This window comes from Acetobacterium malicum subsp. dehalogenans DSM 11527 (assembly GCF_000472665.1).
GTDB classification, from domain to species: domain Bacteria; phylum Bacillota; class Clostridia; order Eubacteriales; family Eubacteriaceae; genus Acetobacterium; species Acetobacterium malicum.
Window position 1 is genome coordinate 115,343 of sequence record NZ_AXAC01000003.1, and the last position, 57,671, is coordinate 173,013.

The following is a 57,671-nucleotide window of genomic DNA, read 5'->3' on the forward strand; positions in this document are numbered from 1 at the left end:
ATTCCCGGTGGGAATAAACAATACCTTATCCAATTCATATTGATCCCGGGCCGACTCTGCCAGCAGCAGGTGACCCGTATGGATGGGATTAAAACTTCCTCCCAGAAGACCGATTTTTTTCTTCATCTCAAACCCTTACTTATTATGAATTTGTGAATTTTCGTGATGGACTTAGTGCTTTTTTCTTAACCCGTTTAATGGGTTTCTGATTTTTTGTCGGCACTTCGATTTTGGTTTTTAATAAATTCTTTTTATAAAGAATGAATTTACTTCCAATGGTGCAGACAATATCAGATTTTGTGGCAGCGGCTAATTCCCGGGCCACATTATTGACATCTTCCAGAGAATTATTCTGAACCTTTCCCTTGATCAGTTCCCGGGCAATGATGGCATCCCTGGTCTGCACGATGACTTGTTCGGTGATACCTTCCTTACCGATGAAAATGATATCGGGAATATCCATGGCAAGCTTTCTTAAATAACTTCTTTGTTTACTTGTTAACATTTTTTCTCTACTTTCTACGACGCTATTATAACATATAATAAAGCGGGAAATCTATTTAAAATACTCAAATTCGATGTCTTCCAATTGAACCACATCTTCATCCTGAATGCCCATGCTTTCCAACTCTGCGAAGACGCCTTTATCTTTCAGAACTCGCTGGAAGAAGCCAATGGAATCCAAATCTTCAAAGTTAACCGAAGTAATCAGTCGTTCCAGGAAGGCCCCCTTAACCACAAATAAGTGATCAAATTTTTCAACCGTGAATTGCTTTTCTTTAAAGTCTGGAGTGAAAATGGTTTCTGCTTCGGGTTCAAAGTCAAAGATTGGTTCAACTTCGCCAATTTCATCCAGCAATTGAATCGTCCGGCTTAACAGTTCGTTGAGTCCCTGACCGGTGACGGCTGAAATAACAAAGACTTCATAGCCCAATTTTTCCAATTCAGCTTTTAATTCATCCGTTTCCGCTGGTTCAGAAAGTAGGTCAACCTTGTTCAAGGCCACGATCTGAACCCGTTTTGCCAATTTTTCGTTGTATTTTTCCAATTCAAAATTGATCTTTTTAAAATCATCCAATGGTTCCCGACCTTCACTGCCAGAGGCATCGAGAAGGTGAATCAGAAGTTTGGTTCGTTCCACGTGTCGGAGGAACTGATCCCCCAGTCCGGTACCCTCATGGGCGCCTTCAATCAAACCGGGAATATCGGCAATCACAAAAGGATCGAAATTTCGCCATTCGACCACACCCAGATTGGGCACGATGGTGGTAAAATGGTAATTGGCAATCTTGGGTTTGGCTTTGGTGATAACCGATAGAAGGGTTGATTTACCAACATTGGGAAAACCAATCAGGCCCACATCGGCCAGCAGTTTCAGTTCAAGAATAACAGTGCGTTCCTGACCCTTAACCCCACCCTGGGCAAAACGAGGTGCCTGTCTGGTGGCAGTTGCAAAATTCATATTCCCACGTCCACCCCGGCCGCCTTCGGCTACCCGGTATTTTTGACCGTGTTCCGAAAGATCGCAGATGATCCGTCCGGTCTCTTTATCTTTAATAATGGTTCCTACCGGTACTTTGATGATCAGATCTTCACCGGTTTTACCCGTCGATCGACAACCGGTACCGTTTTCGCCATTTTCCGCTTTGTGTTTTCTTTTATATTTAAATTCCATCAGGGTCCGAAAACCATTGTCGGCCATAAAAACAATATTGCCGCCATGCCCTCCGTTACCGCCATCAGGACCGCCATTGGGAACGTATTTTTCGCGGCGGAAACTCATCCCGCCGTGTCCGCCGTTGCCAGCCTTCAGAATAATCTCTGCTTTATCTACAAACATTGCTACCTCGCTTTTTTTATGGTATCTACCCAAACAACAAAAAATAAAACCTCTTATCTTGTAAAAACGAGCATAAGAGGTTTTATGGATGTATTATTTTGTCACTGGAAAACTAGATGGCTTCCCGAGGATAAATACTTACTTGTTTTTTATCTCTGCCTTTTCGTTCAAAACGTACGATACCATCTTCTAATGCGAATAATGTATCATCTCCGCCTTTTCCAACGTTAGTACCTGGGTGAATTTTTGTTCCTCTTTGACGAACAAGAATATTTCCTGCTAGTACGAATTGACCGTCTCCTCTTTTAACTCCAAGACGTTTGGCTTCACTGTCACGACCATTTCTTGAACTACCAACCCCTTTTTTATGGGCGAATAGTTGAAGGTTCATTTTTAACATGTTGTTCACCTCCTATTTATTGTTCTTCAAACTGGATATAATCTCCATAAGCTTCCTTGATCCCCCGGATGCCCAGGAGATAAGTCGAAATCAGGGTATCTGTTTCCAATTTCATTGATTCATCTGTGATTTCGGGAATGATAAAGTGGACATAGCCTTCTTCGATCACTTCGCCAAGATCTTTCCGACCAACAATTTCGGTGAGACCGTTTAAGATGCTGATGGTTAAAACTGAAACAGCAGCACAAACGATATCCTCGCCATGATCAGCAAAACCGGCATGACCAGACACAATTATTTCACTTGCTTTATTATTCTTACCTTGAATCTTTACTGAAATCATAAAATGTCCTAGGCTTGGATGCCAGTAATTTTAACTTTCATGAATGGTTGTCGATGACCTTGTTTTTTACGATAATCTTTTTTAGATTTATACTTGTAAATTATAACCTTAGGTCCTTTTGCAACTTCTAAAATTTCAGCCTTAACAACAGCATTTTCAACCACTGGAGTACCAATGATCATTTCGCCATCTTTGTTGACTGCTAAAACTTCAGTAAAAGTAATTTCTTTTACATCTTCTTCTGTGAAATTGATTTTTTCAATTTGAATAACATCATTTTCTTGAACGCGGTATTGTTTACCACCTGTTTTAATAATTGCATACATGATTCTACACCTCCTCATACCAGACTCGCCACAAAAGGTGCTCTCGACTTAAAACCTTGTGTGTGCGGCTACATAACTTTATAAATATTAACATGCGCAGCACATAAAGTCAATCAAAATAATAAATAATCAAATCCTGTCATGCAATAAGAACTTTAAACGCCTGAACTCTTTTCATTTTTTTGGTGATTTTCAGGATAATTGGGTATAATAATAATAAATGAGCTTTAGGAGGAAAATGAAATTGCAAAAAAGCATGCCTAGAATAAAGATTGTGGCCGTCGTTTTACTAATTGTTGTGGCGATGGGATTCATTATTTATAATTTTTATCCGAAGATTAATCAAACGATGCAAAAGGATAAAATTATTGCCGTTGCCAAAGAAAACCATACCGAGGTCGCCGACCGTATTGATTTTGCTGCCCTACTGGCGATCAATCCTGAGACTATCGGTTGGGTTCAAATCGAAGGAACCCCGTTGGAGTATCCGGTTGCGCAAACTGATAACAATGATTATTATCTGTCCCATAATTTTTTAAAGGAAGCATCCTTTGAAGGCGCAATTTTTCGGGACTACTTAAGCGATCCCGTCACGACCCGGAATCACGTCCTCTATGGTCATTATATGTCCGATGAATCGATGTTTGGCAGTTTGTGGAATTATCAGGATCAGGCCTATTTCAAGCTCCATCCGGTGATTCAGTTTGACCAACCCGGGAATCCCGGTGATTGGGAAATCTTCTCGGTTTATATTACCGAAGCCGAATACGATTATCGCCAGCCCAGCTTCGCCAACGATACTGATTTTATAAATTATATGAATCGGTTAAAAGCCAGGTCGCTATATGACACTGGAGTGGTCGTTTCACCAACTGATGAAGTACTGACCCTGTCAACCTGTATTTACACCTTTGATGATGCCCGTTTTGCCGTTCATGCCCGAAAAATAAAATAACTATAAAAGTGTCCGCAACTTAGACATCATTTATCATGATGCTTAGTTGCGGACACTTTTTTAATGCGTTCGCACGATTATCAACTATTTGTTTTCGACAACTGCTTTCTTGCCCAGTTTTCTTAATTCCCGCTCTGGTTTGATTACTTTTTCTTCATAATCAAAACATTCTTTAGCAATGACATTGCTTAAAACAAGCAGTGAGATCAGGTTTGGAATCGCCATCAAACCGTTCATCGTATCTGAGAAATCCCAGACAATCTGCAGGGCAGTAGTGGCACCGACAAAGGCGACCAAGCTGTAAAACAGACGATAAATAGTTACCGCGATCGGAGCTTTAATCAAGTACTCCAGAGATTTTTCGCCGTAATATTCCCAGCCTAAAATCGTTGAGAAGGCAAACAACATAATCCCAATGGTGACAATGTATCCACCAATTGGACCCAATGCCGATTCAAATGCGGCAATCGTCAAATCTGCGCCACTGAGTAGTTTGCCGGCTTCGGTCATGGTTCCCAGTACCCCGGAAGAAGCAATAACCAAACCGGTGATCGAACAAACGACCAGGGTATCAAAGAATGTCCCGGTCATATTAATATAACCCTGTCGTGAGGGATGATCGGTTTTGGCAGCAGCTGCAGCAATCGGAGCCGAACCTAAACCCGCCTCATTTGAGAAAACACCCCGGGCAACACCCCAACGCATGGCGCTGAGCATGCTGGCAATCACGGTACCGCCGACACCACCGGCAACTGCCATTGGTGAAAAGGCCATCGTAAAGATTTGAGCAATACCTGCTGGTAGATTTTCAAAATTAATAATAATAACTAATATCCCAGCAACAAAATAAAATACTGCCATAAATGGTACAAAAACACCACAAACCCGACCGATACTCTTGATTCCGCCTAACAGCACAACAATTGCCAGGATCGTAATTATCGCACCGGTAATCCAGGTTGGGATGCCAAAGGTTCCTAACACCGCACCGGAAATGGAATTTGCCTGAGTCATGTTACCGATTCCAAAAGAAGCGACCACCGCAAAAGCCGAGAACAGCACCGCCAGGATTGACCCGATAGTTTTGTTTTTGAAGCCATTTTTCATGGCGTACATTGGTCCGCCAGCCATTTCGCCTTTGGAATTTGTTTCCCGGTACTTAACCGCCAGAACACTTTCTCCGTATTTAGTCGAAAGACCAAATAAGGCACTGATCCACATCCACACTAATGCGCCGGGTCCCCCCAGTACCATAGCCGTAGCTACCCCGACAATGTTACCGGTTCCAATGGTTGCCGCCAGTGCCGTCATCAAAGACTGGAATGGCGAGATATCCCCACTCGATTCTTTTTTTGATGGATCCTGTTTGGTAAAAACCGATTTCAACGCATAGCCCAAGTTTCGCCATGGCAAAAACTTCAACCGAATTGTTAAAAAGATCCCGGTTCCCATGAGTAAAGCCAGCATTACAGGTCCCCAAACAAAATTGTTGACAGCTGCAATAATTTCAGAAAAATTCATCTTAACCCCCTTAAAAATATAGTGGGATCATTTTATCACTATTTTTCTCACTTCACAATAAAAAATTAACCTAAACTGACTAATGACAAATATTTACCAGCAGCTGATCCGGATCAGGATCAAGAGGTAATATGCCAATTTCTTTAGCTATTCTTAATCAATTCTTTAAAAAGTTAGTCTTACTTTGATAGCTGAATTGATATGATTCAGTCAACCAGGCTGATCAGAGGAGCAAACACTTCATAGGTTTCTGGTTCAAACCATAGCTTTAATTCAGCTAATAATGATTCATTTGAATCGCTGCAATGGATTAAATTATAGCAGCACCGTTCTTCCTGGTCAGCACTTTCAAAGGAATCTGTCCCCAGATCACCCCTGATTGTACCCGGCCGGGCCTTGGATGGATCGGTGGCACCAGTTAATTCCCGGGCATTGGCAATGGCATTTTCGCCAACTTGACTAAGAATAATCGGAATCATCGGTTTTCCGACAAAAGCCATAATGGCCATTTTTTTAAAAGATTCCCCCAGTTTTTCAACTACGTGTGCATAATGGGTTAAGATTAAATTTTCATCAGCACGCTTAAATCCCATCATCTCAATCTGAAACCCCTCCTCAATAAATCGACGGATAGTCGGTTCCACTAACTCTGCTTCCAGAGCGTCCGGTTTCATAATAATCAAAGCGTATGTTTTCATCGTAAGCCTCACTTTCAGGGTTTTATTTAGAACTATTTTACAGCGATTGGGTGAATAAAACAACGATCAAGAAATAAGTACAAACAAATAAAATTACAAAAAACGCTGAAGCCGATTCCACATCACTGTGCAGAACCGGCTTCAGCTTTTAACTTCTGATATCATTCCTTTTGGACTCACCCCTTTCAATTAACCAAAAATCTTCTATTCGCTTTTCACAAGTAATAAACACTTAACCTGGGAAACTTTGTATTCAGAAATCTAAATCTGTTTTACAACCTGGAATCATATCCATTTTTACGGTTTTTTTCCATTCTATTTCCTATTTATTGTTAATTGAAATCTCCTGTCAGGTGGATTATTATCTTTGATCCATTATTCGTATTTATGGCCACATCATTTTGTACTGTTAAATATTTGATGTTCTTTTTCCATAATGTAAATACCGATCTCTAATCAATCACACAATGATTTTCTACAACCTGACCATTTAGCCAATTAGACTCTGGTCACTGTTGCATCTCAGGAGGTGACAAGTGATAAAACTTAATTAATCATCCGGTTTGGGTTAAATTTCAGTTCGAACCGATCACCGTCTTCCGTTAATCTTTATCAGCAGTTAAGGTTTATTTACTTTTCAATGACCGTGTCAGTCAATCTGGAAAAGGATTGAGTTGATCTTTGATTTAGCTAAATTATAGCACGTTTTTTTTAAAGGTCAAGTCTTTTTTTGTAAACGTTTTTATGCCTTATGTAAACCTTAAGCATCGGCTGTAATCAGCAATTTTTCCCGATGAATCTCGATGGTGGGATCAATGAGAAAGACAGCACTATTCTGATTATTGATACTCTCTAAAATCTGTTCCGGCTTGACACATTGTTGCTCAATATAAATCAGGGTCATTTTGATGTTGACCTTATCAGTACCCGGGTCGGCAAATACCGCAATCGATTCAATAAAGGGCCGAATATCTTTTTCCACATACTTCCCTTTTTTATTTCTTTTCTGGATCAAAATCTGCGGCAGCGCCAGATATGACTGGATTGCTTCTGCCAGTGCTGCTAAATCTGTTTCCGGTATAACTTTAATGCGAATCCGATAGACGCTCTTGCTCAGCGCTGCTGACAGCGAGCCAACCCCTTCGCCACAGATGTTGGCGGAGACGATTTCCAGACCATTGGGCAATACCTTATTCATGCGACTGATAAATGTTTCGACATCGATGTCCTCTGACACAATCACTTCGCCGTATTCGCCATCACTGGTCAAGCCCACGGACATGGCCAGAGCGAATGACATTCGGGGATGGGGATTAAAACCCTGGGAATATTCAACCGGCATATTTGCCCGGCGAAAAGCCCGCTGAAACAGGCGCTGCTGATCCAAATGGGATAAAAAACGCAGCGGAGTGGAGCGCTTAAACTGATATTGAATTTTAACCATTGCATTTCCATCCTTTCTTGAATTCCATAATGCCGCAATTTGAACAACTTTCCGGGCAAAAAGGAGTTGTCACAGCCGCTTCGGCTTTTTGCGCCTCGGCTTTTAAAAATTTCTTGGTAACCCCGGTATCAATGAAATCCCAGGGCAGGATTTCGTCGTAGTCGCGGTTTCGTAGAGCGTAAAAATCCGGATCAATCCCGGCTTCGACAAAGGCTTCGGTCCATTTCTGGAGATCAAAGTATTCGCCCCAGCCATCAAAGCGGCAGCCCTTTTGATGGGCTTTTTCCAGTACCAGACCGAGGCGGCGGTCACCCCGGGCAAAAACCGCTTCCAGAAAGCTGACTCCGCTGTCGTGCCAGCTGTAGGAAATCTTGCGATCCTTAATGCTGGCTTTTAAGTGACGCTGTTTGTTTTTAAATTCTTCTGGCGTATTCTGTCCCATCCACTGGAATGGAGTGAAGGGTTTCGGCACAAACGATGAGGCACTTAAGACGACTTTCAGACTTTTATTTCGGGACTCCCGATCAATTTTATAGTACTCATCGACGACCTTTTGACCCAGATCGGCAATGCCTTCGATGTCTGCCAGGGTTTCGCCCGGCAGACCAATCATAAAGTAGAGCTTGACGTGTCCCCAACCCTTTTCAAAGGCCGTTTTGACGGTATCCATCAGGTTTTCTTCGGTTACGCCTTTATTGATAACGTCCCGCATCCGCTGCGTTCCAGCTTCCGGGGCCAGGGTCAATCCGGCTTTCCGCACTTTTTGAATTTCTTCCAGCATCTCAATGCTTAAGGAGTCAATCCGCAGTGATGGCAGCGAGATACTGACTTTTCCGGATTCAGCATCACAGACCAGGTTTTTGATCAGGGTTTCTATTTCGCTGTAATCACCGGTGCTCAGGGATGATAATGAAACCTCATCATAACCGGTAGCTGCGATCAGGGCTTTAATTTTTGACTGGATCGTCGGTACGGTTTTTTCCCGGGTGGGCCGGTAGATCATCCCAGCCTGGCAAAAGCGACAACCGCGGCCACAACCTCTAAAGATTTCGTAGCTGATCCGGTCATGGACGGTTTCGGTATAAGACACCACGATTTTATCCGGAAAGTAAGCCTGATCCAGGTCTTCAATAAATTGTTTGCGGATCGTCGCCGGGGCTTCTTCAATAACTGGGGCGAAGGCAGTAATCACACCGGTTGTTTCATCATAACTGACCGCATAAAAAGCCGGCACATAAACCCCTTCAATCGCTGCCGCCATTTTCAAAAAGTCCTGACGAGCGCCACCAGTTTTCTTCCACTCCCGGTGGGTCGCCATGATTTTCAGAATCACCTCTTCCGCTTCGCCGATGACAAAAATATCAATAAAGTCAGATAGCGGTTCGGGATTATAGGCGCAGGGCCCCCCGGCAATGACAAAGGGTTCGGCTTCTTTTCGCTGGGCGCTGCGCAGGGTAATCTTGCCTAATTCCAGCATATTTAAAATATTGCTGAAGCTCATTTCATATTGCAGCGTAAAACCGACAAAATCGTAGTCGTTTAAGGGCATCATCGATTCCAGTCCGTACAGAGGCAGATCATGGCGCCGTAATTGTTCTTCCATATCCACCCAGGGAGCAAAGACCCGCTCACACCAGATATCTTTTTCTTCGTTTAGTAATCCATACAGAATTTTCATACCCAAATGGGACATGCCCACCTCATAGGTATCCGGGAAGGCAAAGGCAAAGCGAATCATCTCCGGACTTGGGATCTTATGGACCGCATTCACCTCATTGCCAAGATAGGTGATCGGTTTTGTGACCAGGGGTAAAATATTTTTTTCGATATAATTATTCATTCATTTCCTCATATTTATAATTTTTTAAAAGTCGGCCTAATTTTAGCACACCTTATCTTACATGATTCTTAACAGCTTGTACAGTCCCCGCCTCAGAATAAATATTCACCGCTTCAGCTTAGCTCCAGTCATTATTAGAAAAGGCGCATTTGATAAACGATATCAATTGTGATAGACTACTCCCTGTTTGAAAATTTTAAGTCAGGTATTGCGAAACTGCTACTCAAATCTCACGGTTGTTTTGCAATTATCTGAAATTATTATGTTCGTGAAAGGAGAAAAAATTGTTTGAAACAGTCGATGTGGGCATTTTGTCCATCATTCCACCAATTATTGCCATTGTTTTGGCTTTGATTACTAAAGAAGTTATTTCTGCTTTGTTGATCGGAATCCTCTCCGGAACTCTGATTTATGTTGTTAGCAGTGGCGGCGGAGGCCTGATTGAAATGGGTACGGTGGCTTTTGGTTTAATCGCCGAAACCGTCGGTGAACCGGGTAAATTCAATATCATCCTATTTTTGGGGCTGCTGGGTGCCCTGGTTTATGTCGTGACCATTGCCGGCGGTTCACGGGCCTATGGCAACTGGGCCGCAACCAAGCTTAAATCCCGACGCAGTGCCCAGCTGGCCACCAGTGTTCTGGGCGTGATCATTTTTGTCGATGATTACTTCAACTGCCTCACTGTCGGCACGGTCATGAAACCCGTTACCGACAAATATCAGATATCCCGGGCCAAGCTGGCTTATATCATCGATTCTACCGCGGCACCAGTGTGTATCATCGCACCGATTTCCAGTTGGGCGGCAGCAGTGGGCTCGACGCTTTATGAAACCGGCGCGTTTCAGAATGAACTGAGCGCCTTTATCGCAACGATCCCCTATAATCTCTATGCCTTATTAAGCATTTTGATGGTCATTATTCTGTCGGTGACTAACCTCGATTTTGGACCGATGGCCCGGATTGAAAAGCAGGCCATCGAAACCGGCGAACTGGGGGCCCTGGATACTGAACTGGAAGAAAAAATTCTGATGGATGGCAAGGGCACAATCTGGGATCTGATCATTCCGATCAGTTCACTGATTGCCTTTTCAATTTTGTCAATGCTCCAGAACGGCGGCTACTGGTCGGGCGAAGGTTTATCCCTGTCGGAAGCCTTCGGTAATTGCGATGCCTCGGCAGCTTTGGTAATGGGGGCCTTTTGGGCACTGGTGGTGACCTTCCTGCTCTTTGTTCCCCGGAAACTGATTGACTTTAAAACCTTTATGGGGGGGATTGGTGAAGGGATTAAAACCATGGTCCCCGCTTATATCATCCTGACCCTGGCCTGGACCATCGGGGCGCTGTGTCAGGATCTACTCGGTACCGGCCTCTTTATTGGCGAACTGGTCAAAGCCAGCAGTATCCCGGTGGGCCTGATTCCGGCGATGATTTTCCTGGTCTCGGCGCTGCTATCCTTTTCCATCGGCACTGCCTGGGGTACCTTCGGGATCTTTATTCCGATTGTCGTGATGATCTCCCAATACACCGCCCCGGAACTGATGGTTGTAACCTTATCGGCGACGCTGGCTGGCTCGGTTTTTGGCGATCACTGTTCGCCCATTTCAGATACCACCATCTTATCGTCCACGGGAGCCGGCTGCGATCATATTCAACATGTCTCAACCCAGATGCTCTATGCGGTTCTGGTCGCCACCTGCAGCTTTATCGGCTATCTGGTCGCCGGTTTGAGCTATGGAAATCTCCTGTTGACCTGGGTCACCTCGGTAGGACTGCTGATTGTCTCGCTGGTCGTCTTCCATCGAATTTCTAAAGCCAAACTCGATCAGCTTAATTTTGCTAGTATCGATTAATTCCGCTGGTTAATACCAAAAATTTTAAATGTCCGCCATTCTACAAATTAGAATGGCGGACATTTTGCTTTTTGTATCAGGATTGTTTCCAGATCAATTCACCTTTTCGTTGCTGCAATAATTCCGTGACCACTTCATTTTCTGCAACGGCCTCCAGGTATTGATGAATGCGGCTGGCCTGCTTTGGACTTTCCAATACGGACAGTTCCCGGGTGTAAATCTCTTGTGCCTTTGCCAAGGGAAATACCCGTTTATGAATTCCGGTTTCGTAAGTCAATTCCGGGAAAACACCTTTTGTCCATAACAGATTGAAAATATAGTTGATCTTATTAAACTGACGGACATAGCTCTGATCGGTCAGGCGATAGAGTTTTTCTTTCAAGCCACTGTGTCGTTCCACAAAGGATGATAAATAGCAATAGCCCCGGGAGTATTTCATCATTTTATAGAGATGATCCGGCTTATGAATGGCCGGAGACATGCTGGCGATGACCAGATCAAAGGCTTCCGCGTAGTGAAAGCCATCCCAATCCGAGTGGATAAACGCAGTATTTTTCAGACCTTCAGCGGCGGCATTGGCACTGGCATAGCTGAGCATCTTGTCGGAAAAATCCAGACCCACCACTTTTCTGGTTTTTTTTGCCAGTTCAACTGCAAATTGTCCCGATCCACAGCCGATATCCAGGACCGTTGATTCGGCATTGATGATTCCTCGATCAATTAGGGCTTGAACTTTTTCCAGACGGTTTAACTGGGCATCTACGGTTGATGACGACAGGTTATACTCTTCCGCCCGGAAGTTCCAAAACTCAACCGTCGGTTCTTTTTTCTGGTTATCGCTTAACCAGAGTTCTTCAAAATAATTTGTGTTTAACTGCATTTTGTCTCACTCTCCTTTTCAACTTCAGTTCAGTTTTTAGCCAATACATCTCGGTATTGTCACTAGCGATTAATAAAAAACAATCCGGCCAGACAAAGGGCGATTCCGACCAGATGATTGATGGTCAGAACCTCTTTGTAGAGTAGAATACCAATCGGGATCAGCAGGATGGCCAATGAGATATTGGCTACCAGCGAACCCAGACTGATGTTCCATCCAGCCCGGTAGGCTGTAATATAACCAAATTCCAGGGCCACAACGGAAATCCCCAGGGCGTAGCTGGTCCAGTTGAGCCGTTTAAATGATTGGACAATTCCTTCGTCCAGACCATTGGTCAGCATCAGAACCAGCGTCAATAGCGCCGCCACCAGATAGGTGACCAGCAGCGATAAAAACGGATTGGCAGTTGCCGGGGTCGACTTGGTACAAATATTATAAAATACATTGGCCGTGACGATTAGAATAATAGGCAGATAGTAGGTTAATTCATTCACAGCTGTAAAGCCCTCCCCTTTTGATTAATACGATCATTGGTAATTAAGAAAGTGACGTGAGTATCAGTCCGTATTTTTTAGCCAGGCATGATTAAAATCTTCTGTTACAGCCTGAGAATTGCGATAGGGCCTTTTAATGTAAAGCAGACGTTCGATGACTTCCCGCTGGGCCGGCTTTAAGTTGAGCTGGGCCAGCGAAAAATTATTTGAACTGGCGGCCATTTCATCACAATTGGCGGCCAGTCGCAGAAAAACATCACCAAGGCCCCAGCAGTCGGGATTAAAGCGGCTGTTAAGCCGTAATACCCCGCTGGCAGTCCCAAAATCAATCAGCGACAGCTGCTCACCGGTCCATAACATATTGTCGGTTTTGATGTCGCGATGACTGATGTTAAGTGCCGCAAGATACTCCATCACCGCGATTAATTGCGCCATGATGGCTGTAATTTCAGTTTTACTAAAGGCGTAATCCCATTCCAACAAATCAGCCAGTGACTGGCCCGGCATTTGTTCCATCACCAGTCCGTAGAAACCATCCCGATCAAAGACCTGGATCAGTTTGGGGATAGCTGGATGGTCGATTTTTTTGAGCAATTTACTTTCCCGGGTCAGCTTTTCTTTGCGGCGTTTGACATCATTGCGATTAAAGATCTTTAAAACATAGCGAACTGCATCCCGGGAGACCAGAAAGCAGCTGCCAAAACGACCTTGGGCAAGCGGTTTAACCAGCGCAAAGCCATCCAGGGCCAGGGTTCCGCAAAGCGTTCTGATCCGGCTACCACTCAATCTCATCAACGGATAAGGGCTTTTCATTGAGATAACTTTTCTGAACCTGACCATTTTTCATGATAATGACCTTGTCGGCCATGGGCGTTATGGCCTGATTGTGAGTAATCAGGATGACGGTCATCTTTTCTTTGCGGCTGGTTTCCTGGAGCAGTTTTAAAATATTTTTGCCGGTATTGTAATCCAGGGCGCCAGTGGGTTCGTCACACAGCAACAGTTTCGGTCGTTTGGCCAGCGCTCTGGCAATGGCCACCCGCTGCTGCTCGCCGCCGGACAGTTGGGAGGGAAAGTTCCCCAGCCGTTCTTCCAGGCCAACACTTTTTAAGACTGTTTCAGCATCCATCGGATCACGACAGATTTGCGTTGCCAACTCGACATTTTCAACGGCGGTCAGGTTTTGGATCAGATTATAAAACTGAAACACAAAACCGGTATCATAACGCCGATATTCCGCCAGCTCGCGGCGACTCAGAGCCGCGACATCTTTTTCCCCAACAATCACCTGGCCCTCATCGCAGTTGTCCATTCCGCCGAGAATATTTAGCACCGTTGTTTTTCCAGCTCCACTGGGCCCGACCACCACCGCAAATTCGCCTTCATCAATAAAAAAATTGATCCCGTTGGCGGCATTAATGGTCACTTCCCCCATATGGTAACGCTTATGTACGTCTTTAAATTCTATAAAATGTTCCATCTTTTTTATCCTTCATCTCTTAATCGGGGAGTCGCTCCCCACGCAAACATTTATGCTGCTACCAGTATAACGAATAAATCTCAGAAAAGCCAGTTTAGCTCGAAAAAAAAGAAAGGTTTCCCTTTCTTTTCAGTTATTTTTTGGCTGGTTCCCATTTGCAACGCACCGGGGACACAATGGCTTCTTCTTTTTTTAGCTGTTTAAAGGCTTTGTCCACTTCTTTACGATCAACCTTCAGGGCTTTTTCGACTTCGCCAGCAGTCATCGGTACTCCCTGCTGTTTCATTAACGCTAAAATTTTATCCTGCAGTTCCATAATAACCCTCCAAATTTACTCATTATTTATCAGTACATTCTTGTGCCGATTATAACATAATAGTCTTAATTCGGGTTTTAATTGAACAACAATTTTTATTGCAACGGCTTAATTTTCGACCGCGGCAACAATTGACGACTGGCTTAATTTATTACTTTGAATCCCTAAAATGTGATTCAGTACTAAAGCGATGGCTGCGAAAACAATGATAACAATGAAGGTTGATCCGTAACTGCCGCCGGAGCTCTGCAGTAAATAACTGGAAATCATTGGTCCGATGATGGCCGCCGGTACCAGTAAGAAATTGGACAAGCTGAAATTCAGCGGATAGTTTTTCGAACCAAAGCTGGAATTGATAACCACTGAAGATAAGGCTGGTACCCCACCATAGGTAACCCCAACCGATAACAGGCCGATGAAGATAAAGATGACATTATTCATAGTTGCGCCCATTAATAAGAAAACACCAGCAACCAGTAACAGAATGGTGTTGGTTGCCATGGTTTTGCCTCTGCCGACCTTATCAAACAAGGTGCCAATGGCCACCCGGCCGCCGCCATTAAATACCGAAACTAATAAACCCAATTGAGCTGGTGCGCCAAAGGCCACAGCAATGGTTGCCGCGCTACCGATGATCAGCAGTCCTGAAGCGGTAATCATAATTCCCCAGAAGAAATAGGTCCAGAAAACGCCGGTTTTTAACATTTCTCCGGCGGTGTATTCTTTTTTCTGACTGGCTTGACCGGCCACAGCCACCGCTTTTTTGGGTGCCATTTCCGGTTTCTTGATAAAGAAGGAACCTAACGCCATCACTACCGCGCCCATAATAGCCAGATAGAAAAAGGTTTCCAATACTCCGACACTGCCAATAAAAGAGCTGATCATGGTCCCGAGGATCAGTCCCCCTAGACCAAAGCCCATCAGCAAAATCCCTGATGCCAAACCGGCTTTTTCGGAAAACCATGGCACCACCGCACTGATAATTGAATTGTAGCCCATCCCGACGCCAGTTCCGCAGAGTACTCCATAAAACAGGTACAGCAGGATTAAACTTTGTCCCGGTTGGCTCGGATCGATTTTCGAGACCCCGAAAAAACCGATAAACAGCATCGCTGCCGCCATCAGAACAATGTACTGGTTTTTGATAAAGCGGGTTAATTGTCCGCTGACAAAACCGCCAATACAAAAAAAGATAATTGAGATTGTAAAATTAAGTGATAAGTCCGTTACAGTCCAGGTTTCAAAGACCTTGTTCAGCGGGGCCCTAAAAATTGACCAGGCATACAATAATCCCAGAAACAACAGCATGATGGTTCCGACACATAGGTAGATCCACCGTTTTAAATTCTCATTTTTCATCATTTCCCTCTGCTTCCAAAAATTTTCTTGCTTTATTGTATCAGCTAGCTAAAGTAAACACAATAATAATTACCAGTAATTGTTATTCCTGTTACTGGTTTTTATCATTCTACTGGACAGCTTGTTTTAAAAAGATTAGAATATACCAAAAGCTACTAACCAGAAGTTACAACAGGAGGAAACCATGGATTTATCATTCTTTATTGGTCCGATCATAGGGGGCATTATCGGACTGATCACTAACGGCATCGCGATTCGGATGCTCTTTCGCCCCCTCAAAGCCATCAAAGTATTGGGATTGACCCTCCCCTTCACCCCAGGCTTAATTCCCAAAGAAAAACCACGCATCGCCAAATCACTGGGCGACGTGGTCGCCAACAATCTGCTCAATCAGGACGTCATTAAAAATGGTCTGCTATCCCCGGAAATGGACGATAAGATCGCCGTCGCCGTCAATGGCCTGATCGCAAAAAAAAGCACCAACGATGAAACCCTGCGGGAGCTGTTTTACGCGTTTTCCGGCGCCGAACGGGGTGAGCAGATGATCACTGATGTGACATCCAAGGTGGTCGGTTTTTCTTACGAACGGATGGTCAAAATGGAACTTGGGCCGCTCTTATCGGAAATCGCCGTCACCGAAATTGTCAGCAATCTGCAGGGTTCAATGTTTGCGATGCTAATCAATGAAAACCTGATCAGTTCCGCCAAGGTTAAAATGTCTGAAATCATCGAACGGATGGTGGTTGAAAAAGGCGAGGGTATTCTCGATAATATCTTTGAAAAAGAAAGCACGAATCTACTCGACAAACGGCTTTGCGATCTTTATCTCGAATACGAAGACCGGATTCCGGAATTTGTCGCCTGGGTTATATCGACCTATCATCAGCTGATCGACAAAAACATCGGCATTTTAATTCACGCCCTGGACTTATCAAAACTGGTTGAAGATCAGATTAACGGCTACGATGTTCTGACTTTTGAAAAAATGATTCTGGAAATTATGAAAAAAGAACTCAACGCAATTGTCTGGCTGGGCGGATTATTGGGCTGCATTATGGGCCTGGTAATGTCCTTTGTATAAGAACTGAAATTTAAAAGGAGCTAAAAATGACTAAAAAAGTAGAAATTAATTGGGATCAATTGGGATTTGATTATATAAAAACGGATTATCGGTATCTGTCGATCTGGAAAGAGGGTAAGTGGGATGACGGGGTTATGACTGAAGATAATGTCTTGCATCTGGGCGAAGCGGCTCCCTGTCTGCACTATGGACAGCAGTGCTTTGAAGGACTGAAAGCCTATCGGACCAAAGCCGGCGAGATTCAGTTGTTTCGGGTGGACCAGAATGCCAAACGCTTCCAGGATTCCTGCCAGCGCCTGTTAATGCCGGTGATTCCTGAAGAAACCTTTATCAAAGCCTGCCTCGATGTGGTTAAAGCCAACGAAGCCTATATTCCGCCCTATGGCACCGGCGGCTCACTGTATATCCGCCCGATGATGATTGGGGTCGGCAATAGTGTGGCTGTCAAGCCAGCCAGCGAATATATCTTCACGGTTTTCTGTATGCCGGTGGGCGCTTATTTCAAGGGCGGCCTGACACCGGTTAATTTTATGGTCTCCGACTATGACCGGGCGGCCTGTAATGGCACTGGCCAGCAGAAGGTTGGCGGCAACTATGCGGCCTCGATGCTGGCGCATGAAATTGCGGTACAGAAAGGCTTTGCGGATTGCATTTATCTGGACCCCNCCAGCCACACCAAAATCGAAGAGGTCGGCGCCGCCAATTTCTTTGGCATCACCAGAGACAACCGTTTTGTCACCCCCGACTCCCCCTCGATCTTACCCAGCATCACCAAATACTCGCTGCTTTATCTGGCCGAACATGTTTTGGGGATGGCCGTATCCGAAGAGGATGTTTTCATCGACGAACTGGATCAATTTGCCGAAGCCGGCGCCTGCGGCACCGCCGCCGTGATCACCCCGATCGGCGGCATTTTCCATCACAACCGGTTACACGTTTTTTACAGCGAAAGCGAAGTAGGTCCGGTCACCAAAAAGCTCTACGATACCCTCACCGCCATCCAACTGGGCGATCTGGCCGGTCCCGAAGGCTGGATTACCAAGCTATAAAAGAGTTTGATTTTGGACTGCCGTACCGACCAATTGTTAATCTGTTGTTCGCTGCGGAATCGGACACTAATAAGAAATAAAATTTCTTATTAGTCGCGGACAGTCGCCAACTACAAGCAAGCTTGTGATTGGCTCGTTGCCTCCACGCAGGTTTATCAACCTGTTCGCTCCGATGCGTACAACATGATGTAACAATTGTCGGCACTACGTTTAATTTAAAATGAAGCAAGTTAACTGTACACTTTTTGCCAACCTCAAAAGATGGGTTTACGCCCATCGTTTGAGGTTTATTTTTGCTGCGCGGGTCGTTTCTTCTTTTTATTTTTGCGGACTGAATAGCCGAAGCTGCCGACTTTTTCGCCCAGGCCAAAGTACTCGCCGTGGACGTAGGCCAGTAGATCGGCCTGATCCAGATGGAGTTTACCGCCAGCATCAATCAGGGCGTCCGCCACATGGACTGCCAGAATCTCGGCCATAAACAGATCGTGGGTACCCAGCGGGATGATTTCTTTGACCCGGCATTCCATACTTAAGGGACTGGCTGCCAGCATCGGGCTCTTTACCGTATCGCCGGGGATTGTGGTTAAACCCATTCGTTCAAATTTATTCATGTCCCGGCCGGAGCGCACCCCGCAGAAATCGACGGCTTTGACCAGCGCCACGGTGGACAGATTGATGGTGAACTCCCGGGTGACGGCGATGATTTCGTAGGATAGTCGGCTGGGCCGCAGTGAAATATAGGTCATCGGCGGTTTGGTATTAAGAACCCCGGTCCAGCCCACCGTTAAGATATTTTCTGATGCGGCCTCGCCACAGGTTACCAACACCGGGGGTACCGGGGCCAGCAATACCGATCCCGGCCATTTTGTTTTACTCATTGTGTTTTCTCCTTTGTCTGCGATAACACCATTATAGCAGTTTTACCATAATTATGGCAGAAAATCGCCGCCACCCGGGCCCGGGGACCGCTGAAAAGCGTCGATTAAACCATTTAAACACAATTTTTCTTGCAATTTCTTTGCTAAGCCGATAGTATTATAATTAGAACAGACAGTGGACAGGAGAAATATGAAAACAGAATTATTATTTCTAATTAAGCGCCTATGTGATCTTGAAGAAGAATTCATGGAGCTGACTGAAGAAGAAAAAGAAATTGTCGTTACCACCGCCGAAAGCATGACCGGGAGTCTGGTCTTTTTATTGGAAGCGCTTGAAGATTATTCCATGAGCGGTTTTTATGACGAGGATTAAAGCAAACTGAAAACATCAAATAAGGAGGTAGTTCGATGAAAGTAGCCGCTTTTGTATCCAGTATGGTTGCCCTGGTAATGGGTGCCGCAGCTCTGACCTTAAGCATTATTGCTGTTTCAAAAACTGCCCGTTAGCGGCAAAAGAGCAACGCTTTGACAGGGTTGCTCTTTTTTTTGGTTATCACTAAACTGTCGTACCGACCAATTGTTAATCTGTTGTTCGCCGCGGGATCGGACACTAATAAGAAATAAATTTTTTATTAGTCGCGGGCATTCGCCGTGTCCGCCCCGATGCGTACAACATGATGTAACAATTGTCGGTACTGGGCTAGCTTTTAATCTTGCCTAAGTTACTTTTTTTATCAGTCGGTAAACTCGACGATGACCTGATCGATATCCCAGAGTGATTCGATTTTTTCCACTGCGTCTTCTTTGATGGCGTTGGCAAACTGATGGGTTTCGGGGAGATCGAGGACAATCCGGACGACCCCATCGTTGATATCAATTTCCTTGACCAGATGGGTTGCCACCATATCCAGGCCTTTGATCGGATTCATGACCTTCTTTAAGCGTTTTCTGACAATTTCTTCAGTGGTGACGACCTTTTCGGTTACCAGGCCGTGCTTTTCTTCATAATTCTGGATTGCCGAGCGCAACACCTCCACCGCCAACACCGAGCAATGAGCCTTGATTTTAGGCAGTCCGCCCAGGGCTTCCGAGGCTTCCTGCCAGGTAATATTTTTGGCTTCGTCGATGGTTTTGCCTTTGGCCAGTTCGGTAATAATCGAACCGGTAGCAATATTTGAGGCACAGCCATAGGATTCAAATTTGATATCATCGATCACTCTGGTTTCGGGATCGACCTTTAAATAGAGCGATACCATATCGCCGCAGGCCGGACTGCCTTCGGTTGCTTTGCCATCGGGATCCTCAATCCGCCCGGTATTGCGGGGATTTTTAAAATGTTCCAGGACCAGATCATTATAAGGACTTGCCATTGTTATTTCCTCCTATTCCTTGCCCAGGGGGCTGATTTTTCGCAGGTTTTCAACCACCTTTTTCAGCGTTTCGACCACAAAAATGACCTCTTCCATGGTATTGAAGCGTCCCACCGTCATCCGGATCGAGCCATGGGCCCGTTCATGATCACCACCGATGGCAGCGATCACATGGCTGGCTTCCAGAGAGCGGCTGAAACAGGCCGAGCCGGTGCTGACGGCGATGCCATACATGTCCAGATGCAGGGTGATCGATTCCCCCTCCACGTAATGGAAGGTGATATTGGCATTCTGGGGAGTCCGCTGCCGGGGATGTCCGTTTAGAATGACATCGGGAATCTGATCGCTCACCATGGTGATAATTTTATCCCGCAGCACCGCCAGCCCGATGTTTTCATCGGCCGTCACCAGTTCCGCCGCTTTGGCGAAGCCGACCGCTCCGGGAATGTTATCCATCCCGCCGCGGAGGTCAAATTCCTGAAAACCGCCATCCATTATTTTAGCCAGGGCGGTGCCTTTTTTTACATAGAGTCCGCCGATCCCCTTGGGACCATGCAGGGTATGAGCCGATACGGTGATCAGATCAACGGCGACGGCGGTCACATCCAGGGGCACCCGCATAAAGGTGTGGGTGGCATCGGTGTGAAAGAGGACCCCCTGATCATGGCAAATTTTGCCGATCGCATTGATATCCTGAAGGGTGCCGATTTCCTGATTACCATGCTGAATCGAGACCAGAATGGTTTCCGGTCTGATCAGCGCCTGGAGTTTTTTCAAATCAACCAGACCATCGCCGTCGACGTCCAGATAATCAACGCTAAAGCCTTCTTTTTCCAGGGTTCTGGCGCTGTACAGCACCGGAAAGTCTTCAATTTTGGAAACGATCAGGTGTTTGCCTTTTTTCGCCCCCAATGCTTTGGCAACCCCTTTTAAGGCCAAATTGCTGGACTCGGCACTGCCCGAGGTGAAAATAAACTCCTGGCTGTTAGCACCCAGGGCCTGAGCCAGTCGGGTTCTGGCATCATCCAAAGCTTCTTTCGCCTCAACGCCCAGCGAATAGCCAAATTCTGAGGTCGCCACCGAGTAACGGTCAAAATAAAGCGGTGTCATCACTTCCAGCACCTGCTCATCCAGCCGGGTGGCGGCGGCGTTATCCAAATAATACACTTTTTCCATGAGTTCCCCCCTTAGATAAACAAGGTAATGGCTGACTGTCGGGCTTCCTGGATATAGGTTCCGACGGCCCCGTAGTCGTCAATGATATCTTCGATCAGATCGGATCGTTTTAAACCCATGATGTCCATGGTCATTTCACAGGCGATGATTTTGCCACCCAATTCCTTGAAATCAGCCATCAGCCGTTCCAGGGAGGCGACATTATTTTTTTTCATCCGGCCCAGCATCATCTTTTTTCCCAACCCCAGAAAATGCATTTTCGATAATGGACCTTTTTCCAGGCCGCCTTTTTTCAGGCGCAGCAATCCCCAGAAGGTGAAATACAGAGACACCTCCATCCCCATTGCCAGCGAGCCATTGGACACAATCAGAGCACTATACAGTTTATCCATATCACCGCTCTGAACAATAATTGTTGTTTTGTCCGCCATGACAAAGCCTCCTTTACTTCTTAATTTTTATGGTCCAGGTGCCGTCCTGTTCTTCGGTGCTGATAACTGCCAGCGACAAGGCGTCGGCGGCCATCGGGATTTCTTTTTTCGAGGCGGCATTGTTCCCGGTAATCTCAATGACATCGCCCGGTTGCGCCTTCCTGACGGCTTTACGCATTTCTACCAAAGGAACCGGACAGGTTTCGCCTCTCACATCAACATAAATTTCTGCCATTATCTTGCCTCCTACTCAAATTTTAATTAACTGTCTGCAATTTTAATTAACTGTCTGCTGCTCATTTTCCGTCTTTGTTTCTTTTTTCATACCCCATTATGAACAACTTACTTGAAAATTTAGTAAAAGCATAAAAAGGCAGGCCGTCGGATCGTCCGACGGCCTGTTGATGTTGTTAAAAAAGATAACCCAGTACCGACAATTGTTACATCATGTTGTACGCATCGGAGCGGACACGGCAAAGCCTGTCCGATGCCGCGGCGAACAACAGATTAACAATTGGTCGGTACGGTAGTTTAGCGACAACCTCGCCGGCCCATGGATTTAAGCCGACGGATTACTGGGGTTAGCTGTTATTAATTTTTAAAGAGCTCGAGAAACCGGGTTGAATATGCCAGGGTTTCGGTGGGGCAGCTGTCGACACAGTGACCGCAGCCGACACAGCGCAGCTCGGCGACCGGGCGACCGCTGGCGGCACTGGTTTTTAGATCGATGGACATCGGACAGGCGGCATTGCAGCGGCCGCATTGAATACAGTGGCTCTGATTGGTTGTGATTTGCTGACCAACCAGCTTACCGAGCAGGCCCACCACCGTTCCTAGGGGACAATAGTAACAGTAGCCGCGACCACTAAAGGCGACCCAGAAAAACATCGCCATCAGCAGCTCGGCGGAAAGGTATTTATAGGTTTCGATTTTTGCCACTAACTCGCTGTTGGCCAGCGGCAGACCCAGCAGATATAACACCCAGTAGGCGGTAAAACCCAGAGCGAGTGCCAGAAACAGCCAGCGCAGGATGGCAAACAGTTTTAAACCGCGGGCCTTGACCTTTTTCCGGGCCCCCAGTAAGGGCATCACCGGATCAAAAACCTCACTGGCAAAACCATTAAACAGGCACAGTGTCGAACACTGCCAGCGCCGACCCAGTAGCAGCGTTCCGACCAGAACAACGAGGGTGACAAGCAGATAAAAGAGCAGCGCCAGCGAGATGCCAGTGAGACCAAAGACCGGCAGATATTTGAGATAAAAAGCCGTGCTGGGGTCCATCAGTTGTAAGGGGATGGTGGTCCAGGGCAACGGCATCGCAAAAAAGTACAGTTCCTGATTATTTAAAAGTATCGGCCCAACTATATGGACGACCAAAGCCATCACAATGAAGCCGGTCAGATTGCGTTTGCGCATCACGGTCCGTCGGGATGAGCCAATAATCCGCAGGGTCAGAAAGCTGCCCAGAACAATAAAACTGGTCTTAACCCAGTTTTCATAAAAACCCCACAGCCAGCTGATAAAGGCGGCCACTTCCGGAGTGGCCCGGCTGACATAGCCAAAATTGAGCCCGGCAATGATCAGGCAGAGGATGATATACACCCACAGGATTGCTTTTAGTGCTTTTATTTCACTGGAGGCTTTTGTTTCGCTAGAATTATTGTGATTCGCCATGGCTTCGTCTCCCCTAATTAACTGCAATTTTTTCTTAATTATAAACTGCTTTCGCCATAAACACAAGAATGGTTATGATGCTATCCCGGTATTTGGCATAAATGCTGCTTGACTGCCGGCATGAAAATCGGTACGATAAGTTACAAGTGTAGGGTTAACATTCATACCTATAATTTAATGATCAAATAAAAACAAGTGGAGGCAAAAATGCGACGAGCAAATCGGGAAGTAACAGAACTAACGGAGCTTATTGAAATTATTAACGGCTGTAAGGTGTGCCGGCTGGCCATGGTGGACAACGGCCAGCCCTATGTGGTGCCCCTGAATTTTGGCTATCACCGGGATGATTCAGTCATAACCATCTTTCTGCACTGTGCCAGAGAAGGTCGCAAAATGGACATCCTGAAACAAAACAATCAAGTCTGTATTGAGATGGATCAGATGAAGGAACTGCTCAGTGGCGAAAAGGGCTGTGATTACAGCTGTTATTTTGAAAGTTTTATCGGCACCGGTCAGGCGGTTTTTCTTGACGATGCCGCGGCTAAAAGCCAGGCCTTACAGGCGATTATGAAGCAGCAGACCGGCCGGGACGATTTCAGCTTTGATCAACATATCCTCGATCAGACCGTCGTGATTGCGGTTGAACTTAGCAGTTATTCGGGTAAACGCCACTAGTCGCGTCACTGTCTGATATCGGCCGGGATCAGTCGCTTTCGATCGTTTCAACTGTGATGGTTTTAAGCTCCGGGCCGACCATTTCGCCGGGGCGCGCCGGCGACTTTTGGGTGGCGATGAGAATGCCGCAGATAATCAGACTCATTCCCAGTAAATGACTGAGCTGGATTTTTTCATTGAGCAGGATGGCGGCCAGGATAATGCTGCTGACCGGCACTACGCTAATGAAAATCGCCGCGTTGCTGGCTGCGACCTTGGCAATCCCCCGAAACCACAGGACATAAGAAATAAACGAGACAAAGATCCCATAATAGGCAATACACAAAATCGTCTGGAGCGACATTTCCGCAAACGGATAGCTCCAGGCGTCATAAATGGCAAGGGGCAATAAACAGATAAAGGCCAGCCCCGCCACCAGCGTTGTCCGGTATACCGGGGACATCGGGATACACTTTATTTTACTGAGCACTGAAAATAAGCCCTCACCCGTAACGGCAATCAGAATCAGAAAATTTCCCAGCACCGAGCTGTCAAGGATCCCTTCCGAAAAATAGGTGTAAAGGTTGATACAGAGCAGACCGATGATGACGAAAGCCAGACCAATGGCGTTGTTTTTTGAGATCTTCTCTTTTAAAATCAAGAACGCCAGAATCACCACAATGGCCGGCCCGGAGCTGGAAATCAAACCACTGTTGGCGGCGGAGGTCAGTTGCAGGCCCCAGAAAATAAGGACCCGATAAAGGACAATCCCGGCCAGGGCCTGACCCAGCAGCACCGCAACGGTTTTTTTATCCAGGCGGTGGTGTTCTTTTTTAATCACAAAAGTGACCAGCAGCAGAAAGACCAGCCCAATCGCAATCCCCAATTCAGTGGCCAAAAATACCGGCACCCGGTCGACCATCATTTTACTGACCACAACCGCACTGCCAGCAATTAACATCGATACGATCAAATCCAGATAGGCGCTTAGTTTTTCTCCCATAATAATCCTCTTTTCTCCTCGCTATGGTTATGATAAAATCTTACCAGATTGATGTGGTTTGTAAAGAACCACTTAAACAGTTTTTTTAACAAACCACTTTAGGAGGAACGCGATGTGGGTTAATATTGACAAAAAGAGTGAACAGCCCTTAATGCGACAACTTTATGAGCAGATCAGGCACCTGATTTTAGACGGTCAGCTGACCCCGGCCGAAAAGCTGCCGTCAACCCGACAGCTGGCAGCCGATCTGGGAATCTCCCGCAGTACCGTTCTCGATGCCTACAATCAATTGATTGCCGAGGGCTACCTGATTGGCAATCATGGGTCTGGTACGGTGGTTGCCTGTGGTATTGATGTATTTTCGAGCCCCCTGAAAAGCGCTGCGAAAAAACGCGCTGCCACTGCGACTAAAGAAAAAGCACCACCCACCGCCGTCATCGATTTTCAGTCCGGCGTCATTGATTCGTCGCGGTTTCCACTGTCGGAGTGGAAAAAAGCCTATCAACGCAGCCTGGATCAGGTTCCCGCAGCGGCTTTTCATTATCATCCCAGTGCCGGGGTGCTGAGCCTGCGCCAGACGATAGCCGACTATTTGCGGCGTACCCGGGGACTGGTTTGTAATCCTGCCCAGATTATGATCGTTTCTGGCTCAACCCAGGGTCTGGCGTTGATCGCTGCGTTATTTTGTGATCAGCAGCAGGCGGTCCTGATTGAAGATCCCACCCATCCCGGATTGCGCCAGATTATTGAGCACGCTAAACTCAATTTAATCGGGATTCCGGTCGATGATCAGGGTCTGATAACCGATTTACTGGCCCCCCACCCGGCCCCGGCCTTTATCTATACGACTCCTTCCCATCAATACCCGCTGGGCGGCATCCTGCCAATCCAACGCCGGCAGAAACTGATTCAGTATGCCATCGCTAATGATACTTATCTGCTGGAGGATGACTATGACAGTGAATTCCGCTTTGAAGGCCAACCGATTTCATCACTTTATGAGCTGAGTCCTGACCGCGTCATTTATCTGGGGACCTTCAGCAAGATCCTCACCCCGGCCATTCGGTTGGGTTATCTGATTCTCCCCGATCAACTGATCGAACCTTACCTGGAACTCAAGAAATATTCCGATGTCCATACCGAAGCCCTGACCCAGTACGCCCTGGCCGAATTTATTGACAGCGGCGGGCTGGAAAAGCATATCTGGAAGATGAAAAAAATCTATGCTAAAAAACGCCAGCACCTGATCGCTGAACTATCCCGCTGCTATCCGGATCAATTTGAAATCAAAGGCCACGCCGCCGGGCTACACATGGTTGTCCATTTTAACGGCATTGTTTTTGACGCCCCGCGGATCAATCGCATCAACTCCCGACAGATCCGGGTCTACCCCATCAACAACTACGTTTTTGGCAACCCGGCACCCTACGGCAGCGACATCCTCCTCGGTTACGCCCACCTCACCTTTGCCGAAATCACCACCGGCATCACCCGGCTCTGTACGGCCCTGCCGGAACCGGAATCTTGAGCACAAAAAGACACTCGCGCGAGTGTCCGAGGTTGTCGATAAACTACCGTACCGACCAATTGTTAATCTGTTGTTCGCCGCGGAATCAGACAGGCTCTGCCGTGTCCGCTCCGATGCGTACAACATGATGTAACAATTGTCGGTACTGGGTTATCTTTTTTGGCAGTCTGAAAGACGTTCTTGTGAGTGTCTTTTTATAATAGATCAGAACCGGGCTATTTTTCGACGGCATCGATGGCGGAGTCGGCATCAGTAACGGTTCCCTCCGGGGTGGTTGGCGACAGGGTCATAAAAAAACCGTCGGTTTGATCGACAAAGGCGTCGGCGCTGTCGAAGCTGACATCGAGGAGATGGCCACCCTTGCTGCGGTCATCGGCGATGAAATGAAAGTGGTAACCTTTAACATTCAAGCCGCCGATATCGGCCGGACACCACAAGCCGACCAGAGTGCCGCTGATCTTTTGATAATCAAAGATCGACTGGTTTTTGACGGCTTCGGAAAGCACCGGATACGGTTTTACCTGACTGGGTACCGAACGGGCTTTGATGGTGTTGAAGGTGCCGTCGATCCGGAACACATAAAAGGCATTCGGATCGGTCATCATTTTGTCCAGTTCCTGCTCCAGGGCTTCCAGACTGGCGGTTGGGCCCAGTGATTTGGTCGCATCTTCGTTAAAGTAGGTAACCGCGGCAAAGGGAGTGGTGTCAGTGTCCGGGACTTCCTCCACGGCACCGCTGGCTTTGACCTTGTAGACGGTATTGTCAATCATCACCAGCTCGCCGTCCAGGGCGTTAAAGGTGCCGATGCCGACATCACCGTGCTGTTTCAATTCACCAAAACTCATAAAACCATCATAATTCCCGGCCAGCAGAGAATTAATGGTGGACGCCTGGAAGAGGGTGTCCGCTTTGGCTGCAGCGGCCTCACTGTTGGTCGTTGTGGTTGCGGCGGTACAGCCGGCCAGGGTCACCATCCCCAGAACCGATATAACAATTGCGGTAATTTTTATTTTCATATAAGCTCCTTCTTTTCTTTATTTAAGCTGTTCAACCCAACCCTCTTTAATGGAACCGAGCAGGCAATGGTCAAATAAGGGCGCTCCGATTTTTGCCATCAACCGGGCATTTGTCAGATTGTCACCATCGGCTTTGTTGATAAATAGAATCCGGGTGGTATTATGAGCCAGGGTCTGGTTTAGTTTATTGTCAATAAAAGTAGCCAGGGTCTGCTGTAAAACGGCTTCATCAAAAACCGCCTGATCATTATTATTTTGTTCGTTATTATATAGTTCCGCGCGATGAAAGGTATCCGCGTCAATTTTCCGAAACAGGATCTCGGCCCCCATGACGTGAATCAGTTTGGTGGTAATCGACAGAATCGATGGTTCGTAGTCGTGATAGAATTTATAAGGTTTGCGTTTTGATCCGTCCCCTTCATTAATGATGACCAGGGGCACAATCGCCGCCTTTAAATCAATCAACTCGGCTTCGGAAAACCCCGATATTTTCTGTCCGTTGACCCTTTCCTTGCCAATCAGCCATGCCCGTTGGGGGTCTTTAGTAATCGCTGCGATCACTGCCGTCATCTCTGAGCGGATCAGGCACTGTGGTTCCGGCACATCGGCAATGCAGATTTTGGCGGTTGTGGTCATCACATGGTTAAGCTTTTGATCCGCCAGTTCCTGGCTGAGCGCAAACATCAGCGCGGTTTTACCGCCGCCGCCAGTAATGGTAATGACATCATTTGCGGTGATGTTCAGTTTGTCAATAAGTTTCACACTGCTCTCCCTTTTATTCGAGCGATAATCGGCTAATCCGATCGCTTCGTGTTCGTTTCGAACCGCCCCGCCTGATTTCTCAGGCCTTTAAATCCGGCGGCTTTATCAGTAGATTGTGGTTGTAAATCGCGGCGATTTCGGCGGCATCCAGCGGTTTGCTGAAGACGTAACCCTGAATGCCATCGCAGTCACTGTTTTTGAGAACGGCAACTTTATCCCACTCCTCAATGCCCTCAGCCATAATTTTTAAATTGAGGCTGTGAGCCAGCAGGATCAGGCTTTCAATCACCTTGATCCGGTTGCCCTGTAAAAACTGATCACTGATCGATTTATCCAGTTTTATTTTGTTGACCGGCAAATAGGTCAGACAATTCAGCGACGAATAACCGGTGCCAAAATCATCCAGTGCCACCGACAGCCCGGCGTCTTTAAGCTCCTTGAGGAATTGATCGGTCTGGAAATTGTTTTCCATCAAGATACTTTCGGTAATCTCAATCTCAATAAACCGGGGCTCGACATGATGCTGTTGCAGCAGCGCGGTGATATGGCTGACATAATCTTTGTCCCGCAGCTGACGGTTGGAAAAATTGATCGCCACCGGTTTTTCCGCCAGACCCTGATTGCGCCAGTGGACGATCTGGGTCACCGCTTCCCGGGCCACCCAGCGGCCGATCTCGCTGATCAGGCCAGTTTCTTCGGCCACCGGAATAAACTGATCCGGTCCATAGCGGTTTTCTTTGAGTCGCAGCAACGCTTCAAACCCGCTGATCCGGCCGCTGCGCAAATCCACCTGGGGCTGATAGACCAGTTTAAAACCGTCAGATTTCAATGCCGTCCGGAGCAGCGCTTCAATTTCGATTTTGCGGTTCATTTCCTTTTTCAATTCATGATGATAATACATGTAGTGGTTTTTACCGCGGTTCTTAACCTCGTACATGGCCGTATCGGCATTCATGATCAGCTGATCGATGATGTTGCTGTCGTAGGGATAGCAGCAAATGCCCATGCTGATACTGACAAAAACTTCCCGGCTATTTAGTCGGAACGACTCATCAAAGGCGGTCAGGATTTTATCGGCATAGGCTTCAATATCGGCCTGACAAGATTTATTGGTAATCAGAATCAGAAATTCATCGCCACCGAGACGACCAACCATCATGTTTTCGTCAGAAATAGAGAGCAGCCGGCCGGCAATCAGCTTGAGCAATTCATCACCGCAGAGATGGCCGAGGGTGTCATTGATACTTTTAAAATTATCAATATCCAGAAGCAGCACCGCCCCGGTATGACCAGCCTGGAGTTCTTTTTCCAGCTGCACCAGAAAACTCATCCGGTTGGGCAGCTGGGTTAAAAAATCATGTCGGGCCAGATGCCGGATCTGTTCTTCCTGAACCTTAAATTTGGTATTGTCCAGCAGAATCCCGTGTAACTTGCAAAAACTGCCGGCTTCTGATTTAATTCCTTTGCCGCGGATCAACAACCATTTCTGGTGCGGGTCGGAGCCCGCCGTCAGCACCTGAACGTTGATCTGGGCTGTTTTTCCCGTTAGGTAGTTGCGGACTTCAGTCACCAGATGGTCGCGATGGCTGGGCTCCAGAACGATGTCCATCCAATCATGGACATTACTATGATTACTGATGGTTTTATTGATAATCCGGGAACAGTCACCGGCAAAAGTGATCGTTTTGGACGTGAGATCGACTTCCCAGACGGCGCTGTTGGTACCCTCGATGGCCAGCTCAAACTTCTGGTTCAATTCGCCAACTTCACGATCGTGTTCTTCCATCACATCATATTGCCGCCGCAGCGCCCCTTCCACCGCTTCCAGTTCATTGTAGGTTATTTTAAGCTCGGTATTACTAAACTCCAGCGCTTTTTGGATACTCCGGCGTTTCAGATTATCATAGATCAGCACCAGTGTCACCAGCATCAGCGCGATCAGGATAATCGCCGTAGCCAGAATCAGATTGCGGTATTTATCCAGCGGATGTTCGGTTTTGTTGATCAGCACCGCATCCGTGGGAATCAAGTGATCGGGAATCTTATACTGCTGGATCAGCGTGTAATCAAAAATATAATAATAGGGCGTCGCTTCAATCATCGCCATGGTTTCGACCGGGGTGCCCGCCAAAATATCACTGACCAGTTGGGCCGCTGTTTTTCCCAGGGCCTGGTAGTCCACCATTTTTCCGCCCAGCAGCCCCGCACCGACGCCGCCCACCGAAGCCCGGTAAACAGGGATCTGGGTATGCTGGTACAAAAAGGCCGCGGCTTTTTCAAAATCCATATAGTCGCCATGCTTATCGGGATTCATATCAAGAAACAGCAAAATTGTTTCATTCCCCAGTGGCTCCAGTTCCGCGCCCAGTTCGGCAAAGCTGTAGTCGGGGGTATTGAGGGTGGTAAAGGTCAGTTCGGGAAAGTCCTGGCGGAAGGATTCAAACTGCTGACGGTTGCCCTGACCAGTCAGGGTTTCATCGGCAATCGCGACGACCCGGGTGGCCCGGGGGTTAAAGACCCGGGCGATCTCGAGGGTTTCTTTAATCGAGATCCGTTCAATGATGCCGGTGATATAAGGATCGGCGGCGGCCTGGCGGGCCCGGGTTTCATCGTTTACACCTAAAAAAACAATCGGCATCTGGGGAAACAGTTCGGCCTGATGATCAAGGGCAAATTGGAGGGCATTGTCATCCCCCACAATCACCGCGTCATAGGTTGGCAGCTGGGCCAATTTAAATTTCAGGCTCTGATAAAAAACCTGTTTATTTTCCGGAGTATCGAGGCGCTTGGTATCCATGTATTCAATTTCCAGATTGATCTTCTGTTCATCAAAAACCGACCGGATACCGGCAACCTGATCCGGTACCGAGACAAAGCTCTCACTGTAAGAGCTGATAAAAAGGACCGTCTTTTCTGACCCGGCCCGGACCAAAAAGGCTGGCCCCAGGCACAGATTGGTTACGAGCATCGTAACCGAGAAGACGCTAAAAAAGATCAGCAAATTCACCATTAAACCGGACTTTATGGTTTTATCCTGGGCATTTTTTGATTTGGCTCTTGCAGTCATCGACCCCTCCGTTAATAAAAACCTCTTTATTTCACTTCAACGCGATTGCGGCCCTTTTCCTTGGCCTGATATAAGGCCGTATCGGCCCGGGAAACGATGCTTTCCGGCGAGCTGTCGGTGGTAAACGCCGACACCCCGAGGCTGATCGTCACCTGCCCGGCAGTGCTGAAGGCATGGCCGGCAACCGCCTGGCGCAGCCGCTCTGCCAGTACCGTGGCGTCGGCCAGCGTGGTCTCCGGCAGAATAATCAGAAACTCTTCACCGCCCCAGCGCCCCACCACATCGCCAGCACGGACATTATCATGAAGGGCCTCGACCAGTTCAATCAGAACCCGGTCCCCGACCTGATGGCCGTAGGTATCGTTGACCAGCTTGAAATGATCAATGTCCAGAATGATGATGGCAAACGGCACCCCGCCGCCTTTTGACGATTCGAATTGCTGTTCCAGCGTTTCGTCCAGTTTCAGCCGGTTAAAGCTCTGGGTCAGCTTATCGGTGATTGACAGCCGTCTTATTTCTTCCTCCATCAGTTTGCGTTCGCTGATATCCCGAGTGACCCCAAGCATCCCGATAAAGCGACCATCTTCGCTGTATATACCGGATACCGTTGCCTCGGTCCAGACGGTGCTGCCATCTTTGCAGGGTTGTTCCAGCTCGCCCCGAAAGACCTGGAACGGCAGACCGTTTTGAACCGAGTTGATAGCCCGGGCCAGCCCCTCCTGCATATGAATCAGTGAGTCCGGACACAAGACCTCCTCCGGCGTCTGGGCCATAATCTCTTCGACCGTGTAGCCCCGGAGTTTCTCCACCGACGGACTGATATAGGAAAACCGGCCTTCCAGATCCATGGTCCAGATGACATCCGCGGCATTATCAGCCAACAGCCGATGCCGTTCTTCACTCTGCTGCAGTTTCGCTTCAATGGCCTTGAGTTGGGTGATGTCCCGAATCACGCTGAGGGCGTGAGGAATGTCATCGATCATGATGCGTTTTGATGACACCAGACCGATATGTCGGGCATTGTTTTTGGCATAAAAAGAAAATTCCAGGTTTTCCACGTTGCCATCGCGTTCCAGGGTTTTGAGAAAGACCTCCCGTTGGCTGAGATCAACATAAAGATCGGCGATATTAAATTGTCCGCCGGTTAAATCCTCATCAGTAAATTTAGTCGCTTCCATAAAGGCCCGATTATAGGCAATTAGGGTCCCGTCGGCGACTTTGGTAATCACGGTGGCATCAGGAATGGTCTGAAACACCATTTCAAAATGGGAGCGGGCTTCTTCCAATTCATGGATGGAAGACTCCAGCTTTTCGGTCATACTGTTAAAGGCCTCGGAAAAATCGCCGAGAAAATGGACCCGCTGGGAAAAGTCGCCCGAAGCGATGGTTTTGGTGATCCAGGTCAGGTTCCGCAGCGAGGCCTGGAGATTTTTCATCGAGCCCAGCACATAGCCCTTTCCTTTAATATCATGGGAAAGATTGCCGTTGCCCAGTTCGGCCGCGGCTGCCCGGATCGTTCTCAGGGTTTGCTCAACCGCTAAAAAGGTGTCATCCTTACTGAGATTTTCAGGGGCCGCGGGACTGACGTGAAGGTCATTAAGCAGGGCTTTGTAGTACTCTAAAATTGACTGTGCGTCGTTACTGAGCATCTTTTTTGTCAGCTCCCTTCGATTGTGATTGTTAACACTGTCTGTTGACGTGATTCCGATTCATGATCTGTTGTGCTTTTTTTCTTGTTTTTGCGGCAACCGCAACTTGATTCTATCGCTTTATTTTACCACGTCGACCCGGGGCATTGTCAAGGTGCTTTAATTGGCGTAGGCCCCGTTAGAGCAAATATACGCCAGTCTTATTTATCTGATCCCGGTTGTCCTGGCGCGCAATATTTGTTATGATCATTAAAAGAGTTCTTACCCGAATGCCCGTCTGTTATAACGTTTTGATTCCGGGTAATCAGAAAGAGACCATTCTAAACGAATCAGCTTCCCCCGTAACTGCCCATTCAAATCATGAAAGGAAGGTATTCTTATGTCCCCCAAAAATAGTGGCCCCACTCCGGTTCCCTTTGTCTACAAGCCCTCTGAAAAAAAAGTGTTGGCACAGCTGACGGCCTTTGCCAACCGCTACCAGCCCGTTCACTACAAAAACGATATCATTCTGGAGTTTGTCTTCACCAATCTTGATTCCCGCTATCAATTGGTGATGGGTGTAACCGATTGTGTGGTTAAATCCGCCGACTTTGTCGATTTTACCACGCAAATTGAAATCAGTTTTGATATTTTTGAAGAGGTCGCCTTTAAAGGTCTGTGTATTAAGGAGGTGATTTTGAACAATGATTGTCAGATCAACGGCGCCTTTGCCACCATTATGGCTTTTGAAGATTATTTTGATCTGACCAAAAAAGAAATCATCAAAAAAGCAACCCTGAATCTAATGATCATTCAGTGGATGATGATCTGGATGGTGATGTCCTTTGATGTTTTCTGGGGCAGCATTGCCGGAATCGTCTATTCCTCGCTGATGCCCTTGCTGAGCCGCAAGTTTCTGCTGACCTTTTATGACCGGCTGAGTATTTTTCTGGTGACCGCGTTATGCCTGTTGGGGCTGGTCGCTGTGGATGAGACCCTGATCGTCTGCACCTCCTACTTTTTATTTGGCGCCATGTGGCTGGGTTCCTGTCTGACCAAAGCCCCCCTGACGGTTCATTACAAGCTGGGGAAATTTGGCTACCGCGGCTATTACAACCAGATTTTTCTCGATTCCAACCGGATCATTACAGCCATGTGGGGGGTCTATTATCTGATCGTGACCGGCACCACCTACCTTCTCGATGTCAACGGGATGCGTAGTCTCAGTGGGATTCTGAATTTGCTGATCCCGGTGTTACTGGGACTGGTGACCGTCAAATTTGTCAAGATTTATCCCGAAAAGCGCAAGGCCGCGTTGATGGAGCAACTGGCCGCGATGCCCCAAGAATAAAGTCAATCGATCATTGCCGACATACTACCGTACCGACCAATTGTTAATCTGTTGTTCGCCGCGGAATCGGACAGGCTCCGCCGTGTCCGCTCCGATGCGTACAACATGATGTAACAATTGTCGGTACTAGGTAATCTTTTTAACGGTCACAGATCTCGTTTTTCCGGGATCTTTTTTTATGAAAACGATTCGTGTAAAAGTTGACTTGACAATTAAAAATTCTTTGGATAAAATAGATAGCATGCTAAGTATTGGAGAAACGATGAAGACAGATACCTTTAATTTTGGTGGCACCGTTAAACAATTGAACAACATTATGGAAATGCGATTTAATCATTCTTTGAAACAATGGGATCTGACCTCATCCCAGTTTTCCGTGATTATCTTTCTCCTGCACCATCAGGATCAGGAGGTCAATCAGAAGATGATCGAGGACGCCTTCCTGCTGAAAGGGCCGACCGTAACCGGGATTGTCAAACGCCTGGTTGAAAAGGATTTTATCCGGCGCCGACCCGATTGCCAGGACCGCCGGATTAACTATCTGGAACTGACCGAAAAGGGCCAGCAACTGGAATCGCTGGTCTGTAACGAGATCACCCGCCTGGAAGCGGAAACCCTCCGGGGCATTTCCGCTGAACACCTTGAACTGCTGGAAGCACTTCTGCATCAAATTTTAAAAAACATTACCGGCCCTACACTATGATTCAACGAAAGGAATTATTTTTATGAAAAACGATCTATTTGAAAAGTACCCCATCCCCAAAGCCGTTATGACCCTGGCGATCCCCACCATGCTGAGTATGCTGGTGACGATTGTCTACAACATGGCTGATACCTACTTCGTCGGTCAGACCGGCGACCCCAATCAGGTGGCTGCCGTGACCCTGACGATGCCGATCTTCTTTCTGCTGATGGCCTTTGGTAATATTTTTGGCATCGGCGGCGGTTCTTATATCTCGCGGCTGCTGGGCGAACGAAAAATCACCGATATTAAACATACCTCCTCCTTCGCCTTCTATGGCTCAATTGCCCTCGGTCTGATCGGGATGGTGGTATTCCTGATCTTTATGGATCCGATTCTGACCATTGCCGGCGCCAGCCCCAATACCATCGGCCTGGCCCGGGACTACCTAACCATTATTGCCTATGGCGCCGTCGCCATCAGTCTGCAGAATTCCCTGGCCCAGATTGTCCGGTCCGTCGGTGCGGCCAAAGAATCGATGATCGGGATGATGATCGGGACCATCGTCAACATCATTCTCGATCCGATTATGATTCTGTCCATGGGTATGGGCGTGGCTGGGGCGGCCTGGGCCACCGTGATTGGAAATGCCTGCGCGGTGCTTTATTTTATCTATTACATTTTCAAACACAGTGATGTGCTCTCCATCGCTCCCAAAGATTTCCGGATCGAAGGAGCCATTGCCAAGAACACCTTCGCTATCGGGATTCCGGCCTCCGTTAATAATATCCTGATGAGTTTTTCGATGATCATGCTAAACAGTTTTGCCTCAGCTTATGGTGATACCGTGATTGCCGCTCTGGGTGTTTCCGGCCGGGTCTTCTCCATTGTGGTGATGCTGGCATTGGGTCTGGCGATGGGGATTCAGCCCTTTATTGGCTACAATTACGCCCAGCAAAACTATAAACGGATGAACGATGCCATCAAATTTACGGCGGTGGTTGGCATGATTATGGGAACCGTGGTGATGATCTTCGCGATCCTTTTTGCCACCCAGATCATCACCTTCTTTATCAATGACGCCGATGTTATTGCCATCGGTGCGACGATGCTGATTATTCAAATGCTGGTCAGCCCCTTCCTGGGCCTCCAGTTTATTGTTACCACCGTCTATCAGTCGTTAGGAAAAGCGATCCCGTCCCTGATCCTGACTGTTTGCCGCCAGGGACTGGCCTTTATCCCGATTTTGATTATTGGCTCCTCGCTGTTTCAGCTCCAGGGTATTATCTGGGCTCAACCACTGGCCGACGTTGTCTCCATTATCCTGGCCGTGTCAATGTACACCGTCACCTACCGTAAACTGCGGGCCAGCAAGACCGAACCGGTTGCTCTGGCGATGGAAGACGGGTTGGCTTAAGACATAAAAAGCGCCCTTCTATGGGCGCCCGGGTTGGTGAAAACTACCGTACCGACCAATTATTAATCTGTTATTCGCCGTGTCCGCTCTGATGCGTACGATATGATGTAATAATTGTCGCTACTGGGTTGGTATTTAAAGATTAACTTGAGCGCCCTTAGATAGGGCGCTTTTTTAGTTCACTGGCACGGAGCCGGGCTTCGGTGTGGAGCATGCCGATGTTGGTGGTCATGACGTTGCTGGCAGTGGCTGGGTAGTCTAAAAAGATCGCAATGGTTACGGCCAGGGCCAGTCCTTCCAGCGGGATGCCCAGCAGGTTGAAGACAATCGTAAACAGAAAGGCGCCCATTCCCGGCGAGGGCGGCACGGCCACCGAGAGGATCATACACAAAATCACCACCGGGATCATATCCGGCAGCGAAAAACTGATCCCATAAATATTACCGACAAACAGGGCGGTCAGCAAGAGCATCGGAATGGCATCCTGCTTGTTGAACAGGACCCCCACCGGAATCGAAAAATGGACCACATAGTCGCGGATTTTTTGTTTGCTCAGGGCCGTCGCGGTGTGGCTGGCAAAGGTGGCACTGGAGCTGGCGGTGGACAGCGCAATCAGCAGAAACGGCGCGGCGGACTTCAGATAGGCCAGCGGGCTGATTTTATGATAAACTGCAACACTCAACAGCATCACCAGATCGATGATTAGAAAAGAGCCGAGCAACAGCGCAATCAGCCCAAAGGCCCCCAGCAGGGCGGCGCCATCGCCGGAGATCATCATGTTCAGGATACTGATAAAAACGACCCCGGGCATCAGCGCACAGATCGCATCGAGAATCGTGGCAAAGACCAGATTGGCTTCGGTGATGATCCGGGTGATTGCGGGAAACCGGCCCTTTAAGGTCAGCATCACGATCCCGCCAATAATCGCCAGAAACATGATTTGCAGGGTATTACCGTCGATAAAAGGCTTTATGATATTGGTGGGAATAATGCCGAAGACCATCGCCCCGATCTGATTCCACAGATCACCCTGACCGCCGGCACTGGCCGAGCCACTGCGGCCCAGCAAAAATAGCTGAGCCAGAGCCAGTGAAACCGCCGACGCCAGCAGAATAACTGCCATCGACCAGGTCAGCAGCAACCGGAAAATCCGCTTCATCTGGGCCAGGTTATCCATATTGACAATGCTGCCGATGGCCGAGAAAAACAGCACCGGAATGACGATGGCGTTCAGAAAGCCGAAAAAGGTACTGCTGATCGGTGTCAGAATGCCGGCCCCCAGCTGCTTACCGAGCTCCGGCGCCAGTGCCTCAAAAACCAGCCCCGCCAGGATTGCCGCCACCAGCGCCACGGCGGTGGCCAGAGCCGGATTCAGCGGTTTCTGTTTCAGGGTATAGGCAACCGTGTTACAGCCTTTTTCATAGGAATAGGTCACCGCTGATAAACCAATCAGAATATTCTGGCCGATCCGGTTGTAGTCGGCGTCCTCATCCTCCGATGTTTCCGGCAGCGCCAGCGGGTTTTGGGGATCGCCCCAGTAGTTCAAGGTTAGGGTAATCGTTTTAAAACGCTTCTGAATCGCCAGTTCAAAACTGGCCGTGTCAGCCGCCTGATCGGCCCAGTAAACAATCGCTTCTTCGACAAAGAGCTGAGCTTTCAGGTTGTCGGTCTTGGGACACTTATAGTGGTTTAGCAGCCCTTCAACAAAGGTATTGGCTTCGTCGAGGCTGGCCAGACTTAGTGGTAAAATCTTTTTTGTTTCCATGGTTCCCCCTTATGCTTGGTATCTTATGACTATGCTGGAAATGAACCCTACCACACTACACCCACACAAATAACACCGGATCTGTGACCCGGTGTAAAGACTGTCAAAAAAGATAACCTAGTACCGACAATTGTTACATCATGTTGTACGCATCGGAGCGGACACGGCAGCGCCTGTCCGATTCTTCGCGAAGGCAACGAGCCAATCACAAGCTTGCTTGTAGTTGGCGACTGCCCGCGACCAAGGCGAAAGGAGTGCAGCGGATTTCGCATGGTGCGGCGAACAACAGATTAACAATTGGTCGGTACGGTAATTTATCGACAACCTCAACACCGGATCTATGACCCGGTGTTATTCACGTTGATGGAAAATTGTTATTATCATCAAATGGTGTCCGTGTTAGTCTAAGATTATCACTATTATACCACCTGATTCATTCTGCCGTCATCATAATTTAACTGCCAACCGACCCCAAATTTATCAACCAGGGAACCGTAGACCTTGCTCCAGAAGGTTTCCTGAAGTTCCATCTCGACGGTGCCGCCCTCTTTTAATTTATAATAGAGGATTTTGATCTCATCGAGATCGTCACTGAAGATCACCAGGGTCATCTTGTCTTTATGACTATCCGGGGATTTTAAGGGTATATCGGAAAGTAGCATCCGCGTTTCATCCTGCTCCAGATCTGCCCGGATCACCACCTTGTCAGAGCGATCCTGCTCGACCGCTTCCGGTTCTGGAAGCCGGTCACCAAACAGGATGATTTCGGGGATATCGGTGCCGAAAACATCGGCATAGAATTCCACAGCTTCCTGACAATTTCCATTAAAACTAAGATAGGGTTGTATCTGCATTACGACGCTCCTTTTTTCGTATTGATGCGAACCGGATACCCCGGTCCGGGGGGTCCGCTCCAATCATTCTGTTTTAATCAATTTTACAGAACCATGACACTCTGTTACATTGTATAGCCTGTTTTTTACGATTTAAACGGTTTCGGGTAAAATTTTCACAACTTTCGGTAAAATAAAATTGACCAAACGCAAATCTGCTGGTATTGTTATAAGGGCTCTGAAATACAGTGCTATTTTTATTCATTTTGGTTCGATTGCCGGCAACCGCCAACAGGCAACTGCAATTTATATTTAAAGGGAGGATTTGTTGTGAGTATTATCTTTTTAATTATCGGGCTGGTCTTATTAGTCAAGGGCGCCGATTTTTTTGTGGAGGGTTCGTCTTCCATTGCCAAGCGCTTTAACATCCCCAGCATGGTCATCGGTTTGACCCTGGTGGCCTTTGGGACCAGTGCCCCAGAACTGGCTGTCTCAGTATCCGGATCGATGAACCAGGCCAATGGGATTGTCTTCGGGAACGTGGTCGGTTCGAATATTGTCAATGTCCTCTTTATTCTGGGGATCTCGGCCTTTATCACCCCCATCAGCATCAAGTCAAAAACAATTTTCAAAGAGATGCCCTTCGCCATTCTGACCACCGTCGCACTGATGCTGATGGTCATGGATGGTCTGATCAACGGTGACCCGATCTCGGTGGTTTCCCGTTCTGAGGGTTGGATCTTGTTGTTATTTTTTGCTATTTATCTGTATTCGATGGTGGAAATCGCCATCCTCGGCAAGGAAGAATCCGAGGGCGAAATTCTGTTGCTGCCGGTACCCAAGAGCATTCTCTTTACCCTCGGTGGATTAGTGGCAATCGTTTTTGGTGCCGATCTGGTGGTTAAAGCCGCCATCGAAATCGCCACCCTGTTAGGGATGTCCGAAACCGTAATCGGTTTGACCATCGTCGCCATCGGTACCTCCCTGCCGGAGCTGATCACCTCCGTGGTCGCCGCCAAGAAGGGCGAAAACGATATTGCCGTCGGTAATATCGTCGGCTCCAATATCTTTAACATCCTGTTCGTTATGGGTGTCTCCGGGGTTATTTATCCCATCGATATTGCCATGGAAAACTATACCGATCTGTGGATCCTGCTGGCGGCCATGGTCGTGGTGGTCCCGATGATGTACACCTCCAAAAAAATCAGTCGCTGGGAAGGCGCTGTCATGATGCTGGGCTACGTCGGTTATTCGGCCTTCATCATCATGCGGGCGATCGCCTAATCACTGCTCAATCTAAACACAAGCGAAAAAAAGCACCGGCTAAAAACCGGTGCTTTTTGTCTGTTAAAATGGAGAACCCCGTGTTCGGCACGGTCGCTCTCATTAACCTGCGCGCCCAGATTAGCACACATGTTAATTTTTCAAATGCCAACCCAGTACCGACAATTGTTACATCATGTTGTACGCATCGGAGCGGACAGGTTGATAAACCTGTCCGATTCTGCGTGCAGGCAACGAGCCAATCACAAGCTTGCTTGTAGTTGGCGACTGCCCGCGACCAATGCGAAAGGAGCAAAGCGGATTTCGCATGGCGCAGCGAACAACAGATTAACAATTGGTCGGTACGGCAGTTTTATGCTAACTGGCGCGCGGACCTAGGCCCGGGCTTCGTATTGGCTGATCAGCTGATCCATCGCGGCGACGGTGGCTTCTTTGGGCAATACATAGGGGCTGCCGGGGAGACTGCGAAAAAAATCGTCAAAGGCGGCGACAATATTGGCTTCTTTTAATTTGACCGTCTTAAAGACCTGCTGATCACCTTTTTTGTAGTGCAGAATTAGATGTACCATGGTGGCTTCATTGACAAACTCCACCGCCGCATTCAGGGCGATCTTACCTTCATCAAACGCATAGGTTTTGCGGACATCGGCGACAATATCGTCGCGGACCTGCCGGATCAGCATCAGCCGCTCGGCCGGGGTAAAGGGTTCACAGATTTCCTCGGGAAAATACATGCTGCCGGTTTCCATAAAGGTGGCCAGATTGGTCAGCGAAAAGACGTTGATCATCGACCGGTTTTCCTGTTTGAAATAGTCATAGAAGCGATTGGTGGCGGCCACCAGCGGTTCATAAAAGGGCAGATTTTTTTTGACCTTGGCGGCTACCATCTCATGGGTGGCATAATAGGCAAAACAGGGCAGCGGTTCGACGACCTGGCGGATCCGATAGGTGCTGTCGAGGGTATAGATGGCAAACAAGTCCCGACTTTCCTCAATAAAGGGCTCGGTCTGCTGCAGGATTGTCACAAAGCCCTTCTGATAGAGGCGGTAAAGCTCGGGATCATGATAGCGGACAGCCCGGCCGAAGTCCCGGGAAATGGTGATGACCGCTTCGGTGGTCAGGATAAAGTACGGAAACAGCACATTAATTTCGGGAGCGTCCCCGGTGGACTGGTAGTAATAATTGGACTGGTAACTGACATTGTCCAGCAACGACAGTCCAATCAGGGTCTTAAGGGCCCCCAGACCGGGATCAGCGGTTGCGGCCGCGGTTTCAGGAAAACTCTGGACATCCTGCAAGGTCAGATGTTTCGGGTTGCCCAGCATCTGCTCAAAAATATGCCGATAGATGGCTTCAAAATGACTGGGAATGGCCAGCTTTAAATGGGGCCGTTCAGCGCCGAACAGTTCCCGGTCGATGCTGTTTTCGATCATCGCCAGCACCGCCCCGGGGCCATTGATAATCTCGATTGGCTCCCGGACCAGTGGGGCTGTTGCGGACCCGCCTTTCGGCTCGCCTGCGGCTTTTATTTTAACCGCTTTGATAAAGGGAATCTGATAGCTGGTCAGTTCATAAATGATGGCGATCAGTTCGACTATTTTTTGGCGATTATAATAACAGCGTTCGCCCACCTGAGTTATTTCCAGCAGCGTCTGCAATTCTTCGACCTCCGCATTGGACAGTCGTAAGGCCTTGCATAAGTTGTCGAAAACTCTTTTGGTCGGCAGCCGTTCCCCGGTTTTAAGCCGCTGTAAGGTAGTGCGGTTGATTTTGCCCATTTCGGCCAGTGATTGCACCGTTTCGCCGCTTTCATCGATCAGTTCTTCAATTCGTTTGCTAAATCGTGTCATGCTCTGCTCCTGTTCGAATTTATTTGTTTGAATTCGCTTTATGTGTCGTTTTTTATGATTGTTGGATCGATCCGATTTGATATCATCGTGATCTGACTTGCGCGCGGCGATTTAATCAAACCGGGCGCTACCTTAATTATAGCGGTGTTTCAGGCAATTGCAAGATGTGGCATTTTGTGTGCCAGAATATTCCGGTTTTTTTATTTTCTGGCGGCCCGGGTCTTGACGCGGCATAAAAAAAAGACAGTTCCCCCAGTTTAACTGGCTGAACTATCCCCTTTGCGCGGATCTTATTATTTTTTGACGATTCGTTCCGGTTATTTTCGCTGCCGCGATTTTTAAGTGCTTTCAGGCGATATTGCCAATGACGTTCCGAGCCCAGTTGATGGCTTCCCGGTAGTCGTGATAAATGTAATATTCCTCAATATTCAAGGCCCGGGCATTGCTATCAACCTGACCCCAGTCGCCTTTTTCATAGGTCAGGATTAATTCATAGATGGGATAGAGATGTCCCTCGCCCTCGATTAAGGCATCAAGAATTGCCTGCGGCAAGGTAATCCCCGCCAGCACCACGGCCATCGGCTGATCGAGAATCGCGTCCAGCACGCTGAACAGTCCCATCAGGGCGGCATCCGCTTCCAGTTCGATCAGCCCGGCCCGTTTGGCCAGGGATTCGGCAAAGCGGGTACGGATCAGTGACAGTTTAATCAGTTCGGCGGGTTTATCCTTACTGAGATCATGGATCATTAAAATACTGATCCAACGTTCAAATTCCCGCAGTCCGATGTAGCTGAGGGCAAATTTAATTGAGCTGATCAATTCGCTGCCAGCCCGAAAACTGGCCAGCCGCAGCAGCCGATAGGTCAGGGTGACATCCTGCTCGATCAGCTGCGCCAGGCGGTCAAAAGAGGGTTCATCGGCGTTGATTTCGGTCATCAGCTGCAGATACTGAATCTGCGAGGGTGTGGCCCGGAAGGACCGTCCGGCAATCCGCGGTTTGCTGAAAAAATAGCCCTGAAACAGGGTAAAACCCATCGCTTTGGCCTTAATAAATTCAGCCTGGGTTTCGACCTTTTCGGCCAGCAGGGTCTTTCCCTGGGCCAACCCGGCGGGAACGTCGGCGGCAATGCGATCGAGCGGGGTGACCATAATATCGTATTTGATAATATCAGCCAACGGGGTCAGCGGGTAACTTTTTAAGGTCTGGGCAAAATCATCAAGGGCGATGCTGTAACCCATCGCTTTGATATCCGTCAGGCGCGCCATCAGATTGTTGCTGACTTCGATATTTTCCAGCATTTCGACGATCATCCGGTCCGGTTTGATCAGCTCCACGGCTTCGGAGTGGATAAAGATCTCATCAAAATTGATGAAGGCGATCTTGTCTTCAATCAGATTTTCCAGGCCCGATTCAAACAGGCCGGTGATGACCATGGCCGTTGCCCCCTGGGATGATACGCCGCCAAACTGGGTTGACTGGCTGTTAAGGCGAAATAAAAGCTCATATCCGTACACTTCAAGCTGTGCGTTGAAAATCGGTTGTCTGGCAATAAACATGGGGCCTCCTGAATCTGGCTAAACGCATAATTTTATCATAGTCTAATCCTTTTCAATAATTTTATTTTATCACTTAGTTTCATTAAATACAAGTATTTTTATCCACCTGATGCGGCCTTTATGTGCGGCCCGGGTCACCGCCGCCGCTGCATGTGCTCAAATAAAAAGAAACATGACCGCGCTGGAGCCGGTCATGTTTCTGCTTACTGACGTCTTGATGGGCGGCCGCGTTGATTGGGCACCCGGTGCTATCAGTCAAGGTTTGAAATAATTTCATTGGCCCATTGAATCGCTTCGCGATAGTCGTGATACAGGATATACTCTTCGATGTTCAGCTCCTGGGACCGGCGCAGGGTGGTGGCCCAATCGCCTTTTTCATAGGCCGCCATTAATTCATAAATCGGATACAGGGGGCCGCTGCCGTCAAGCAGGGCTTCCAGAATTGCCGGTGGCAGGGTTATCCCGGCCAGGGCCTCGGCCATCGTCTGATCGAGAATACCGTCCAGGACACTGAACAGGCCCATCATCCCGGCGCTATGCTGGGCATTGTAGGTCAGCAGTGCCCGTTTGGCCAGGGTTTGGGCAAAGCGGCTGCGGATAATCGAGATTTTCATCAATTCTTCGGGTTTGTCCTTGCCCAGATCCTGCAGCATTAAAATATTAAGCCAGCGTTCAATTTCGTTGAGACCCATATAGGTCAGGGCATAGCGGATCGAACTGACGAGGTCATGATTGGACCGGACACTGGCCATCCGCATGACCCGATACGCCAGGGTGACATCCTGCTGGATCAATTCAGCCAGGGCATCATAGGAAGGATCATCCTTTTTAAGCTCGGAAATCAGCTTGAAATACTGGAGCTTGGTCGGTGATTTACTGACCGAATGTCCGGCGATAATCGGTTTGCTGAAAAAATAGCCCTGAAACAGCGTGAATCCCATTTCTTTGGCCTGCTGAAATTCGGCCTGGGTTTCGACCTTTTCGGCCAGCAGCACTTTTCCCTGGGTCAGCGCCGCCGCGGCATCAGCCGCAATCGTCGCTAACGGGGTGACCATCAGGTCATACTTGATAATATCGGCAAAGGGGGTCAGTGGATAGCTGTCATAAACTTCTTCAAAATCGTCCAGCGCAATCTTATAGCCCTGATCCTTGATGGTTTGCAGGCGGGCCATCAAGGGCCCGTCAATTTTGATCTTTTCCAGCATTTCGACCACCATCTGATCGGGTTTGATCAGTTCCAGCGCATCGGAATGAATGAAAATCTCGTCAAAATTAATAAAGGCCAGTTTGTCTTCGACGATATTTTCAATCCCCGATTCGTACAGGCCGGTGATCACCGCCGCAGTAGCCCCCTGGGAAGAAACCCCGCCAAACTGACTGGAGTGGCTGTTTAACCGAAAAAGTAATTCATATCCATAAACGTCCAGTTGATCATTAAAAATTGGTTGTCTGGCAATAAACATCGTGTCCCCCTTTGAAGCATCGGTACTGCTTCACGATTCAACTGAAACCAGCTGGTTTATAAGTGTCGACCTTGTTGATTTTATGATAGCACGATCGCGGACAATAAACAAGCTAAATCCGACTCACTCTGATTGATTCTGCCGGGCGCACCATAAAAAAGCATCCGGACTGGCGATGATCAGTCCGGATGCTTTTTTGCGGTTGTTTTTTTGTCTATGCCGTGCCGCTTATTGGGCCGGTTTGCCGTAGGCGAATTTTCCTTTAAAGACCAGTCGGCCATTGCGGTCATAGGAACGCCCTTCGCCATGCCAGACACCATTGACAAATTCACCCTCGTATTTCAGCTGGCCATTGTCGTAATATTCTTTGCAATGGCCAGTTGGTACCGAGGGATCCTTGATATTTTCCTGATTACTGGGGAGCCGGGCAAAATTGCCCTCGCATTTCAGTTTACCGTTCTGGTCAAAGATCCGCCCCTGCCCCGAGGCGTAACCACTTTCAAAATTGCCGATATATTTCAGCTTGCCGTTTTCTTCATAGAGCTTGCCCTGACCGGCGGCCAGGCCGTTGCTAAAGTTGCCTTCGTATTTCAGGGTCCCATTGGGGTAGTATTCTTTACCGACACCGACCTGGATGGCGTTGACAAAAACGCCTTCGGAGGCCAGCCGGTTGTTAACAAAACGCTGGCCGATAAAGCGGCTGCCCTGATAATAACCGATCAGATAACCGTCTTTACAGGGAATTCTCAGCAGCGGCTGCTGGCCGGTCGGACTGTGCTGCGAAGCGGTCAGATAGAGCCAGATGGCGACGGCGACAATAACGACCAGAACAACAAAAATAATACCGCCCATAAGCTTACCTCCTGTGATGGATTTTGGTACAGCGAAACAATTTTGTACAAACTGGAGGTTAGCGCTTCGCTGGCGCACCGACAATTGTTAATCTGTTGTTCGCTGCGGGAGCGGACAGGTTTATCAACCTGTTCGCCCCGATGCGTACAACATGATGTAACAATTGTCGGTACTGGGTTTGAAGTTGTCGCTCAGTTTATTTTTATTTTTTACAAAATTGTTTTTAGAACCAACTGCAAAACAAGCCTTGTATGACTTTATTGTTTTTTGCTATATCGCTAGTTGATAAGCTTATTATAACCCCGGTGGCGGTGATTCGACAAGGTTTTCGGTGAAATTAGGATCGGTGCCGGTTGCGCTCATAAAGGCTGGTTGGTATTCCCGAAGCAGGGCGTCAATTTCGGCCAGGGTGGTTTCGGTGGGCAGCACATATTCACTTTTGGGGAGACTGGTAAAAAAATCCTCAAAGGCAGCAATGATGCCGGGTTCCCGGAGTTCAACTGTTTTGTAAATGATTTTATCATCGATCTTGTAATGAAGGATCAGACGCAGACCATCGCCTTCACTGATAAATTCTACCGCTGAATTTAGAAACAGTTTATCATCATCCAGGGCAAAGAGAATACGGCGTTTATGGAACAGATCATCCCGGACCTGCTGTATTGTCGTGAACCGTTCTTCCAGTGTTAAGGGATGATAGAGATACTCAGGGAGTATCAGACTGCCATCTTTCATAAACTGGCGCAGGTTTTTCAGTGAAAAAATATTGAGCATCTGGGTATTCAATTTTCTGAAACGTTGGTAGTACTGATCGACCGCCTCCAACAGTGCTTCGTAATAGGGGAAATCCCTGTTTATCTTTTTTTCCAGTATTTCCCGATCAGCATAATAGGCTAAGCAGGGCAATGGTTCAAAAACATATTTAATATGAAATTCCCGGTCGATGGCAAATACCTTATACATATCATTACTCTCCAGAATAAACGGCTGGGTTGATGCCAGCATTTGGGCGAAGCTGTCACTGTAGAGGCGAACAAAGGCGGGATCCTGGTAGTGGACGGCCTGACTTAAATCCCGGGAAAGGGTGATGACGGTGCTGGAGGTCAGGATAAAATACGGGAACAGGGCGCTGATTTCCGGGCCGGAGCTGGCTTTTTCGGATTGCTGCACCCAGCAATGGGACTGGTAGTTGACATTGTCCAGCAGGGTCAGGGCAATCAGATGTTTCAGCGCCCCCAGCATCGGATCGGCGCCGGTGTCGCCGACTTCCCGGTGCAGACTCAGGACATCCTGGAGGTTTAAGGTTTTTTTATTTCCCAGCAGCTGCAAAAACAGATAATCATAAACCGCCTGGAAACCATAGGGAATGGCCAGCTTCACGGTTGGCGTGGGGGCTGCAAACAACTCCCCGTCAAGACAGTGCTGGATCAAACTCAGCACCTGTTTTTCGCCGGCGACAATTTGCATCGTCGGCAGCGGCTCACTGTTTTTTTGAACCCCCTCCCGTTGCCGCAACTCCTTGGAAAAAGGGATCTTATATTCCGTTAATTCCGAAACCGTTTCGATCAATTCAATAATCTTTTGACGGTTGGCATAGGTCCCTTCCCCGACCTGAGCGATGGCCAGCAGCGTTTCCAGTTCGGCTTCTTCGGCTGGTGACAGCCGCAGCACCCGGGTCAATTTTTTGAAAAAGGCCCGGGTCGGCAGCCGTTCCCCGGACTTTACCCGCTGCAGGGTGGTCCGGTTGATGTTCCCCATTTCCGCCAGGGACTGAACGCTTTCCCCACTTTCGCTGATGTATTCGGTTATTTTCTGACTCAGTAATGACATAAGACCTCCCGGAAATAGGCAATGTTGCCGATTTCGACTTTATTCGTTATTCTTAAAGAATTTTATTCACTTATCTCTGTTATTGTGCATGTTCTACTGAACCATCATAATCGTTTTCTTATGGACTGACAAGTGTAATTTTTTGCGATTGTTACAAAAACGCCCCTTTGTCAACCGCGGCATGCGCTGATTTTTACCTTCTCTATCATAACCGCATAATACCCGCGCCAACCGTAGCCCCCTTACTTGCACGTTGCGATTAATATTTTGTGTTTTTTTTAACAATTTCGCTGGTAATTATGGGGTCGAATCGATATAATAGGTAAGGCTTTATTAATGTTTTTAGGATTCATTCGTGATGCCGCAAGGATCGCGGTCAGCGCTATCATTTTTGATTAACTCAATAATAAACTCCGGCCCTTCACAATCACAGTGGCAACCCAGGTTGTGTGACAATCCTGACGGATTGGACTTGACGTTGACCCCCAAAAACGGTTAAAGCCAGAACGATAAAGAAAAGAGGTTAATCATGGAACAAAATGAACCGTCCTTAATGGACAAAACCCCGGACAAAAATCTGGGCAAATCCCCGGCCCTGGACCCAACTCCGGCCACCGGCTTTAGAGCTGGCAACGACAGGCGGGTAATCAAAAAACACCTGTCGACCAAACTGCTCGGTTTCACCCTGGCGATCCTGGCGATTGCCGTCATCGCGCTTGGCATTATTTCTTATAATATGGGCTCCGCGGCCCTACTGGAGCAGGCCAATGGCGATGCCCAGAAATATACCAACGAAGGCGCCGCTCACGTGGCTGCGATCATCGCCGGAAATCTGGAAACCCTCAACGAGGTCACCCTCCGCGGCGGTGTTGCCTCAATGGACTGGAATGCTCAGGTGGCCGCTATCGGCGCGGATGTCACCACCCTCGGTTATGAGGACATCGCCGTCATGAAGCTGGATGGCCACGCCAAATATCTGGCTGGCGGCGGTGAGTTTGACGCCGCCGGGCAGTTCTGGTATGAGAACGGCTTTAACGGCGAAACCGCCGTTTCTGACGTCGCCATCAGTAAGGTCACGCTAAAACCAGTGGTCTTTGATGTCGCCCCGATTAAAAACAATGGTCAGGTGGTCGGCTTACTGGTCGGTCGTCGCGATCCTACCTTTTTAAAGGACACCACCAATGCCATGGGTGACGGCGACCGCCAATACGGCTTTGTCGTCAATGCCGATGGTGGCTTTATGGCCCATCCTAACGATGAGGTGGTGCTGGAACAAACTAATGTCTTCACCGACATCGACAACGACGGCACCTGGAAAGATTTCGGGCTGGCTTTTAAAGAGCTGGGGGCCGGTCAATCGGGGATGCTCACCTACCGCTTAAATGGTGACACCAAAATCGGCGCGACCGCCCCCATCCCCGGCACCAACTGGAACCTGATCATCGCTCAGTATGAAAGTGATGTTCTGGCCCCGATGGTCCATCTGCGCACTGTCACGATCCTGATTTCGCTGCTGGTGCTGGTCCTTGGTGGTGCTGCGGCCTGGTATCTGGCCAAAAAGATTACCAAACCGATTGTCGATTTAACCGCCCTGGCCGATCAGATGGCCCTGGGTAATGTCGATCTGGAAATCGCTGCTGCCAGCGAAGACGAAATTGGGGCGCTGATGAATTCCTTTGCTACCATCATTGCCAACCGTAAGGACCAGGCCGAGGCCGCCCAACGATTATCGACCGGCGACTTCGCGGTCGAAATCATCCCCCAATCGGATCAGGATGTCCTGGCTTATGCCCTGATTGATATGGTTGCGGAAATGAACAAGGTTAACGCGGGGATCAAAAAAATCGGTACCGCCGCCCAGGAAGGGCAGCTGAATTACCGCGGTAACACCACCGAGTATACCGGTGCCTTCAAGGATATGATTATCAGCCTCAACAACATGATCAACACCTTTGTCAAACCGCTTAAAGTGGCCAGTAAGGCCATTGAACGGATCGGCAACGGGGTGCTGCCACCCAAGATCACCACCGAATACAAGGGTGATTTTAATGATCTCAAAACCAACATCAATGCCTGTATCGACGGCCTCGGCGCTCTGACCGAAGGGAACCAGGTGCTGGCGCTGCTTTGTGCCAATGATCTGTCGCAGAAAATGGAAGGTCAATATCAGGGCATTTATCAGGAAATTGGCGAATCGATTAACGGCGTTCACGCCCAGATGGTCCATATTGTCGAAATTGCCAACAACATTGCTGCCGGAAACCTCTGTGATCTGGACGGCCTCAAGGCCATTGGTCAGCGCAGCGACAACGACACCCTGGTGCCCAGCTTTATCAGCATGATCGAAAGCATTGCCCGGCTGGTCACCGAAACCCAGACGATGACGCAGATCGCCGTTTCCGGCGATCTGACCAACCGTGGCGACGTGACCAAATTCCAGGGCGAATACGCCAAGGTGGTGGAAGGCTTCAACCAGACCCTCGATGTCGTTATTGAGCCGATTAATGCCGCTTCAGCGACGCTCCGGGAACTGTCCCAGGGTAATCTTCACACCGAAATGCACGGCGACTTTAAGGGCCAGCATGGTCAGATTAAAGAAGATATGAACCAGACCATCGCCTTCCTGAAAGAATATGTCGAAGAAATTACCCAGACGCTGGAAGAAATGGGCCGCGGCAACCTCAATCAGGAAATTACGACCACCTACCTGGGCGATTTCCAGGCCATTAAAACAGCCCTCAATGAGATTACCGCCAGCCTCAGCACCACCATGTTTGAAATTAACAATGCTGCCGGCCAGGTCGAAAGCGGCGCCCGTCAGATATCGGATGGCGGTCAGGCCCTGGCTCAGGGCACGACCGAGCAGGCCTCAGCGATTCAGGAACTGACGGCTTCGATTGATGAGGTCGCCCAGGAAACCAAACAGAATGCCATGCGGGCTAACGAAGCCAATGAGCGTTCGATCGAGGTCCGCAACAATGCCGAAATCGGTAATGCCCGGATGACCAACATGGTCACGGCGATGGTGGACATTAATACCTCATCCCAGAGTATTTCTAAAATCATCAAGGTCATTGACGACATCGCCTTCCAGACCAATATCCTGGCTCTGAATGCCGCTGTCGAAGCGGCCCGGGCCGGACAACATGGCAAGGGTTTTGCCGTTGTCGCCGAAGAGGTCCGCTCGCTGGCGGCTCGCTCCGCCGAAGCGGCCAAGGAAACCACCGGGCTGATTGAAGGCTCGATCGATAAGGTCGCGGTCGGTTCTAAAATTGCCGATGAAACCGCCGAAAGCCTGACCCAGATTCTCGCCGATATCGGCAAGGTTACCGCCCTGGTCGGTAACATCGCCCGGGCCTCCAACGATCAGGCCTCGGAAATCGCTCAGATTACTCAGGGCATCGAACAGGTTTCTCAGGTCGTTCAGACCAACTCCGCCACGGCCGAAGAAAGCGCCGCGGCCAGTGAGGAACTGTCCGGCCAGGCCGAAATGCTCAAGCAGATGGTCGGGGCTTTTACGATCAAAGCCGACGGCGGCAGCTTTACCGCCGCCACCCCGGCTGCCACCCGGCCGCAACCGGTCACGGCCCCAGCTGAACCGCGGATTGAGCTGGATGACTGGGATAATGACAAGTATTAAGGGCGACACGACGAACGCCTGACCGATCATTTTTTTCAGTAATTCCCACCATCCCAAAATACCACCCCCGGCGCTCCTCAGGGATTACCAGGGGTGGTATTTTATTTTATTTAGAATCACTCTTGATTTCTGCGCCCGTTAGGGTTATAATTTTCACATATCTATTATAATTTTAAACTAACATAATTTTTTTACACACGGAGGATTTAATATGGCAATCGTATGGACCCAGGATTTATCGGTCGGAGTGAACAGTATTGACAAACAGCATCAACAATTATTTGAAATGGCCGATGAGCTTTTTGAAGCCGGAAAAACCGGCAAATCGAAGGAAAAAATCGGTGAGCTGCTGAACTTCTTAGATGCTTACACTAAACAACATTTCAGAGATGAAGAAAGCTATATGGCAACCATCAAATACCCCGGCCTGGCTGAGCAGCAGACCGCCCACAAGGCGTTTATCAATGAACTGACCAAACTCAGTGCCGAGTATGACAAATCCGGCGGCAATATTGCCGTGATTATCGGTGCCAACCAGATGGTCGTTGACTGGCTGACCAAGCACATTTCCGGGATGGATAAAAAAATCGGCGCTCACGCCTAAAACCAGCTTAACGGATAACATAAAAATCCCAGCAACGACAGTTCAGCTGTCATTGCTGGGATTTTTGGGTATCTGGGATGAATCATCGGCCCCCAGCCCGGCCAGCACCTGTTTGAGGCGTTGCGGGATCGGCACCCCGAGGGCGGCGAGGTTTTCTAAAATACTCAGGCCTTCGTTGGCGAGGTAGAAGAAGATCATTGCTGAGCGCAAGGGTTCACCAGCACCGCCCAGCAGGAGGGTGTCCAGCAGGTGGCCCATCCCGATGACGATAAAGATCAGGATTTTTTTGACGATGCCGCGACAGCCCCGGGCGCTGGACAGCCGCTGCTGGCAGGCGGCAGCCAGAAAACCGGTCAGGTAGTCGATCACCACAAAGGCGGTCAGACAGAGCAGAAAACCGTCCCAACCGCCGAGGAACTGACCGATCAGGCCGCCGAGCAGGGCCCAGCTATATCGCCAGATGGACAAAGCCTTCGGCCTCATACAGAATCGCGGTCAGGCCGAGACTTTCGCCAATCGCTGCCACCGTCTCAATCGGGATGCCGGGGGCATGGAGATCAGCGGCCTGGCCAAACAGATGCTGGGAGTTGTCGACCCCGCCGACTTCAGCGTTGCGCTGGCGGCAGCGGACCCCGGAGGTGATGATCACCGGAACATTTACGGCGTTGCGTAGGGCTTCCAGCTTCAACAGCAGCTCCAGGTTCATTTCCGCCGGGAAGCCGTCGCAATAGCCGCCGCAGTCACAGCCAAACTCAGCCCGGGCAAAGTGCGGCGTCGAGCCGTCGCTGTCAAAAGAGATCACACTGAGCTGCTCAGTAAACAGCCGGTTGGCCGTCAGCGCCCCCACCACCCCATCGGGGTCCAGCCCCGAATCCTGCTGAAACGCCTTAATCGCCTTTTGCGTCTTCGGCCCCTCCCGGCCATCAAGCGGCCCGGGCTGATACCCCCGGGCCGCCAGAGCCGTCTGGACTTTTTTGATAAATTCGTTCATAGGTGTTCCTTTCTGTGAATAATTTTGGGCCGTTGTTGACGTGAGGCAAAAACCCCATACCAGCAACAACCAGTACCGACAATTGTTACATCATGTTGTCCGCATCGGGGCGAACAGGTCATCGACCTGTCCGATCCCGCAGCGAACAACAGATTAACAATTGGTCGGTACGTCAGTGTGACACGAATCGTAATTCCAGGGCCGGCCCGACGCCGAAACCTGAGTTCCCGCCGAAACCTTCGGCCTGCGGCCTAGCTCATGCTAAAGGCGGTGGTATCGGTGACGACTAACTCGGCTTTGACCTTGGAGACCAGCGCCATGTTGTCCGGGGCAAAAATATTTTTGGCGATGATCGCCGCCATCGCGGTGTTCACCGCATCCACGGTCAGTCCTGCCTTGGGCGTCGCAATCGACATCGTCGTCGTTTTGAGATCCGACCGTTTAAAGGTCAGTTGCAGAATTGTATTTGCTGCCATATGGTTCCTCCTTTCTGTTAAGATGTAGTCATTGCGAGGTTCAGCTTATGCCAGCCGAACCCCAGTGCCGACAATTGTTACATCATGTTGTACGCATCGGGGCGAACAGGTCATCGACCTGTCCGATCCCGCAGCGAACAACCGATTAACAATTGGTCGGCACGGTATTACGTAATGAACCTTCGTCATCATGGTTTAAACCGGGATGATCAGGTTGGTTTCCTGTTTGAAGACTTCTTCCATTACCGGCTGCTGCAGCCCGGCAATGATCACCGCAACGTCATAAATGTCCTGGTCGGTGGCGCTGGCCCGAACATCGCCGTAGGTGCGGGTGGTGATTTTTTCCTTGCCGTCAACCATCCCGTGGTTGGAGCGGATCTGAATCTTCTGTTCGATAAAATCAGTGGTTACTGCCATTGGTGTTCCTCCTTTCCTCGTCTTGATACCAGTCTAACATGGTGGCGGGATGGCTTTAAATGGCGTATTGCCAGAGGACTGAAAGTAATTTTTTTCATTCATCAAAATGATTTTATCGTTATCTCATCCGTCTATTCCGACATGTACTGAAAATACTCATCGTTTATCGTTGACTTAAGTGATTTTTTCACATAAAATGACAATACTAATAATAATCAACAGGAGGTGCTATCGTGCTTATTCGATTTAATGTAAAGAATTTTTTATCCTTTTCAACTAGAGATGACAGCCAGGCGCAGGAGTTTTCAATGATCGCTGGAAAGGTCAGAAATAAAAAGAATCATCTTTATGATGATGGAAAGTTAAAATTACTCAAGTTTGCTGCTGTCTATGGTGCCAATGCATCGGGAAAATCAAACTTAATCAAAGCCATCGACTTTATGAAAAATACTATTTTGACTGGTTTGCCTAAAGGTCATACCGAACAATACTGTAAAGTTGACCCCATCAATCGCGATAAGGCAAGCTATTTTGAACTGGAACTGCTGCTTAATGACCGCTACTATGCCTATGGATTTGAAGTTATCTTGAATAAAAGCCAGTTTGTTGCCGAATGGTTAGTAGCGTTGACTCCTGACGGAAATGAAAAAATCGTGTTTACACGAGAGATCCGAACGGGCGTATTTGACGCTGGCGAAATCTTTAAAGATAAGCAGTTTAAGGAAAAATTGAATCTATATGCAGATGACATAAAAAATGATGAATCTGCACTGCTGCTATCAGTTATGAATCAGTATAAAAAAAATCTGTATTCGGTTCATCAGGAAGCGCTATTATTCAAAAATATTTATGAGTGGTTTTTGCTCTGTCTGGATATTAATTATCCCGACAGTCCCATCTCAAACTATTCGTATATGGCAAATAGTGCCAATATTGATGAAGTCTGCCGGATGATATCGGCTTTTGGAACCGGGATCACCAGCTATCAGGTTGTCCCTGTCCCGGTTGAAAAAATAGTCAGTAAACTTCCCAAATTCATCGTGGAGGATATTTCTGATAAACTTGAACAGGCAACATCGAAGAACCGGATCAGTCTATCGGAGCCGCCCAAGCCTGAAGACGCAACTGATCGAAAATTCTCTTTTATCATGCGCAGCAAGGAAGACTTTTTTATTCTTGAAAGCGATCAGGATGGCCAGCTCATCGGTAAGACCATCCAGTTTTCCCATGGTGAGAAGAATGTCTTGTTCAATTTAAATGAGGAATCAGACGGCACCATCCGCATTTTGGATTTAATAGAAGTATTAATCAATACAACTGCCAACAAGGTTTATCTAATCGATGAATTAGATCGATGTTTGCATCCCAGTTTGAGTTATAAGTTTGTTGAAACATTTTTACAGTTTGCTGCTCAACGTAACATCCAGTTAATTGTAACAACCCACGAATCCCGACTAATGGATTTTGATTTGCTGCGCCGGGATGAAATCTGGTTTGCCAATAAAGATAAATCCGGTCAAAGTGACATCTATTCTTTGGAAGAGTATAATTCCCGATTTGACCAGAAAATTGATAAAGCCTATCTGGAAGGGCGCTATCGCGGCGTTCCTATTTTCAGTACGGTGTTCCCCATCGAAGCGGTATAGTGCGATGCGGGTGAAAAAAATATTTGGAGTCAGATCGGTTACCAAGGCCGAAAGCGAACCCCGTAAAAAGTATTTTTTGGTTTATGAAGGTGAAAAAACTGAACTGCTTTATTTTGATGCGGTGAATGATATGCGACAAGAAATAAGCCTTAATCCGCTGATTGAGCTAACCCCATTGATCAGAAGTTATAGTGAATCTGGATGGAGCAATCCCAAACAAATTCTTGATCGCGTTATTCAGAATGTCACTGAAGGACAAACCGGTGACATAACCTATGGCACCTTAATTGATCGGGTGATTGATTATTTGCTTGAAAAAGAAATCATCAGCAAAACCCTTCAGGCTAAAAACATTGCGAGCATCCTTGAATGGTATTGTGCCGAAGAGAATAAAACCAGGCGTGATCTCGTCACTAATTTAGAGCAAACATCCGCGATCATCGCAGGCTTTTTGGATAAGGCTTCGTGTATCGCAACAATTTCAGAGAACATCTCAGACATTATCAAAAGCCAGGCGATAACCTATGCGGAGGATTTTGACAAAATCTGTTTGATTGTTGACCGGGATCGGGAGAGTTTTATCTGCAAGTTGGATAATGATCAGTATAACTATGTGCTTGAAACATGTAAAAAAAAGAAAATGGGATTTTACGTTACAAATCCCTGTTTTGAATTTTGGCTTTTACTTCATTTCGATCAGGTATTGAATCTTGATAAAACCCGGTTATTAAATAATCCGAAGGTTTCCAGCAGGCGTCGCTACGCTGAGCATGAGTTGAACAAACTAATGCCGGGTTTTCAAAAATCATCCTATGATGCCCATCTGCTCGTGCAGAAAATCGATACCGCTATTGAAAATGCGCAGCAATTCTGTGAAGAAATTGAAAAACTGGAGCAGCAAGTTGGCTGTAACCTGGGCAGGCTCATCAAGGAACTGCGCGAGTAGCAATAACCCGCGCTTCTCAGCCGTTACCAGTGCTGATTGGCAACAGTTCCGCCCCCGTCCCCAGCCCCCGGGCATGGAGCCGATAAACCCAGCGGAGATCGTAGCCCATCGCCGCGGCGATGGCCGTAAAGGGTTCGTCGCCAAGGTAGCGGCGGGTCAGGATTTCCTGGATCTGCGGATTAGCCTGGCTGTCAATGGCTGCGATCAGCGCCTGATTGAGGGTTTCCAGATTGGCACTGTCCCGGGCGATGGCGGCCTGCAGGGCGCGGAGCTGTTGGCGACTGCGGTGGCCACTGGCCGGGCTGGCCCGGTCGATCAGCGCCAGTTGTTTCTGGGTGTGGCGCAGATACTGGGTGTTGCGCCAGAGCTGGGCCTGCAGCCGGGTGATGGCGGCTTTGGTGGTTTTAATGGACATCGGGTCCTCCTTTTATCGAATTAGAAACAAAACACGTGTTTGCGAAGGGGTCGAAGGGGTTTATCGCTGTTTTTTTGTATATCGTGATTAAAGAATTCTAATCACAGGTTTTCGCCAAAAGAGAAAAAAAGGCTTCGATGCCTTCGAATGGCTTATTACTGGCGTTTGACCCCTTCGCAATGGCTTCGCAATACCTTCGCAAATAACGACAACCGCTTCGCATTTTGGGTGAAAGATCAAATACAGTCATAAATTTCGGTCTCAGCCAAGCTGATTCCCTTGTAGAGTTTCCGTCGTGAACGAGAATCAAGATATTTTTCCAGACCCGTCACCTCCGCCTCCAACTCCACCCCAAACCGCTTCTGGCTCACCGGCTTCAGCCCGCTGTCCCGGCAGTACTCGGTGTAGGCGTAATAAATCTGGGTCGACGAGACCTGGGCAGCAGCATCGACCACGCACAGCTCCGCTACAAACGACAGCACCGAGCTGCCATCAATGCGGTAGCGGTTCAGGGCGGCGTGGCTGTCCGGGGATTCGCTGAAGCGGTAGCCGTTAGCCATCAGTCGGGTCAGTCCCGCCAGGGCCCAGT

55 protein-coding genes and 1 other annotated feature (2 of these 56 running past the window's edge) are annotated in these 57,671 nt (G+C 48.2%); of the genes, 15 read left to right on the forward strand and 40 right to left on the reverse strand.

Translation table 11 applies throughout. The features are described 5' to 3' along the window. The 6 genes from nadD to rplU all read right to left on the reverse strand — a co-directional run. Positions 1-126: the beginning of a nicotinate-nucleotide adenylyltransferase gene (nadD, locus tag A3KS_RS0100560; RefSeq protein ID WP_026393226.1), read on the reverse strand. The gene continues 516 nt to the left of window position 1, outside the view; the window shows 126 of its 642 coding nt (coding positions 1-126); its start codon is at positions 124-126; the stop codon falls past the left edge of the window. Positions 127-142: 16 nt separating this feature from the next. After that, the gene (locus A3KS_RS19585; protein WP_051355560.1) at positions 143-505 is read right to left on the reverse strand and encodes a YhbY family RNA-binding protein; all 363 of its coding nucleotides are present in this window, start codon (positions 503-505) and stop codon (positions 143-145) included. Between the two features lie 51 nt (positions 506-556). Further along, positions 557-1,840 carry a GTPase ObgE gene (obgE, locus tag A3KS_RS0100570; protein ID WP_026393227.1) on the reverse strand — a complete coding sequence of 428 codons (1,284 nt, stop codon included), beginning with the start codon at positions 1,838-1,840 and terminating at the stop codon, positions 557-559. 112 nt (positions 1,841-1,952) lie between these two features. Continuing rightward, a complete protein-coding gene (rpmA, locus tag A3KS_RS0100575) occupies positions 1,953-2,240 on the reverse strand; it encodes a 50S ribosomal protein L27 (RefSeq protein ID WP_014356380.1) in 288 nt (95 codons plus the stop codon). A gap of 16 nt (positions 2,241-2,256) precedes the next feature. Beyond that, complete coding sequence (locus A3KS_RS0100580; protein ID WP_026393228.1) at positions 2,257-2,583, reverse strand: ribosomal-processing cysteine protease Prp; 327 nt, start codon at positions 2,581-2,583, stop codon at positions 2,257-2,259. Between the two features lie 8 nt (positions 2,584-2,591). After that, positions 2,592-2,909, reverse strand: coding sequence for a 50S ribosomal protein L21 (rplU, locus tag A3KS_RS0100585; RefSeq protein WP_026393229.1), 318 nt, complete (start codon positions 2,907-2,909; stop codon positions 2,592-2,594). 11 nt (positions 2,910-2,920) lie between these two features. Continuing rightward, positions 2,921-2,989: a sequence feature (ribosomal protein L21 leader region), on the reverse strand. 158 nt (positions 2,990-3,147) lie between these two features. On the opposite strand from rplU, the gene srtB reads away from it, so the two are divergent. Next, positions 3,148-3,864: a class B sortase gene (srtB, locus tag A3KS_RS19590; protein WP_051355561.1), complete on the forward strand. Its 717-nt coding sequence runs from the start codon at positions 3,148-3,150 to the stop codon at positions 3,862-3,864. An 84-nt stretch (positions 3,865-3,948) separates the two neighbouring features. Here srtB and A3KS_RS19595 read toward each other — a convergent pair whose 3' ends face one another. The 4 genes from A3KS_RS19595 to A3KS_RS0100610 form a co-directional block, all read right to left on the reverse strand. Beyond that, complete coding sequence (locus A3KS_RS19595; protein WP_084504832.1) at positions 3,949-5,385, reverse strand: alanine/glycine:cation symporter family protein; 1,437 nt, start codon at positions 5,383-5,385, stop codon at positions 3,949-3,951. Between the two features lie 206 nt (positions 5,386-5,591). Further along, positions 5,592-6,083, reverse strand: a complete 492-nt coding sequence (locus tag A3KS_RS19600) for a nucleoside-diphosphate kinase (protein WP_051355562.1) — start codon at positions 6,081-6,083, stop codon at positions 5,592-5,594. Positions 6,084-6,843: 760 nt separating this feature from the next. Further along, positions 6,844-7,527: a TIGR03936 family radical SAM-associated protein gene (locus A3KS_RS19605; RefSeq protein WP_051355563.1), complete on the reverse strand. Its 684-nt coding sequence runs from the start codon at positions 7,525-7,527 to the stop codon at positions 6,844-6,846. After that, positions 7,520-9,367: a TIGR03960 family B12-binding radical SAM protein gene (locus tag A3KS_RS0100610; protein WP_026393230.1), complete on the reverse strand. Its 1,848-nt coding sequence runs from the start codon at positions 9,365-9,367 to the stop codon at positions 7,520-7,522. The genes A3KS_RS19605 and A3KS_RS0100610 overlap by 8 nt, the downstream gene beginning before the upstream one ends. A 284-nt stretch (positions 9,368-9,651) precedes the next feature. On the opposite strand from A3KS_RS0100610, the gene A3KS_RS0100615 reads away from it, so the two are divergent. Continuing rightward, a complete protein-coding gene (locus A3KS_RS0100615) occupies positions 9,652-11,217 on the forward strand; it encodes a Na+/H+ antiporter NhaC family protein (protein ID WP_026393231.1) in 1,566 nt (521 codons plus the stop codon). A 76-nt stretch (positions 11,218-11,293) separates the two neighbouring features. Here A3KS_RS0100615 and A3KS_RS0100620 read toward each other — a convergent pair whose 3' ends face one another. The 6 genes from A3KS_RS0100620 to A3KS_RS0100645 form a co-directional block, all read right to left on the reverse strand. Further along, a complete protein-coding gene (locus A3KS_RS0100620; protein WP_026393232.1) occupies positions 11,294-12,097 on the reverse strand; it encodes a class I SAM-dependent methyltransferase in 804 nt (267 codons plus the stop codon). A 62-nt stretch (positions 12,098-12,159) separates the two neighbouring features. Next, the gene (locus A3KS_RS0100625) at positions 12,160-12,591 is read right to left on the reverse strand and encodes an EamA family transporter (RefSeq protein ID WP_035354747.1); all 432 of its coding nucleotides are present in this window, start codon (positions 12,589-12,591) and stop codon (positions 12,160-12,162) included. A gap of 63 nt (positions 12,592-12,654) precedes the next feature. Further along, positions 12,655-13,404 carry a protein kinase family protein gene (locus A3KS_RS0100630; protein WP_169727681.1) on the reverse strand — a complete coding sequence of 250 codons (750 nt, stop codon included), beginning with the start codon at positions 13,402-13,404 and terminating at the stop codon, positions 12,655-12,657. Further along, the gene (locus A3KS_RS0100635; protein WP_026393235.1) at positions 13,367-14,071 is read right to left on the reverse strand and encodes an ABC transporter ATP-binding protein; all 705 of its coding nucleotides are present in this window, start codon (positions 14,069-14,071) and stop codon (positions 13,367-13,369) included. Before A3KS_RS0100635 ends, A3KS_RS0100630 begins: the two co-directional genes overlap by 38 nt. A 133-nt stretch (positions 14,072-14,204) precedes the next feature. Continuing rightward, the gene (locus A3KS_RS0100640; protein ID WP_414150027.1) at positions 14,205-14,357 is read right to left on the reverse strand and encodes a transcriptional regulator; all 153 of its coding nucleotides are present in this window, start codon (positions 14,355-14,357) and stop codon (positions 14,205-14,207) included. Between the two features lie 138 nt (positions 14,358-14,495). Continuing rightward, complete coding sequence (locus A3KS_RS0100645; RefSeq protein WP_242834714.1) at positions 14,496-15,749, reverse strand: MFS transporter; 1,254 nt, start codon at positions 15,747-15,749, stop codon at positions 14,496-14,498. 181 nt (positions 15,750-15,930) lie between these two features. Here A3KS_RS0100645 and A3KS_RS0100650 point away from each other — a divergent pair, with 181 nt between their 5' ends. Both A3KS_RS0100650 and A3KS_RS0100655 read left to right on the forward strand, forming a co-directional pair. Then, on the forward strand, positions 15,931-16,827 hold the full coding sequence (locus A3KS_RS0100650; RefSeq protein ID WP_026393238.1) for a DUF445 domain-containing protein: 897 nt from the start codon (positions 15,931-15,933) through the stop codon (positions 16,825-16,827). A gap of 26 nt (positions 16,828-16,853) precedes the next feature. Further along, on the forward strand, positions 16,854-17,876 hold the full coding sequence (locus A3KS_RS0100655; RefSeq protein ID WP_026393239.1) for a branched-chain amino acid aminotransferase: 1,023 nt from the start codon (positions 16,854-16,856) through the stop codon (positions 17,874-17,876). A gap of 287 nt (positions 17,877-18,163) precedes the next feature. Here A3KS_RS0100655 and A3KS_RS0100660 read toward each other — a convergent pair whose 3' ends face one another. Beyond that, on the reverse strand, positions 18,164-18,754 hold the full coding sequence (locus tag A3KS_RS0100660) for a flavin reductase family protein (RefSeq protein ID WP_026393240.1): 591 nt from the start codon (positions 18,752-18,754) through the stop codon (positions 18,164-18,166). Between the two features lie 190 nt (positions 18,755-18,944). Between A3KS_RS0100660 and A3KS_RS0100665 the strand changes: the two genes are divergently transcribed. Continuing rightward, entirely contained in the window at positions 18,945-19,127 is a 183-nt protein-coding gene (locus A3KS_RS0100665) for a hypothetical protein (protein WP_026393241.1), read from the forward strand. 361 nt (positions 19,128-19,488) lie between these two features. Here A3KS_RS0100665 and A3KS_RS0100675 read toward each other — a convergent pair whose 3' ends face one another. The 5 genes from A3KS_RS0100675 to A3KS_RS0100695 all read right to left on the reverse strand — a co-directional run bounded on the left by A3KS_RS0100675 (position 19,489) and on the right by A3KS_RS0100695 (position 23,405). Next, positions 19,489-20,124, reverse strand: a complete 636-nt coding sequence (locus A3KS_RS0100675) for an iron-sulfur cluster assembly scaffold protein (protein ID WP_026393242.1) — start codon at positions 20,122-20,124, stop codon at positions 19,489-19,491. 12 nt (positions 20,125-20,136) lie between these two features. After that, complete coding sequence (locus A3KS_RS0100680; protein WP_035354750.1) at positions 20,137-21,300, reverse strand: cysteine desulfurase family protein; 1,164 nt, start codon at positions 21,298-21,300, stop codon at positions 20,137-20,139. Positions 21,301-21,311: 11 nt separating this feature from the next. Beyond that, positions 21,312-21,731, reverse strand: coding sequence for a DsrE/DsrF/DrsH-like family protein (locus A3KS_RS0100685; RefSeq protein ID WP_026393244.1), 420 nt, complete (start codon positions 21,729-21,731; stop codon positions 21,312-21,314). 13 nt (positions 21,732-21,744) lie between these two features. Next, entirely contained in the window at positions 21,745-21,966 is a 222-nt protein-coding gene (locus A3KS_RS0100690) for a sulfurtransferase TusA family protein (protein ID WP_026393245.1), read from the reverse strand. Positions 21,967-22,322: 356 nt separating this feature from the next. Next, the gene (locus A3KS_RS0100695; RefSeq protein WP_026393246.1) at positions 22,323-23,405 is read right to left on the reverse strand and encodes a 4Fe-4S binding protein; all 1,083 of its coding nucleotides are present in this window, start codon (positions 23,403-23,405) and stop codon (positions 22,323-22,325) included. A gap of 207 nt (positions 23,406-23,612) precedes the next feature. Here A3KS_RS0100695 and A3KS_RS0100700 point away from each other — a divergent pair, with 207 nt between their 5' ends. Continuing rightward, the gene (locus A3KS_RS0100700; protein WP_026393247.1) at positions 23,613-24,080 is read left to right on the forward strand and encodes a pyridoxamine 5'-phosphate oxidase family protein; all 468 of its coding nucleotides are present in this window, start codon (positions 23,613-23,615) and stop codon (positions 24,078-24,080) included. A gap of 28 nt (positions 24,081-24,108) precedes the next feature. On the opposite strand, the gene A3KS_RS19610 is transcribed toward A3KS_RS0100700, so the two are convergent. Further along, positions 24,109-25,062, reverse strand: a complete 954-nt coding sequence (locus A3KS_RS19610; RefSeq protein ID WP_051355564.1) for a DMT family transporter — start codon at positions 25,060-25,062, stop codon at positions 24,109-24,111. Between the two features lie 112 nt (positions 25,063-25,174). Between A3KS_RS19610 and pdxR the strand changes: the two genes are divergently transcribed. Further along, positions 25,175-26,590 carry a MocR-like pyridoxine biosynthesis transcription factor PdxR gene (gene pdxR, locus A3KS_RS0100710; protein ID WP_026393248.1) on the forward strand — a complete coding sequence of 472 codons (1,416 nt, stop codon included), beginning with the start codon at positions 25,175-25,177 and terminating at the stop codon, positions 26,588-26,590. Positions 26,591-26,805: 215 nt separating this feature from the next. Here the strand turns inward: pdxR and budA are convergent, their stop codons facing one another. The 4 genes from budA to A3KS_RS22170 form a co-directional block, all read right to left on the reverse strand. Next, positions 26,806-27,606, reverse strand: coding sequence for an acetolactate decarboxylase (gene budA, locus A3KS_RS0100715; protein WP_026393249.1), 801 nt, complete (start codon positions 27,604-27,606; stop codon positions 26,806-26,808). Between the two features lie 18 nt (positions 27,607-27,624). After that, complete coding sequence (gene yqeC, locus A3KS_RS0100720) at positions 27,625-28,368, reverse strand: selenium cofactor biosynthesis protein YqeC (protein WP_026393250.1); 744 nt, start codon at positions 28,366-28,368, stop codon at positions 27,625-27,627. 79 nt (positions 28,369-28,447) lie between these two features. Then, positions 28,448-31,435 (reverse strand): EAL domain-containing protein, encoded by a 2,988-nt coding sequence (locus A3KS_RS0100725; protein ID WP_051355565.1) that lies wholly within the window; start codon positions 31,433-31,435, stop codon positions 28,448-28,450. Between the two features lie 26 nt (positions 31,436-31,461). Further along, positions 31,462-33,084 (reverse strand): sensor domain-containing diguanylate cyclase, encoded by a 1,623-nt coding sequence (locus A3KS_RS22170; RefSeq protein WP_051355566.1) that lies wholly within the window; start codon positions 33,082-33,084, stop codon positions 31,462-31,464. A gap of 379 nt (positions 33,085-33,463) precedes the next feature. Between A3KS_RS22170 and A3KS_RS0100735 the strand changes: the two genes are divergently transcribed. From A3KS_RS0100735 to A3KS_RS19620, 3 genes are all read left to right on the forward strand, one after another. Further along, a complete protein-coding gene (locus tag A3KS_RS0100735) occupies positions 33,464-34,414 on the forward strand; it encodes a hypothetical protein (protein WP_026393252.1) in 951 nt (316 codons plus the stop codon). Between the two features lie 262 nt (positions 34,415-34,676). Continuing rightward, complete coding sequence (locus A3KS_RS0100740) at positions 34,677-35,117, forward strand: MarR family winged helix-turn-helix transcriptional regulator (RefSeq protein ID WP_026393253.1); 441 nt, start codon at positions 34,677-34,679, stop codon at positions 35,115-35,117. Positions 35,118-35,139: 22 nt separating this feature from the next. After that, the gene (locus A3KS_RS19620; protein ID WP_035354754.1) at positions 35,140-36,513 is read left to right on the forward strand and encodes an MATE family efflux transporter; all 1,374 of its coding nucleotides are present in this window, start codon (positions 35,140-35,142) and stop codon (positions 36,511-36,513) included. A gap of 157 nt (positions 36,514-36,670) precedes the next feature. Here A3KS_RS19620 and A3KS_RS0100750 read toward each other — a convergent pair whose 3' ends face one another. Both A3KS_RS0100750 and A3KS_RS0100755 read right to left on the reverse strand, forming a co-directional pair. Beyond that, a complete protein-coding gene (locus A3KS_RS0100750) occupies positions 36,671-38,278 on the reverse strand; it encodes a dicarboxylate/amino acid:cation symporter (protein ID WP_026393254.1) in 1,608 nt (535 codons plus the stop codon). 419 nt (positions 38,279-38,697) lie between these two features. Beyond that, positions 38,698-39,132: a VOC family protein gene (locus tag A3KS_RS0100755; protein WP_026393255.1), complete on the reverse strand. Its 435-nt coding sequence runs from the start codon at positions 39,130-39,132 to the stop codon at positions 38,698-38,700. Between the two features lie 309 nt (positions 39,133-39,441). On the opposite strand from A3KS_RS0100755, the gene A3KS_RS0100760 reads away from it, so the two are divergent. Continuing rightward, the gene (locus tag A3KS_RS0100760; protein WP_026393256.1) at positions 39,442-40,395 is read left to right on the forward strand and encodes a calcium/sodium antiporter; all 954 of its coding nucleotides are present in this window, start codon (positions 39,442-39,444) and stop codon (positions 40,393-40,395) included. A 374-nt stretch (positions 40,396-40,769) separates the two neighbouring features. On the opposite strand, the gene A3KS_RS0100765 is transcribed toward A3KS_RS0100760, so the two are convergent. The 5 genes from A3KS_RS0100765 to A3KS_RS0100785 all read right to left on the reverse strand — a co-directional run bounded on the left by A3KS_RS0100765 (position 40,770) and on the right by A3KS_RS0100785 (position 47,947). Then, a complete protein-coding gene (locus tag A3KS_RS0100765) occupies positions 40,770-42,245 on the reverse strand; it encodes a helix-turn-helix domain-containing protein (protein ID WP_026393257.1) in 1,476 nt (491 codons plus the stop codon). A 348-nt stretch (positions 42,246-42,593) separates the two neighbouring features. Then, positions 42,594-43,802 carry an EAL and HDOD domain-containing protein gene (locus tag A3KS_RS0100770; RefSeq protein ID WP_026393258.1) on the reverse strand — a complete coding sequence of 403 codons (1,209 nt, stop codon included), beginning with the start codon at positions 43,800-43,802 and terminating at the stop codon, positions 42,594-42,596. A gap of 251 nt (positions 43,803-44,053) precedes the next feature. Next, positions 44,054-45,265 carry an EAL and HDOD domain-containing protein gene (locus tag A3KS_RS0100775; RefSeq protein ID WP_026393259.1) on the reverse strand — a complete coding sequence of 404 codons (1,212 nt, stop codon included), beginning with the start codon at positions 45,263-45,265 and terminating at the stop codon, positions 44,054-44,056. Between the two features lie 228 nt (positions 45,266-45,493). Next, positions 45,494-46,117, reverse strand: a complete 624-nt coding sequence (locus A3KS_RS0100780; protein ID WP_026393260.1) for a toxin-antitoxin system YwqK family antitoxin — start codon at positions 46,115-46,117, stop codon at positions 45,494-45,496. Between the two features lie 294 nt (positions 46,118-46,411). After that, the gene (locus A3KS_RS0100785; RefSeq protein ID WP_026393261.1) at positions 46,412-47,947 is read right to left on the reverse strand and encodes a helix-turn-helix domain-containing protein; all 1,536 of its coding nucleotides are present in this window, start codon (positions 47,945-47,947) and stop codon (positions 46,412-46,414) included. Positions 47,948-48,476: 529 nt separating this feature from the next. On the opposite strand from A3KS_RS0100785, the gene A3KS_RS22175 reads away from it, so the two are divergent. Next, complete coding sequence (locus A3KS_RS22175) at positions 48,477-51,587, forward strand: methyl-accepting chemotaxis protein (RefSeq protein ID WP_051355567.1); 3,111 nt, start codon at positions 48,477-48,479, stop codon at positions 51,585-51,587. A 211-nt stretch (positions 51,588-51,798) separates the two neighbouring features. After that, the gene (locus A3KS_RS0100795) at positions 51,799-52,191 is read left to right on the forward strand and encodes a bacteriohemerythrin (RefSeq protein WP_026393262.1); all 393 of its coding nucleotides are present in this window, start codon (positions 51,799-51,801) and stop codon (positions 52,189-52,191) included. Positions 52,192-52,233: 42 nt separating this feature from the next. On the opposite strand, the gene A3KS_RS0100800 is transcribed toward A3KS_RS0100795, so the two are convergent. From A3KS_RS0100800 to A3KS_RS19635, 4 genes are all read right to left on the reverse strand, one after another. Next, complete coding sequence (locus tag A3KS_RS0100800; RefSeq protein WP_242834715.1) at positions 52,234-52,659, reverse strand: phage holin family protein; 426 nt, start codon at positions 52,657-52,659, stop codon at positions 52,234-52,236. Beyond that, a complete protein-coding gene (locus A3KS_RS22180) occupies positions 52,640-53,251 on the reverse strand; it encodes a D-Ala-D-Ala carboxypeptidase family metallohydrolase (RefSeq protein WP_242834716.1) in 612 nt (203 codons plus the stop codon). Before A3KS_RS22180 ends, A3KS_RS0100800 begins: the two co-directional genes overlap by 20 nt. A gap of 182 nt (positions 53,252-53,433) precedes the next feature. Then, a complete protein-coding gene (locus A3KS_RS0100810) occupies positions 53,434-53,658 on the reverse strand; it encodes a DUF2922 domain-containing protein (RefSeq protein WP_035354758.1) in 225 nt (74 codons plus the stop codon). A 195-nt stretch (positions 53,659-53,853) separates the two neighbouring features. Next, positions 53,854-54,075, reverse strand: a complete 222-nt coding sequence (locus tag A3KS_RS19635) for a DUF1659 domain-containing protein (RefSeq protein ID WP_035354762.1) — start codon at positions 54,073-54,075, stop codon at positions 53,854-53,856. Between the two features lie 308 nt (positions 54,076-54,383). On the opposite strand from A3KS_RS19635, the gene A3KS_RS0100820 reads away from it, so the two are divergent. After that, positions 54,384-55,721, forward strand: coding sequence for an AAA family ATPase (locus A3KS_RS0100820; protein WP_242834717.1), 1,338 nt, complete (start codon positions 54,384-54,386; stop codon positions 55,719-55,721). A 10-nt stretch (positions 55,722-55,731) separates the two neighbouring features. Then, a complete protein-coding gene (locus A3KS_RS0100825) occupies positions 55,732-56,667 on the forward strand; it encodes an RloB family protein (protein ID WP_341349817.1) in 936 nt (311 codons plus the stop codon). A gap of 16 nt (positions 56,668-56,683) precedes the next feature. Here the strand turns inward: A3KS_RS0100825 and A3KS_RS0100830 are convergent, their stop codons facing one another. Together A3KS_RS0100830 and A3KS_RS19640 are read right to left on the reverse strand one after the other, a co-directional pair. Then, positions 56,684-57,082, reverse strand: coding sequence for a hypothetical protein (locus A3KS_RS0100830; RefSeq protein ID WP_026393267.1), 399 nt, complete (start codon positions 57,080-57,082; stop codon positions 56,684-56,686). Between the two features lie 236 nt (positions 57,083-57,318). Further along, on the reverse strand, positions 57,319-57,671 hold the 3' end of the coding sequence (locus A3KS_RS19640) for a phage/plasmid primase, P4 family (RefSeq protein WP_051355569.1). Its footprint extends 1,981 nt past the window's final position; the window shows 353 of its 2,334 coding nt (coding positions 1,982-2,334); the start codon falls outside the window, past its right edge; it ends in the stop codon at positions 57,319-57,321.

Coding starts and splice junctions, on each gene's coding strand:
- A3KS_RS19585 (WP_051355560.1), bottom strand. CDS start 505: ATGTTAACAAGTAAACAAAGAAGTTATTTAAGAAAGCTTGCCATGGAT.
- obgE (WP_026393227.1), bottom strand. CDS start 1,840: ATGTTTGTAGATAAAGCAGAGATTATTCTGAAGGCTGGCAACGGCGGA.
- rpmA (WP_014356380.1), bottom strand. CDS start 2,240: ATGTTAAAAATGAACCTTCAACTATTCGCCCATAAAAAAGGGGTTGGT.
- A3KS_RS0100580 (WP_026393228.1), bottom strand. CDS start 2,583: ATGATTTCAGTAAAGATTCAAGGTAAGAATAATAAAGCAAGTGAAATA.
- rplU (WP_026393229.1), bottom strand. CDS start 2,909: ATGTATGCAATTATTAAAACAGGTGGTAAACAATACCGCGTTCAAGAA.
- srtB (WP_051355561.1), top strand. CDS start 3,148: ATGAAATTGCAAAAAAGCATGCCTAGAATAAAGATTGTGGCCGTCGTT.
- A3KS_RS19595 (WP_084504832.1), bottom strand. CDS start 5,385: ATGAATTTTTCTGAAATTATTGCAGCTGTCAACAATTTTGTTTGGGGA.
- A3KS_RS19600 (WP_051355562.1), bottom strand. CDS start 6,083: ATGAAAACATACGCTTTGATTATTATGAAACCGGACGCTCTGGAAGCA.
- A3KS_RS19605 (WP_051355563.1), bottom strand. CDS start 7,527: ATGGTTAAAATTCAATATCAGTTTAAGCGCTCCACTCCGCTGCGTTTT.
- A3KS_RS0100610 (WP_026393230.1), bottom strand. CDS start 9,367: ATGAATAATTATATCGAAAAAAATATTTTACCCCTGGTCACAAAACCG.
- A3KS_RS0100620 (WP_026393232.1), bottom strand. CDS start 12,097: ATGCAGTTAAACACAAATTATTTTGAAGAACTCTGGTTAAGCGATAAC.
- A3KS_RS0100630 (WP_169727681.1), bottom strand. CDS start 13,404: ATGAAAAGCCCTTATCCGTTGATGAGATTGAGTGGTAGCCGGATCAGA.
- A3KS_RS0100635 (WP_026393235.1), bottom strand. CDS start 14,071: ATGGAACATTTTATAGAATTTAAAGACGTACATAAGCGTTACCATATG.
- A3KS_RS0100640 (WP_414150027.1), bottom strand. CDS start 14,357: ATGAAACAGCAGGGAGTACCGATGACTGCTGGCGAAGTCGAAAAAGCC.
- A3KS_RS0100645 (WP_242834714.1), bottom strand. CDS start 15,749: ATGATGAAAAATGAGAATTTAAAACGGTGGATCTACCTATGTGTCGGA.
- A3KS_RS0100650 (WP_026393238.1), top strand. CDS start 15,931: ATGGATTTATCATTCTTTATTGGTCCGATCATAGGGGGCATTATCGGA.
- A3KS_RS0100660 (WP_026393240.1), bottom strand. CDS start 18,754: ATGAGTAAAACAAAATGGCCGGGATCGGTATTGCTGGCCCCGGTACCC.
- A3KS_RS0100665 (WP_026393241.1), top strand. CDS start 18,945: ATGAAAACAGAATTATTATTTCTAATTAAGCGCCTATGTGATCTTGAA.
- A3KS_RS0100675 (WP_026393242.1), bottom strand. CDS start 20,124: ATGGCAAGTCCTTATAATGATCTGGTCCTGGAACATTTTAAAAATCCC.
- A3KS_RS0100680 (WP_035354750.1), bottom strand. CDS start 21,300: ATGGAAAAAGTGTATTATTTGGATAACGCCGCCGCCACCCGGCTGGAT.
- A3KS_RS0100685 (WP_026393244.1), bottom strand. CDS start 21,731: ATGGCGGACAAAACAACAATTATTGTTCAGAGCGGTGATATGGATAAA.
- A3KS_RS0100690 (WP_026393245.1), bottom strand. CDS start 21,966: ATGGCAGAAATTTATGTTGATGTGAGAGGCGAAACCTGTCCGGTTCCT.
- A3KS_RS0100695 (WP_026393246.1), bottom strand. CDS start 23,405: ATGGCGAATCACAATAATTCTAGCGAAACAAAAGCCTCCAGTGAAATA.
- A3KS_RS0100700 (WP_026393247.1), top strand. CDS start 23,613: ATGCGACGAGCAAATCGGGAAGTAACAGAACTAACGGAGCTTATTGAA.
- A3KS_RS19610 (WP_051355564.1), bottom strand. CDS start 25,062: ATGGGAGAAAAACTAAGCGCCTATCTGGATTTGATCGTATCGATGTTA.
- pdxR (WP_026393248.1), top strand. CDS start 25,175: ATGTGGGTTAATATTGACAAAAAGAGTGAACAGCCCTTAATGCGACAA.
- budA (WP_026393249.1), bottom strand. CDS start 27,606: ATGAAAATAAAAATTACCGCAATTGTTATATCGGTTCTGGGGATGGTG.
- A3KS_RS0100725 (WP_051355565.1), bottom strand. CDS start 31,435: ATGACTGCAAGAGCCAAATCAAAAAATGCCCAGGATAAAACCATAAAG.
- A3KS_RS22170 (WP_051355566.1), bottom strand. CDS start 33,084: ATGCTCAGTAACGACGCACAGTCAATTTTAGAGTACTACAAAGCCCTG.
- A3KS_RS0100735 (WP_026393252.1), top strand. CDS start 33,464: ATGTCCCCCAAAAATAGTGGCCCCACTCCGGTTCCCTTTGTCTACAAG.
- A3KS_RS0100740 (WP_026393253.1), top strand. CDS start 34,677: ATGAAGACAGATACCTTTAATTTTGGTGGCACCGTTAAACAATTGAAC.
- A3KS_RS19620 (WP_035354754.1), top strand. CDS start 35,140: ATGAAAAACGATCTATTTGAAAAGTACCCCATCCCCAAAGCCGTTATG.
- A3KS_RS0100750 (WP_026393254.1), bottom strand. CDS start 38,278: ATGGAAACAAAAAAGATTTTACCACTAAGTCTGGCCAGCCTCGACGAA.
- A3KS_RS0100755 (WP_026393255.1), bottom strand. CDS start 39,132: ATGCAGATACAACCCTATCTTAGTTTTAATGGAAATTGTCAGGAAGCT.
- A3KS_RS0100765 (WP_026393257.1), bottom strand. CDS start 42,245: ATGACACGATTTAGCAAACGAATTGAAGAACTGATCGATGAAAGCGGC.
- A3KS_RS0100770 (WP_026393258.1), bottom strand. CDS start 43,802: ATGTTTATTGCCAGACAACCGATTTTCAACGCACAGCTTGAAGTGTAC.
- A3KS_RS0100775 (WP_026393259.1), bottom strand. CDS start 45,265: ATGTTTATTGCCAGACAACCAATTTTTAATGATCAACTGGACGTTTAT.
- A3KS_RS0100780 (WP_026393260.1), bottom strand. CDS start 46,117: ATGGGCGGTATTATTTTTGTTGTTCTGGTCGTTATTGTCGCCGTCGCC.
- A3KS_RS0100785 (WP_026393261.1), bottom strand. CDS start 47,947: ATGTCATTACTGAGTCAGAAAATAACCGAATACATCAGCGAAAGTGGG.
- A3KS_RS22175 (WP_051355567.1), top strand. CDS start 48,477: ATGGAACAAAATGAACCGTCCTTAATGGACAAAACCCCGGACAAAAAT.
- A3KS_RS0100795 (WP_026393262.1), top strand. CDS start 51,799: ATGGCAATCGTATGGACCCAGGATTTATCGGTCGGAGTGAACAGTATT.
- A3KS_RS0100810 (WP_035354758.1), bottom strand. CDS start 53,658: ATGGCAGCAAATACAATTCTGCAACTGACCTTTAAACGGTCGGATCTC.
- A3KS_RS19635 (WP_035354762.1), bottom strand. CDS start 54,075: ATGGCAGTAACCACTGATTTTATCGAACAGAAGATTCAGATCCGCTCC.
- A3KS_RS0100820 (WP_242834717.1), top strand. CDS start 54,384: ATGATCGCTGGAAAGGTCAGAAATAAAAAGAATCATCTTTATGATGAT.
- A3KS_RS0100830 (WP_026393267.1), bottom strand. CDS start 57,082: ATGTCCATTAAAACCACCAAAGCCGCCATCACCCGGCTGCAGGCCCAG.